The organism is Streptomyces netropsis, from assembly GCF_014203545.1.
Taxonomy (GTDB): domain Bacteria; phylum Actinomycetota; class Actinomycetes; order Streptomycetales; family Streptomycetaceae; genus Streptomyces; species Streptomyces netropsis.
This window is the reverse complement of record NZ_JACHJG010000017.1, coordinates 113,235-169,000: the sequence shown is the minus strand read 5'-3', so window position 1 is coordinate 169,000 and position 55,766 is coordinate 113,235. Positions and strand designations below refer to the sequence as shown.

Sequence of the window (55,766 nt, the reverse complement as noted above, 5' to 3'; positions counted from 1 at the left end):
ACGACGAGAAGCGGGTCGCGGGCCACGTGGCGCGGCTGACGCCGGACATCTGGCAGTTCCACGACGTCGGCACCGACAGCGGCTGGACGCAGCTCGACGAGGACGACGGCGAGCGGCAGACCCGGCGCTGGAACGGCTCGTGCATCTTCCAGAACCGGCCCGGCTTCGCGGGCGGCGCGGGGTGCTCGCTGCACATCCTCGCCCTGAAGGAGGGCCGCGAGCCGCTGGAGACCAAGCCGGACGTGTGCTGGCAGCTGCCGATCCGGCGTACGTACGACTGGATCGACCGGCCGGACGACACGCAGGTGCTCCAGGTCACGATCGGCGAGTACGACCGCCGGGGCTGGGGCCCGGGCGGCCACGACCTGCACTGGTGGTGCACGTCGGCGACGTCCGCGCACGGCGCGGGTGACCCGGTGTACGTGAGCTACGCGCCGGAGCTGACCGAGCTGATGGGCAAGAAGGGGTACGCGCGGCTGGTGGAGCTGTGTGAGGAGCGGCTGTCCTCGCTGCTGCCGATGGCTCCGCACCCGGCGGACGGCGGGCGCCCGGCGAAGCTGCCGGACCGCCGCTGACGCGGGCTGACGCGGTTTTCGCGCGCTGCGGCTCGGGGCCTGTCCTTCGGACAGCACCGTCCGCTGGAGGCGGTGCCCGCGGCGTCCGGTGCCGGGGCACCTCCCGGCAGTAGCCGGGGAGGGATGTGAGAGCAAGCCCTCGGGGTTGCTCTCACGGGTCGTCGATCCCCGAGGGAAACCTCCGCCGGTGGCCTCACAGGGCGGAGCCGGTGCCTTCGCGGGACGGCACGCCAGGCAGTCCGCGGGGCGACTCGCGGAACAGCTCGCCGGTCGCGTCACGGCGTGAACCGCCGACAGGCCCACACAGCGGACCGCAGGTCAGTTCGTGGAGCTCGGGGACGGCGCCGGGGGCGGACTCGTCGGGCTCGCGGGCGGCCGGGTCGCGGCGGGGGTCGGCTCGGGGGCCGCGCCGCGCCCCTCGATCGTCACCACGGAGCCGCCCGGCGCGACGGCCACCCGCGCCGTCCAGTGCCCCACCGGCTCCCGGTCCTGGTCCACATAGACCGTGACGGTCACCGACTGCCCCGGGGTGAGCACCCCGCCCACCCGGTTCAGCCGCAGCCACGGCGCGTCGGTCGTCATCGACCAGCGCACCGGCTCCCCGCCGCTCGCCGTCAGCGTGATCAGCGTGGTGCCCCCGCTGGGCTGCGCCTCGACCGTCAGCCGACCGGGCCCGTGGCCCCGCCCGGACGGAGCCGGCAGCGGCCGGGTGCTGTCGCCCGGTGCGGGCGAGGCACCGGCGGCGGCCGCCACCGGCACGGGTCTGCCGTCCGGACCGAGCACGGCGACCGAGACGTCTGAGGCCCGGCGGCGCACGGCCGAGCGCGCGTCGGTGGAATTGTGGGACCGGCCGGTCTCCTCGTACGGATACTGGCCGAGCCCGGCCGTCTCCCGGGCGGAGACCGACGCCGTGTCCTGCCCCTCCCCGATGACCGGCGCCCCTCGGTAGGCGGCCCACAGGGCCAGCACGGGGGCGGCCACGACCGTCGCGACGACCGTCGTCGTGACGGCTCTGCTGCGCAGCCTGCCGCGCCGCGCGGCACGGTCCTTGGGGGCCAACGGGAACCCCTTGCGGTCGAACCGGGGCATCACCCCCGCAGCCGCCGCGCGCTGCGGGCGTGCGGCCAGGGCGCACAGCATGGCGGCGTGCGCCGCCGCGCGCGGCGCCTCGAGCACGGGCAGCGCGGCGGTGGACGCCGACGTCCCGGGCCAGGGGTCGCCCGCGTTGGCCCGCTCGGCCGTCCGGCGGCAGTCGGCGCAGTCGTCGACGTGCCGGACGAGCTCGCGCCGCAGCGCGGCCCCCAGCAGCATTTCCGTGTCGCCCGCGAACCGCGCGACGACCGGGCAGCGGCCGGACTCCACGACGGCCAGCGCGGTCCGGGTCCGCTCCACCTCGCACGCGGCGCTGGACAGCAGCGCCCGGGTGGCGTCGGGGTCCAGCCGCAGCACGACGCCGACCTCGTGGGGGGTGAGGCCGTGGCGGACGGCCAGCTCGAGGGCCTCGCGCTGCTCGGGGGTGGTGCCGGCGGCCTCCGGCCAGGCCAGCAGGGACAGCTCCGCGCGGCGATGGGCCGCCAGGGACCCGGTCGGGACGGGGTCGGCGACCCTCGCACCGCGCTCCGCGAGCCTGCGCAGACAGGCCCAGCGGGCCAGGGCGTACATCCAGGGGCGGCGCATCTCCTCGTCGGCGGGGGCCCGGTCGGCGCGCCGCTCGGCGAGCGCGAGCGCCTCGCCGAGCACGGAGGTGGCGGAGTCGTGCTCGCACAGCACGGACAGGCAGTAGGTGAACAACCCGTCCAGGAACGGCTCGTACCGCACGGGCGGCCGCTGTACGAGGGTGTCGTCGACCGCGCGCGGCGCACGGCCGTGTGCGTGAAACGCGCCGGTGGCGTACGTAGGGTGCTCGGGGCCGCTGCTTGTCATCCCGGCGACGGTAGGCGGATGATGCGCCCTCCCTCGTCCTGCTCGCACAGGTTTAACCCGTTCGGGTGACCATCTCGCTCGAAGGGGGACAGGAACTGTACGTTCCGGCGGGAGTGCCGGTGTGGCGGCCGCCAGGGGTGCGGACGACTGCCGTCCGGCCCGTCCCGTCGGGGGCCCTGTCAGTGGGCACCGCTACGGTGACCCCATGGCTGCCCGCACCGCTCGCTCGTCCGCCAAGGACCGGCCCTCCTACCGCTGCACCGAGTGCGGCTGGACCACTGCCAAGTGGCTCGGCCGCTGCCCGGAGTGCCAGGCGTGGGGCACGGTCGAGGAGTACGGCGCGCCCGCCGTCCGCACGACGGCGCCCGGCCGGGTGACCTCCGCCGCGCTGCCCATCGGCCAGGTCGACGGCCGGCAGGCCACCGCGCGCAGCACGGGCGTGGACGAGCTGGACCGCGTGCTGGGCGGCGGGCTGGTGCCCGGCGCGGTGGTACTGCTCGCGGGCGAGCCCGGGGTCGGCAAGTCGACGCTGCTGCTGGATGTGGCGGCGAAGGCCGCGTCCGACGAGCACCGCACGCTGTATGTGACGGGCGAGGAGTCCGCGAGCCAGGTGCGGATGCGCGCCGACCGCATCGGCGCACTCTCCGACCACCTCTATCTCGCCGCCGAGACCGATCTGTCCGCCGTCCTCGGCCATCTCGACTCCGTGAAGCCCTCCCTCCTGATCATGGACTCGGTGCAGACCGTGGCCTCCCCCGAGATCGACGGGGCGCCGGGCGGGATGGCCCAGGTGCGCGAGGTGGCCGGCGCGCTGATCCGTGCCTCCAAGGAGCGCGGCATGGCCACCCTGCTGGTCGGCCACGTCACCAAGGACGGCGCGATCGCGGGCCCCCGGCTGCTGGAGCACCTGGTCGACGTCGTGCTGAGCTTCGAGGGCGACCGGCACGCCCGGCTGCGCCTGGTCCGCGGCGTGAAGAACCGCTACGGCGCCACCGACGAGGTCGGCTGCTTCGAGCTGCACGACGAGGGCATCACCGGCCTCGCCGACCCCAGCGGCCTCTTCCTGACCCGGCGCGCCGAGCCCGTTCCCGGCACCTGTCTGACGGTCACCCTGGAAGGCCGCCGCCCGCTCGTGGCCGAGGTGCAGGCGCTGACGGTCGACTCGCAGATCCCCTCGCCCCGCCGCACCACCTCCGGTCTGGAGACTTCGCGGGTGTCGATGATGCTGGCCGTGCTGGAGCAGCGGGGCCGGATCAGCGCGCTCGGCAAGCGCGACATCTACAGCGCCACCGTCGGCGGTGTGAAGCTCTCCGAGCCCGCCGCCGACCTCGCCATCGCGCTCGCCCTCGCCAGCGCCGCCAGCGACTCCCCGCTGCCGAAGAATCTGGTGGCCATCGGCGAAGTGGGGCTCGCGGGCGAGGTCCGGCGCGTCACGGGCGTGCAGCGCCGCCTGGCCGAAGCCGCCCGGCTCGGTTTCACCCACGCCCTCGTGCCCTCCGACCCCGGGAAGATCCCGGCCGGTATGAAGGTTTTGGAGGTCGCGGACATAGGCGACGCGCTTCGGGTGCTGCCCAAGCGGGTACGCCGGGAGAGCCGGCGGGAGGCCGATGCGGACGCCTGACCGGAGGAGCCCTCTCTAATAGGCTGGGCGCCAGTAGACTTTGCCCTGGTCTCGCCCGTACGTACGCACGTACGCGACAGCCAGGGCGGCCTGCGGCACCGATGACCTTGCGACCGGAGGAGTGCAGTGGCAGCCAACGACCGGGCATCGGGCCCCGGCAAGGCCGGGGGAAGCTCCGGTGCTGACGGTCTGATGCGCGCTTCGCTGAGCGCCGTCGCGCCCGGCACGGCCCTTCGGGACGGCCTGGAGCGCATCCTCCGCGGCAATACCGGCGGGCTCCTCGTCCTGGGCATGGACAAGACCGTCGAATCGATGTGTACCGGCGGATTCGTCCTCGATGTGGAGTTCTCCGCCACCCGGCTGCGCGAGCTGTGCAAGCTGGACGGCGCGCTGATCGTCGACAAGGACATCACCAAGATCGTGCGGGCGGGCGTGCAGCTCGTCCCCGACGCCTCGATCCCCACCGAGGAGACCGGCACCCGGCACCGCACCGCGCAGCGCGTGTCCATCCAGTGCGGTTACCCCGTCATCTCGGTCAGCCAGTCGATGCGGCTGATCGCGCTGTACGTGGGCGGCGAGCGCCGGGTCCTGGAGGAGTCGGGCGCGATCCTCTCCCGTGCCAACCAGGCGCTGGCCACCCTGGAGCGCTACAAGCTCCGTCTCGACGAGGTCGCCGGCACGCTCTCCGCCCTGGAGATCGAGGACCTGGTCACCGTCCGCGACGTCACGGCGGTCTCCCAGCGACTGGAGCTGGTCCGCCGCATCGCCACGGAGATCGCGGAGTACGTGATCGAGCTGGGCACCGACGGCCGTCTGCTCTCACTCCAGCTGGAGGAGTTGATCGCGGGCGTCGAGCCGGAGCGCGACCTGGTCGTGCGGGACTACGTCCCGGAGCCGACCGCCAAGCGCACCCGCACGGTCCCGGAGGCGCTCTCGGAGCTGGACTCCCTCAGCCATGCCGAGCTGCTCGAACTGCCCATCGTCGCGCGCGCCCTGGGTTACAGCGGCTCCCCCGAGACGCTGGACTCCGCGGTCTCCCCGCGCGGCTACCGCCTGCTGGCCAAGGTGCCGCGGCTGCCCGGCGCGATCATCGACCGGCTCGTCGAGCACTTCGGCGGGCTCCAGAAGCTGCTCGCCGCGAGCGTGGACGACCTCCAGACGGTCGACGGCGTCGGCGAGGCCCGCGCCCGCTCGGTCCGCGAGGGGCTGTCCCGGCTCGCCGAGTCCTCGATCCTCGAGCGCTACGTATAGCGGTCAGATCCCGACCGTTCGCTTCTTCATACGGCTACGGCCGAGCCCCGCGCGATGCGGTGCTCGGCCGTAGCCGTATGCCGGGTCGGGGATCAGGCCTTCTCCAGCGTGAAGTTCACCGTCCCGGTGACCCCCGCGATCTTGACCTCGACCTTGTACGTACCGGGTTCGGCGGTCGGGGATCCGGACGGCGTCGCGCAGCGCGGGGCGCTGCGCTTGCGGTCCCACTCCAGCGTGCTCTTGATCTCGCCCGAGCCGGGGAGCTCCAGCAGCACGGGCGCACCGCCCTTGGCGCAGTCGTCGGACGCCCACACGTGGTCGCTGCCCTCGGACTTCACGATCTTGAGGCCGGCCGCGGCCGATCCGAAGTCGACCTTGCAGGCAGCGCCACCGGAGTTCTTCACGACGAACTCGAACTTCGGCTTCTCGTCGGGCTTGTAGGCGTCCTTCACGCTGCGCACGCTCACCTGTACGGATCCTGACGCACAGTCGGGCAGTTTGGAGCCGGCCGGAACGGCCTTGCCGTCGCCCGTGCCCAGCCCACCGCCGCCACCGGAACCGCCGGAGCCTCCCGTGCCGCCGCCGGTGCCTACGCCGCCACTACCGGAACTTCCCGTTCCGCCATGGTCGCCGCCGCTGCCGCCGCCGGTGCCCGATTCATCGCGGCCGCCCGGCCGTTGGCTGAAATGGGGCCCCGAGGGGGTGGGCCCGGGCGTGATGGTGGTGTCACCGGGACCCTTGCCGTTCGATCCCTTGGACTGATCGCCGTCGGAGCCGTCACCACCTCCGAGGACGGCCCACAGCACCAGCAGAACGAGAAGGCCGAGCAGGCCAAGCGCAACTGCCCTCCGCCGCCAGTAGATGGAGGAGGGAAGCGGCCCGATCGGATTGCGCAGAGATCCCACGCGAAGACTCTACGAGAGATCGGCCAGGGCACCAGCCAGTACCCGCCGTAGGAGTGCAGACTTTTCTCATCATCTACCCGGTTCCGGGCGCCGCCATACGCACATCGGACAACGGCCGCACCATCCGACGAAGGTCAGGTATTGGCCCTGCCGATGGACCGATGTGCCGTGTGCCCGGCGGTTCATAACGTCCCCACCATGGACAACGATCTCTATCGCGATATCACCGAGCACGCCCGCAGCACCCCGGGCTGGGTCCACTCCCTCGCGGAAGTCGGCACGGAGGCAGGGCTGTTGCTACTGATGGCGGTGGCCGTCGGAATCTGGTGGCGGGCCAGGCGTGGCGGGGCGCGCGGGGTGGCGCTCGCGGCGCTCGTGCCGTTCACCACGGCGGTCGCGTACGCCGTGAGCGAGGTCGTGAAGAGCCTCGTCGAGGAGGTCAGGCCGTGCCGGGCGGTGACCGGTGCCGCCGCGTCCCTCGCCCCCTGCCCGGCGCCCGACGACTGGTCGTTCCCCAGCAACCACGCCACCCTCGCGGCCGCCCTGGCCACCGGGATCGCGGTCACCCGCCGGGTGATGGCGTGGCTGGTGCTGCCGCTGGCGGTGCTGGTCGCCTTCTCCCGGGTCTTCCTCGGCGTGCACTACCCGCACGACGTGGCGGTGGGCCTCGCGCTCGGCGCCGCCGTCGCGCTGCTGGGCGCCCGGGTGCTCGTACGACGGGGCACGGCGTTGGTGGAACGGGCCCGGGCGGGGACAGGCCCGTGGAGCGTCCTGGTCAAGGGGTGACAGGAGAGACAAGGGCTGACGAGGGGGGCGAGGGGCGGCCCGCCCGGCCGGACGGGCCGTCAGGCTCCGGCGCGACGTGCCGTCATGCTCCGGCGGGCCTTCCGTCAGGCTCCAGCGGGACGGGCCGTCAGGCTCCGACGGGCGGCCACTCCGTCTTGTGGCCGAAGCCCTGGCCGTTGTCGACCAGGCGCAGCCAGTCGGGGCGCAGCTCCCACAGGTCCTCGCGCTCCATCGCCTGCCTGAGCTGCTCGGTCTGCTCGACGTAGGGGAAGCGGGTCCGGAACGACTGCCACGCGGCCTGGCGCTCCGCGCCCTCCAGACGGCGGCAGACGCCCCGGCCCTGAATGCCGGACAGGCTCACCCAGTCCTGGTGGTCACGCTGGGCGGTGAAGGCGACGCGCGTCTCGCCGTCGCGCAGGGCACGGCCGTGGCGGGTGGTGGCGGAGGTGACGAACACCAGCGCGGGCGCGGACTCCTCGGCGGGCGCGTAGAGCACGGCGCACGCCTGGGGGCCGTCCTCGTCGGTGTACGCCAGGGTCAAGGTCGTGTGGGCGTCGAGCGCGGCGAGGAGCTCCAGCGGGGGGCGGGACTGAATTTCGGTCATGATCCCCATTCCACCCCGATCGTCCCCGGGGTACCAGCCGGGTACCGGCCAGGAGTCGATCGATGGGGCCGAGGGAGTGGCCGGTCAGCCCTCGGTCACCAGCCCGGCCTCGTAGGCGACGATCGCCGCCTGGACGCGGTTGCCGACCTCCAGATGGTTCAGGATCGCGCTCACGTAGCCCTTGACCGTGCCCTCGACGAGGTGCAGCCGGCGGGCGATCCCCGCGTTGGAGAGCCCGGCCCCCACCAGGGCCAGGACGTCCCGCTCGCGTGCGGTGAGCCCGGCGGTCCGGGCGCGGGCGGCGGCGCCGCGCATCAGCCGTTCGCCGCCCAGCTCGGCGATGACGTGCCGGGCGACCTTCGGGGAGAGGTACGCGCCGCCGTCGGCCACGGCACGGACACCGGCCATCAGCTCGTACGGGTCGCCGGACTTGAGGAGGAACCCGGTGGCCCCGCCGCCGAGGGCGCGGGAGACGTACGCGTCCTCGGAGAAGGTGGTGAGGACGGCGACGGCCGTGCCGGGGGTGGTGCGGCGGATCTCCTCGCACGCGGCGAGCCCGTCCAGGCGCGGCATCCGGATGTCGAGGAGCGCCACGTCGGGCCGGTGCGCGCGGACCGCCTCGACGGCCTCGCGGCCGTCCGCCGCCTCGGCGACCACATCGATGCCCGGGTCCGCGGCGAGGATGGCCCGTACGCCCGCCCGGATCATGGTCTCGTCGTCCGCGAGCAGCACTCTGATCGTCGTCACCGCACCCACTCCTTCTCTTCTTGCTGTACGACGTCGGGCACACCGACCCGGGGAACGGCGTGCTTCGACACGAGGTGGCCGTCGCGGAAGCAGAGCCGGAAGTGATCGACGCTCACGAAAAGCTCGCCGGTCGACCGGTAGTAACGGCACTGCGCGCCGGGCGGCGGGGGCACGACTGCCCGGTCGGCCGGTGGATCGGTGACGGTCAGGTCGGGCAGGACGGGCTCGACGTCCGCGTAGGGCGCGCCGACGCGCAGTCCCGCGTAGTCGGCGGGCGTCAGCACGGAGTGCGTCTTGATGTAGGCGTACCAGCCGAAGGCGCCCGCCACGAACAGGGCGGCGCAGACGCCCGCGACGGCGAAGGGCACGGCGAAGCGTCGGCGTGCCGCGCGGCGGGCGCGGGTGAACGCGTGGCCGTCGCCGGGGGCGGGGCCCGGGCCGGGGCCGGCCGCCGTGTGGGGCAGGCGCGCCACCACGCGGAAGCCGCCCTCGTAGGGTCCCGCGACGCACTCGCCTCCGGTGAGGGCGGCCCGTTCCCGCAGGCCGAGCAGTCCCGTGCCGTTGCCTGGCGGCGCTGGCGCAGGGTTTTTACGGGCGGACGCCCGTACGCCGCCGCCGGTCGACGGGCCGTGGCCGGCCCCTGCGGCCCGACTGATGTTCTCCGCCGGGTCACAGATGCCCGACGTCTGCCCGACGCCGCCCGCCGCGGGGGCGGCCCCGACGGTCGACGGGCCGTGGCTGGCCGCCGCGGCCCCTCCCGCCGGCTCCGCCGGGCCGTGGTCGTCCGGCAGAGGCTTGCCGCCGGGGGCCGCTGGGCGGGCGGCGTCGGCCGACGCCGGGCCGTTCACGACCGTCACCACGGTCTCGTGCGGGCCGTGCTCGACCGTCACCTCGACCTCCGCGCCCGGCGCGTGCTTGGCCGCGTTGGTCAGGGCCTCCTGCACCACCCGGTAGGCGGCCCGCTCCGCCATGGTCGGAGCGCCGGAAGCGCCCTGCCGCGCCCCAGCCGATATCGCCCCGCCGGAGTCGTCGACCTCCGGCACCAGCTGCCGGGCACCGGCCGCGCCACCGGCCGCAGCCCTCTGCACCCCGCCATCCCCGGAAACTGCACGGACACGCACCGGCTCCCCGGCCCCGGCCGGGGCGGCCCCGGCGGAAACACCACGCACGGCCCCGCTCCGACCGGTCACGTCCCTCGGCAGCCCGCCGCCACCGGAAGCCGCGCGCACGCGAACCGGCTCCCCGGCCCCGGCCGGGACGGCCTCGGTGGGAACCGCCCCGGTGGGAACCGCCTCAGTGGGAGCCGCCCCGGTGGGTGCACCGTGCCGCACGGCCTCGTTCCGGCCGACCACGGCCGTCGATGCCTCGCCGCTCCCCGTAACCGCGCGCACGCGCAGGCGCACCGGCTGCCGGGCACCGGCCGCGGCGGGCTCGGCCGGAACACCGCCCCGCACGGTCCCGCCCCGACCGGCCACAGCCCGCGGCGCCCCGCCGTCCCCGGAAGCCGCGCGCACGCGCAACCGCACGCACAGGCCCGAGCTGGCCGCGCGCTCGACGAGCGCGGGGATGGTCTCGTCCGCCGGGACGAGCGGGGCCGTGGGCGGGGTGGGCCCGGGTTCGGGGTCGCGGAGGACGCCGATGATGTCGTGGAGGCGGTCCGTCGCGGCGGCCGCCGCCGCGCGGAGGTCCGCGGCCGCCGTGCGGTGGGCGGGGTCGAGGCCGGGGGCGACCTGGAGGGCGCCGGCCCGCAGGGCGATCAGGCTCAGCTCGTGGCCGAGGGAGTCGTGCATGTCCCGGGCGATCCGGGCCCGCTCGCGCAGCCGGGCGCGGTCCGCGACGATCTCCTGCTCCCGCTCCAGCTGCGCCGCGCGGCTCCAGCCCGCGGCCACCAGTTCGCGGTACTGGCGCCGGTAGCGGCCGGTCAGCCAGGGGAAGACCCCGCCGAACAGCAGCGTGCCGATCAGAACCAGCCATTCGATCACCGGGTCGGCGCCGCGGAGGAGCACGAGCGCGGTGCCCACCGCGGCGATCCCCGCGAAGGCCAGCTGCGCCGGGCGCGGCGCGGCCGAGCGGCGGCCCAGCAGATAGCCGAGGACCGACAGCGCCGGCCCGTACGAGAGGGTGAAGAGGGACGGCGACGCGGCGAACCCCAGGGCCGCGGCGAGAAGGAGGGCCGGCACGGGCCGTAGCCGCGACACGGCGGCGGCCACGGCGAGCACGCCCAACGCGCCCGCCTGCCGCCACCAGGGCTGCGGCCCGGTCAGACCGAGCCAGGCGGTGCCGATCGCGGGCGCGGCGAGTACCGCCCACAGCAGGGCGTCCCGCAGGGCACGCGCGGCCGGTACGGCCCGCGCCGCCGACAGAACCCGGCCCGCTGTCGAAACCCGCCCCGTCCTCGGGGCCGTCGTGCGTCTCACCGCCTCGACGGTACAAGCGTCCGTCCACCGCGCGCCCCTGTCGAAAGTCAGGTGTTCGGGGCCCGGCGCGTTTCCCCGTCGTACGCGCCCGTGCCAGGATCGGTGACGCCATGACTGCCATGCCCCAGACGCCCACCGTCCTGCACGCCCCCGTCATCGACTGGTTCGACGAGCACGCCCGCGATCTGCCGTGGCGCCGCCCCGAGGCCGGACCGTGGGGGGTGATGGTCAGCGAGTTCATGCTCCAGCAGACGCCTGTCAGCCGGGTCCTGCCGGTCTACGAGCAGTGGCTCGCCCGCTGGCCGCGCCCCGCCGACCTGGCCGCCGAGCCGCCCGGTGAGGCGGTGCGCGCCTGGGGCCGGCTCGGCTATCCACGGCGCGCGCTGCGGCTGCACGGCGCGGCGGCGGCCATCACGGAGCGGCACGGCGGCGACGTGCCGCGCGACCACGCCAAGCTGCTGGCGCTGCCGGGCGTCGGCGAGTACACGGCGGCCGCCGTGGCGTCCTTCGCGTACGGGCAGCGGCACGCGGTCCTCGACACCAACGTCCGCCGGGTCTTCGCCCGGGCGGTGAGCGGCGCGCAGTACCCGCCGAACGCCACGACGGCCGCCGAGCGCAAGCTCGCCCGCGCGCTGCTCCCCGAGGAGGAGCCGGTCGCCGCGCGCTGGGCGGCCGCGACGATGGAGCTGGGGGCGCTGGTCTGCACCGCCCGCACCCCTTCCTGCGCGCGCTGCCCGATCGCCGGGCGCTGCGCCTGGAAGGCCGCCGGGTCGCCCGCCCACGACGGCCCGCCGCGGCGCGGCCAGACCTACGCCGGTACGGACCGGCAGGTGCGCGGCAAGCTGCTGGCGGTGCTGCGCGAGGCGGTCGGGCCGGTGCCGCAGTCGGCGCTGGACGCGGTGTGGGACGAGCCCGTGCAGCGGGCCCGCGCGCTGGACGGACTCGTCGCCGACGGGCTGGTCGAGCCGCTCGCCGACGGGACGTACCGGCTGCCGCTGACGTAGCCCGCCCGGGAAGTCCTACGGCCCTGGCCCGGCGCTCCTTTGTTTCGTCGCTGCGTGTTCGTTTCGCCCTGCGAAACGGACAGAGCCGCTCTTTCCTCCCCGCTGTTACACAACCTATGGGTAGCTGTGCACCAGTCGAAGGGCTGCTGCACATCACGCCGCAACAGCGTCTCCGTAGCGTCCTACTCGTGCTGGAGGACCACCAGCGTGACGTGGGGACGCAAGCGGAATGGAGGCTGCGAGATGGCCAGCAGCGGCAAGGTTCTGGACTTCGAAGAGTACGTGCGCAACCGTCAGGACGCCCTCCTGCGCAGCGCCCGCCGTCTCGTGCCGGACCCCATCGACGCGCAGGACCTCCTCCAGACCGCCCTGGTGCGCACCTACGGCCGCTGGGAAGGCATAGCGGACAAGTCGCTTGCCGACGCCTATCTGCGTCGTGTCATGATCAACACTCGTACGGAGTGGTGGCGCGCCCGGAAGCTCGACGAGGTGCCCACGGAGCAGCTCCCCGACGCACGCGTCGAGGACGGCACCGAGCAGCACGCCGATCGCGCCCTGCTGATGGACATCCTCGGAGTCCTGGCACCCAAGCAGCGCAGCGTGGTCGTGCTGCGACACTGGGAGCAGATGAGCACCGAGGAGACCGCGGAGGCGCTCGGCATGTCGACCGGCACGGTCAAGAGCACGCTGCACCGGGCCCTGGCCCGGCTGCGCCAGGAGCTGGAGAGCCGCGACCTGGACTTCCACGCCCTCGAACGCAGCGAGCGGGGGCAGGAACGGTGCGCGGCCTGAAAAAGGCGGCTCCCATCAAGCCGGCACTGATCACCGGCGGCGCGGTCGCGGGAATGGCCGCCGTCGCCGGTCTTCTGCTTGCCGGCTGCGACGCGAGCAGTCAGGGCGTACGGAAAGAGGGCCCGGCCCAGAGCCAGTCCGCGGCGAAAGCCACCCGTATGCCGTCGGCGTCGGCCACTCCCGCCCAGGAGAAGGTCGACGCCGTCAAGCTGATCAAGGGCGATCCGAAGGTCAGCGACCAGATCAAGAAGAACCTCAAGCCGTGCGTGAAGAACCAGTACCCGGTCGACATCACCTACGGGAAACTGACCGACAGCTCCCGTTCCGACGTCGTGGTGAACATCCTGACCTGCGGTGACGGCATCGGCATCGGCTCGTATGTGTACCGTGCCAAGGGCGACGGGTACGAGAACGTGTTCGTGGCCGAGCAGCCGCCCGTCTACGCCGAGATCGACCGCCGCGACCTCCGGGTCACCAAGCAGGTCTACGGCCCCGGTGACGCGGTGTGCTGCGCGTCCGGCGAAGATGTCGTGACGTACCACTGGTCGGGCAAGGAGTTCCGCGAGACCGGCCGCACGCACACGGACTACAGCAAGACGGGGAACGACGGCAAGGCCGATCTCCCGAGCGAAGGAACGGAGGGCTGAGAGCGGCGTGGGCGATACGCATGTGCTCTTCGTCGAGGACGACGACGTCATCCGCGAGGCCACCCAGCTGGCGCTGGAGCGCGACGGCTTCGAGGTGACCGCGGTACCGGACGGGCTGACGGGGCTGGAGAGATTCCGCGAGCGTCAGCCGGACATCGCGTTGCTGGACGTCATGGTCCCGGGCCTGGACGGCGTGAGCCTGTGCCGCCGGATCCGTGACGAGTCCACCGTGCCCGTGATCATGCTCTCGGCCCGCGCGGACTCCATCGACGTCGTGCTCGGCCTGGAGGCCGGCGCCGACGACTACGTGACCAAGCCCTTCGACGGCGCCGTGCTCGTCGCCCGGATACGGGCCGTGCTGCGCCGCTTCGGCCACGCGAGCGGGCCGAACGGCAACGCCGCGTCCGAGGCCCCCGACACCATCGAGGGCGGCGTGCTGCGCTTCGGCGACCTGGAGGTCGACACGGAGGGCATGGAGGTCCGCAAGGCCGGCCTGCCCGTCGCGCTGACCCCGACCGAGATGCGGCTGCTGCTGGAGTTCTCGGCCGCGCCCGGCACCGTGCTCTCCCGGGACCGGCTGCTGGAGCGGGTCTGGGACTACGGCTGGGGCGGGGACACCCGCGTGGTGGACGTGCACGTGCAGCGGCTGCGGGGCAAGATCGGCCAGGACCGGATCGAGACGGTCCGTGGTTTCGGCTACAAGCTCAGAGGCTGAGCGCCAGGTGGTGAACCCTCGCATGGCGAAGGGCATGATCGCGCACGGCACGACCGGTGTCGCAGCTGTGTTCGATTTTGATCCGGCGGCGGCCGCCAAGGCCACGGTCGCGCCGTGGTGAAGCTCGCCCTCCGCAGCGGACTGCGCTGGAAGGTCAGCCTGGCCATCGCCGGCGTCGGCGCCCTGGTGGCCGTCGCGCTGAGCCTCGTCGTGCACAACGCGGCCCGCGTCTCCATGCTCGACAACAGCCGCGACGTGATGGACGAGCGGGTCCAGGTCGCCCAGCGCTTCTACGAGACCACCGGCCGGCTGATGCTCCGCGCGAAGCTGGACGACCCGGCGCTCCCGAAGCAGCTGCGCGACGCCGCCGACATCGGGCTGCGCGCCACCTACCTCCAGGACTCCGGTGACGGCGCCCCCGAGGTGTGGGCCTCCGTCCCGCTGCGCAACGGCAAGGTCCTCTCCATACACACCCGGTTCAAGGACCGCTTCGACATCCTCGACGACCTCGACAAGGCGCTGATCGTCGGCTCGGTCTCCGTCGTCCTCGGCGGCTGCGCACTGGGCGTCCTCGTGGGCGGCCAGCTCTCGCGGCGGCTACGCAAGGCCGCGACCGCCGCCCGCAAGCTCGCCGACGGCGACCCGGACGTGCGCGTCCGCGAGGCCATCGGCGGCCGGGTGCGCGACGAGACCGACGACCTCGCCCGCGCGGTCGACGGGATGGCCGAGGCCCTCCAGGACCGGCTGGAGGCCGAGCGCCGCGTCACCGCCGACATCGCGCACGAGCTGCGCACCCCCGTCACCGGTCTGCTCACGGCCGCCGAGCTGCTGCCGCCGGGCCGCCCCACCGAGCTCGTACGGGACCGGGCCCAGGCCATGCGCACGCTCGTCGAGGACGTCCTGGAGGTCGCCCGGCTGGACGGCTTCGCGGAGCGGGCGGAGATGCAGGAGATCGAGCTCGGCGAGTTCGTGCTCCGGCGGGTGCGGGCCGCGGCCCCGGACGCGAAGGTCAAGGTCGTCCGTGACGCCTACGTCTCCACCGACCCGCGCCGCCTGGAGCGGATCCTCGGCAACCTCCTGGCCAACGCCGCCAAGCACGGCAAGGCGCCCTTCGAGGTCACGGTCGAGGGCCGCGTGCTGCGGGTCCGCGACCACGGCCCCGGCTTCCCCGAGGAACTGCTGCGGGAGGGCCCGAGCCGCTTCCGCACGGGCAGCAAGGACCGCGCGGGCAAGGGCCACGGCCTGGGCCTGACCATCGCGGCCGGCCAGGCCCGCGTCCTCGGCGCGCGCCTCACCTTCCGCAACGCGGACCCGACGGCGGAGGGCGACGGGGGTGCGGTCGCCGTGCTCTGGCTGCCCGAGTCGTCGCCGACGGCGACCGGCAGCTTCCCGATCATCCAGGTCCCGGACTAGGGACGGACCAGGTCCGGACCCTCCGCGTCGGACCCGCTACATCGGGTCCACGCACTCGCCCCGGTCCTTGTCGAGGTCCAGCCGCTCGCCGGGCTGGGTCAGGGAGAACCAGTTGCCCGAGTCGTCCCGGAGGATCGCCTCGGTGCCGTACGGGCGCTCCTGCGGCTCCTGGAGGAATTCGACGCCCTTGGCCTTGAGCGTCTCGTAGTCGCGCTGGACGTCGTCGGTGCTCAGCACCCCCGCGCCCAGGATCCCCTTGGAGACCAGCTTCCTCAGGGCCTCCCCCGACTCGGCGTCCATCCCGGGCGGCCCGGGGACCATCAGCGTCAGCTCCACCTCGGGCTGGTCCTGGGCGCCGACCGTGAGCCAGCGCATGCCCTTGTCGCCGCCCATGGTCATATCGGTACGGACCTCGAGGCCGAGCTTGTCCGTGTAGAACTCCTTCGCCCGGTCCTGGTCGAGAACCCAGACGGCGGTGATGGCGATTCCCTTGATCATGGTGTGCTCCCGGGGTCCACGGCCTTCCCCAACACCGTAGGCACGGGCCGCGCCGGTCCGCTTCCCCAGAATTCCGGCGGGGATTTCGGTGACCGAAATATTCGGTGACCGACATATCCACGGACACGGCACGGGCCCCCGAGCCGGTGGTGTCCGGCTCGGGGGCCCGTGGTCCCCGCAGTATGTGATTCTCAGATATCCGCCTGGATCAGAGGTTCTCGCCGTGGGCCTTCAGGAAGGCGACCGGCTCGACGGCGGTGCCGTAGTTCGGGGTCGTACGGATCTCGAAGTGCAGGTGGGGGCCGGACGAATTGCCGGTGGAGCCCGACAGGCCGATCTGCTGGCCGGTGGTCACGGTCTGGCCGACCGAGACCTTCACCTGCGAGAGGTGCGCGTACTGCGAGTACGTGTTGTTGTCGTGCTTGATCACGATGGCGTTGCCGTACGCCGGGCCGTCGCCGCCGCCGTTCGGGCCGGCCTTCACGACCGTACCGCCGTGCACGGCCATGACGGACGTACCGGTGCCGACGACCAGGTCCTGGCCGCTGTGCTTGTTCGCCCACATGCTGCCGGCCTTACCGAACGGCTGGCCGACCTGGTAGCCCGCGACCGGCGCGACCCAGGCGTCGATGCTCTTACGGGCGGCCTCGGCCTGCTTACGGGAAGCCTCCGCCTTCTTACGGGCGTCGGCGGCGCGCTTCGCGGCGTCCTGCTGGGCCTTGGCCTTCTCCTTGGCCGCGACCTTCAGCTGCGTCTCGGCCTGCGCGTTCAGCGCGTCGTCCAGGGCCGCGACGGAGGCGAAGGCCGGAAGCTGTGCCTGAGCGGAGGTGGTGTCCGCGGCGAGCGCCGCGCCGGTGCCCAGCGCGACCGAGGCACCGAGTCCGACAGCCACGACGACGGCGGTACGGGCACGGAGAAGGGTCTTACTGGAATTACGGAAAGTGGTGTGCTTCGACATGTGAAACCTCCAGGCATGAATTGGTCCCGGCTGCGGACCGGGATCGCCATACCTTGGTAACCCGCATTCGCCGTCCAGCCAAGGGCGGCCTCTACTAGCGAATGCCGTAGCGGGGCGGAGGGCGATCTCCGCCTTGCGCGGGGGCATGTCGAGCGGAAATAAAGGATTTCGGGGGACGACCATTTCTACTAACCGGCTCAGTATGTGACCCACGCCCTATGGGCCGTATCACCGCGAATGGACTTAAGGCCATACCGGTTTTGGGACCAAGGTCCCGGCGTCATTCCGGGTTCCAGAACGCACCAATAGCACCAGAAGGCGCTGGGACCACTCAGATCACGGCCCTGCCCGTTCCTGCGGGCCGGTCCGCGCCCCGGCGGTACGCTCCCGGGCAGCGGCCGCGGCACGCGCGGCCCAACAGCCGGGGGGCATCACGATGAACGACGACATCGAGCTGGCGGACGCGGTCGAGGCGGTCCGCGACGGCCTCACCGAGGCCGCCGCCCGGGGCTCGGGCCGGGACCTGGGCTTCGACGTCGGCGAGATCTCGATGGAGTTCACCGTCGAGATCCGCAAGGACGCCAAGGGCAAGGGCGGCGTGAAGGCCTGGGTCGTCAGCGCGGAGGCGGAGGTCTCCCGGGGCTCGACCCGCACCCACAAGGTCGCCTTCACCCTGACCCCGAAGGACAGGCGCACGGGCGAGGGCTGGAAGGTCGGCAACGACCGCCCGGCCGGGGTGTCCCGCTTCGGCACCACCGACCGGTGACGGGCGTGCGCTTACGTTCCGTGGAGGACCGGCTCGTGGCGGTGCTGGCCGGCTCCCAGGGCAGCGGGATGCTGCTGACCCCGCGACTCGTACTGACCAGCGCCCACGTCATAGGGCCCGACCCGGCGGAGGTCGCGATCCTCGGCCTCGACGGCAGACACCCGGTGAGCTGTGACGTCCTGTGGATGGGGCGCCCCGACGGCTGTGATGCCGCCCTTCTCAGGACCCGGCAAGCCGTCGCACGCGAAACGGACCTCGCCGCGTTGCGCTGGGGCGAGATCGTCACTCAAGAGCCGGTGCACGGGTGCCAGGCGCTGGGGTTTCCCCAGGTACAGCGCTTCGGCGACGACGAGCTGGAGGCCGTCCAGGCCCCGGGCACGCTCGTGCCCCTGTCGGGCCGGTTGCGCGGCCGGTACGTGCTCCGCACTGATCACCAACCGCCCTCGTCCCCAGCGGAAGACGGCTCCCCGTGGGCGGGGCTGTCGGGCGGCCCGGTCCTCATCGGTCAGGTCCTCATCGGCATCGCCGCCGAGGACCCGATGGGCTGGGAGCACTCCTCCATCGACGCGGTCCCGCTGACCTCGGCCATGAGCGACAAGGGCTTCACGGCCGCCCTGCTGGACCACTGGCCGGGCGCCCCGGCCCTGGAGCAGATCCACTCCCCGCATCCCGAGGACATCGTCTACGAGGAGCAGTACGCCAAGGCCCTCAAGGCCCGCTACAGCCGCCTGGAGATCTTCGGCCTGGACGACCTCGGCACCAACGAGAACAGCTGGGACCTGGACACCGCCTATCTGAGCCTGGAGGCCCGGGCGCCCCAGCACGCGGCCGACCACGGCGAGCACCACACCCGCCCCGAGACCCAACGCGTCGAGGACCTCCTCGCCTCCAGGCCCCGCACCGTCCTGCGCGGCGAGGCGGGTGCCGGGAAGACGACCCTGGTGTGGTGGCTGGCCTCCCACGCCGTCTGTCGCACCCTGCCCACGAAGCTGAGCGCGCTCAACGGCCTGATCCCCTTCGTCGTCCCCATGCGCAGCCTCGCGGCACAAGGCATCACGACGCCCACGCCGGACCGGCTGCCCACCATCGCCCAGCTCCAGGTGGACGAACCGCCGAGCGGCTGGGCCGGACGCGTGCTGGAATCCGGCCGCGCGCTCCTGCTCGTCGACGGCCTGGACGAACTTCCCCAGCCCGACCGCGCCCCCGCCCGCAGATGGCTCGCCGAGCTGTTACGGCTCCACCCCGGGACCCGGTGCATGGTCACCGTGCGGCCGCTCGCCGTCGAGAACTCCTGGCTGGAGTCGGAGGGCTTCGAGGAGCTCCTGCTGCTCCCCATGAGCGACACCGACATCCAGGCCTTCGTCGGCGCCTGGCACCAGGCCGCCCGGCTGGAGTGCGAGCGTTTCTCCGACGCGCCGCACGCCCTGCGGCAACGCGGCCGGCTCGACTCCCTGGAGCGCGATCTCACCCAGGAATTCCAGCGCAACGCCACGCTGCGCGACCTCGCCCGTACGCCCCTGCTGTGCGCCGTCATCTGCGCCCTGCACCGCCGCCGCAGCGGGCTGCTCCCCCGCACCCGGTGGGACCTCTACCGCGCCGCGCTGGCCATGCTGCTCGGCGGCCGCGACGACTACCGACGCATCCACAAGCCGGAAGGCATCACCCTCGACATCGACGACGGCCAGCAGCTGCTCCAGCGCATCGCGGTGTGGCTCGTACGCAACGGCCGTGCGGAACTCTCCCGCGAGCAGGCCGTACGCCAGCTGGAGCTGGCCATGGGCGGCTTGCGGCACGTGCGCGAGCAGGGGACGGCGGACCAGGTGCTGACGCATCTGCTGAACCGCAGCGGGCTGCTCCAGGAGCGCTCCACGGACGTCATTCAATTCATTCATCGCACGTTCCAGGACTATCTCGCCGCGAAGGAGTTCCGGGACAACGACAGCCTGGACGAATTACTGGGCCATGCGGCCGAGGAGCAGTGGCAGGACGTCATCCGGCTCGTGATCGGGCACTGCGGGCGGAGCGAGGCCCGGCGCGTCATCTCGGGACTGCTCGCGGCGGGGGACGCGGCACCCGATCCGGAGGCGGAGTGGCCGCTCCGCACGCTCGCCGCCGCCTGTGCGATCGGCTCGACGTATTTGGACGACGAGCTGCACGATGCGGTGTGGAACGGGCTCAAGGCGCTGGGGCCGCCGCGTGAGGAGAGGGAGATCGGTTTTCTGGCCTCGCTGGGCCCGGAGGTGCTGCCGATCCTCCCGGAGCCGGACGGGCTGGACGCCGGTCAGGCGTACATCGTTGCGACGCTTCTGTGCCCGCTGGGGGACTCGGCCATCCCGCTGCTGAGTCGCTACGGGAAACACAGCTCGGAGAGAATCCGGAGCCTGGTCGCCAACAGTTGGGGGCTTCAGCACACCGGGCGATACGCGACAGAAGTCCTTGCCGCGATGCGGCTCGATGACGTGTGGTTGCGCATCTCCCTTCCGGAAGAGCTCTCCGAGCTGCATCGCCTCGGCCCGATCGCAGCACTCCATATCGCGGGCGACCACAGCTCGGCCGACCTGCGTCGAGGCCTGGAAGGACGTGAGGTGCGTGAGCTGTGGCTGAGCGGGAACTCCGCCCTGCGTGACCTGGATCTTCTTCGAGATCACCCGGAGGTCGAACGCCTGTCCGTCATCGACTGTCCCCGTTTGGGGGACACCTCAGCGCTGTCGGGGCTGGTATCCCCATCGCTGCGGCTGGATATAGACAGCACTGGCCTGGGTGCCGTCGTCTCGGAGGCGGAGGAACTGCCACAGGTCACCGAGCTCGGTCTCACTCTCCTCGACCATCCCACGGTGAACGAACAAATCCCCCGGATCTTCCCCAACCTGGCCTTTCTGAGCCTGGCGGTGGACGGGTCGCTGGACCTGTCCCCCCTACGGGAGGCGCAGACGCTGCGGCTGGAGGTGGAATGCCCCGTTCTCGACGGCAAGCTGGAAATCCTCGGCGCCGAGCACTTCGGCGACCGGCTGGAGATCGTCCCCTGACCGCACCGAAAACAAAACCGGCCCCGGAACCGATCGAACGGTTCCGGGGCCGGCCCTGCTGTTCACGCTGCCTCAAGGGCAGCTACCACTTACGCGTCCTTCGAGAGGTTCGGACCCGCACCACCGGTGGCGGACTCGATCGGCGGGGTGTCCGGCAGAGCTGCCTTCTCCTCGCCGCGGAAGGTGAACTTCTTCTCTTCACCCTCACCCTCGGTGCCGACGACCACGATGTGGCCGGGGCGCAGCTCACCGAAGAGGATCTTCTCCGAGAGGATGTCCTCGATCTCGCGCTGGATCGTGCGGCGCAGCGGGCGGGCGCCCAGGATCGGGTCGTAGCCCTTCTTCGCCAGCAGCGACTTGGCTTCCGAGCTGAGCTCGATGCCCATGTCGCGGTCGCGGAGACGCTCGTCCACCTTGGCGACCATCAGGTCGACGATCTGGATGATGTCTTCCTCGGTCAGCTGGTGGAAGACCACCGTGTCGTCGACACGGTTGAGGAACTCGGGCCGGAAGTGCTGCTTGAGCTCTTCGTTGACCTTGGCCTTCATCCGCTCGTACCCGGTCTTGACGTCGCCCTGGGCGGCGAAGCCCAGGTTGAAGCCCTTGGAGATGTCCCGGGTGCCGAGGTTCGTCGTCATGATGATGACGGTGTTCTTGAAGTCGACCACGCGGCCCTGCGAATCGGTCAGGCGACCGTCCTCCAGGATCTGCAGCAGCGAGTTGAAGATATCCGGGTGGGCCTTCTCGACCTCGTCGAAGAGGACGACGGAGAACGGCTTGCGGCGCACCTTCTCGGTGAGCTGGCCGCCCTCTTCGTAACCCACGTATCCGGGCGGGGAACCGAAGAGCCGGGAGACGGTGTGCTTCTCGCTGAACTCCGACATGTCGAGGGAGATCAGCGCGTCCTCGTCACCGAAGAGGAATTCGGCGAGCGTCTTGGACAGCTCCGTCTTACCGACACCGGACGGGCCCGCGAAGATGAACGAGCCGCCGGGGCGCTTCGGGTCCTTGAGGCCCGCACGCGTGCGTCGGATGGCCTGGGAGAGCGCCTTGATGGCGTCCTTCTGGCCGATGACGCGCTTGTGCAGCTCGTCCTCCATGCGCAGCAGGCGGGAGGACTCCTCCTCCGTGAGCTTGAAGACCGGGATGCCGGTGGCCGTGGCCAGGACCTCGGCGATCAGCTCGCCGTCGACCTCGGCGACGACGTCCATGTCGCCGGCCTTCCACTCCTTCTCGCGCTTCGCCTTGGCGGCGAGGAGCTGCTTCTCCTTGTCGCGGAGGGAGGCGGCCTTCTCGAAGTCCTGCGAGTCGATCGCGGACTCCTTGTCCCGGCGCACGTCGGCGATCTTCTCGTCGAACTCGCGGAGGTCCGGCGGCGCGGTCATCCGGCGGATGCGCATTCGGGAGCCGGCCTCGTCGATCAGGTCGATCGCCTTGTCCGGCAGGAAGCGGTCCGAGATGTAGCGGTCGGCCAGCTGGGCGGCCTGGACCAGGGCCTCGTCCGTGATGGAGACGCGGTGGTGCGCCTCGTAACGGTCGCGGAGGCCCTTGAGGATCTCGATGGTGTGCGGCAGCGACGGCTCCGCGACCTGGATGGGCTGGAAGCGGCGCTCGAGGGCCGCGTCCTTCTCCAGGTGCTTGCGGTACTCGTCGAGGGTGGTGGCACCGATGGTCTGGAGCTCGCCTCGGGCCAGCATGGGCTTGAGGATGCTGGCGGCGTCGATCGCGCCTTCGGCGGCGCCCGCACCCACCAGGGTGTGCAGCTCGTCGATGAACAGGATGATGTCGCCGCGGGTGCGGATCTCCTTGAGGACCTTCTTCAGGCGCTCTTCGAAGTCACCGCGGTAGCGGGAGCCGGCGACCAGGGCACCGAGGTCGAGGGTGTAGAGGTGCTTGTCCTTGAGGGTCTCGGGCACCTCGCCCTTGACGATGGCCTGGGCCAGGCCTTCGACGACCGCCGTCTTGCCGACGCCGGGCTCGCCGATGAGGACCGGGTTGTTCTTCGTACGGCGGGAGAGCACCTGCATGACCCGCTCGATCTCCTTCTCGCGCCCGATGACCGGGTCGAGCTTGGATTCGCGAGCGGCCTGCGTCAGGTTGCGGCCGAACTGGTCCAGGACGAGCGAGGTCGAGGGCGTGCCCTCGGCCGGGCCGCCGGCCGTGGCGGCCTCCTTGCCCTGGTAGCCGGAGAGCAGCTGGATGACCTGCTGCCGCACCCGGTTCAGATCGGCGCCCAGCTTGACCAGGACCTGGGCCGCGACGCCCTCGCCCTCACGGATCAGGCCGAGCAGGATGTGCTCCGTACCGATGTAGTTGTGGCCGAGCTGAAGGGCCTCGCGGAGCGAGAGCTCCAGGACCTTCTTGGCACGGGGAGTGAAGGGAATGTGACCGGACGGAGCCTGCTGGCCCTGCCCGATGATCTCCTCCACCTGCTGGCGGACCGCCTCGAGCGAAATCCCGAGGCTCTCCAGGGCCTTAGCGGCGACACCCTCACCCTCGTGGATCAGGCCCAGGAGGATGTGCTCGGTGCCGATGTAGTTGTGGTTGAGCATCCGGGCTTCTTCCTGAGCCAGGACGACAACCCGCCGCGCGCGGTCGGTGAACCTCTCGAACATCGTTAATCGCTCCTCAGAGCGGTCAGGCAGTTAGGGGTCGGTCCCCTCCCTGTCCTTCCGCATGCTAGTCCCGCAGGACGGGACAGCTCATTCCAACTGCCGACATCCGTCCGGATCACCCCGCGGTCGGCGGGGAAACCTGCTGCCGAACAGCCGACAACTCCTCCAACCCGATGGTGGGAGACGATGTTCCCGCAGGCCAGGCATATACGCCCACCATCACTACGCCGATGGCGAACGCGTGCCCGGGCCGACACGCCCGCACACAGCCCGACCGCCACCCCGGCGGCCCGCTCCGCGCGCCGTTATATCGCCTCTCCCCACGGGGAATGTCTTACCCGCAAGCACTGACACTCCATGCCGCGCGGGCCCATCCCATCCGCTACGGGCGAACACCCTCGCGCCGCGCGAAGTCTTTATGCGCCCCGCCGGCCCTATACGCAGCGTGCCCAACTATCCACCCTGCGTAACCTCTTGGGGTTTCCACAGTTGCTTCAGTCATGACCGTTGTCCTCCCGCGCCCCTGCGGATCCCTGGACGCCTCGCACCAGGTGGAAGCCTCATACCCATGGTGCCAGTGGCGCCGGTGGTACGAGCACCAGATGGGCTGGCCCACGCTGGGCGGGCGGCCCCTGGAGTTGCTCACCGGGGTGCGCTTCGACGTGCTCGAGGTGCCCGCCGACGCCGGTTTCGCGGTGCTCGGCCGGGTGCCGCGCACCGGGCCGGTCGCGTTCGACAGACAGGCCCGGAAGATGCGGTTCCTGACCGCCGCGGGCAGTGCGGACGAATTGCCGGCACTGCTCGACTGGCTGGAGTGGGGCGGGGTGGCCCTGGAGCTGACCGCGCTGGGCCCGGGCGGCCGGATGGCCGCGCCGGCGCCCGTCGGCGGTGGCCGGGGGCGCTGCGGACGGCTGGGGCCGTCCGGCTCGCGGGAGGCCGTTTGGGTACGGCCTCCCGAGCCGGGGTGCGAGGTCGAGCCGACGCTGCCGGTGACCGGCCTCGGGGGCGATGGGGGCGCCCCCGATCTCGTACGGCTCGTGAGCGCGGCGGCCACGGAGTGCCACCGGACCCGATTGCTGCGTGCCGGAAAGGCGCGCAGGGATCAGCCGACGGGAAATCAGCCGTTGGCCTTCTCGTACGCCTCACGGATGTCGGCGGGGACGCGGCCGCGGTCGTTGACGTTGTAGCCGTTCTCCTTGGCCCACGCGCGGATCTTCGCGGTGTCCTGGCTGCCGCCGGCGGCACCGGCACGCACCTTGCTGCGACCGGCCGCGGCGCGGCCACCCGTGCGACGACCGCTCTTGGTGAACGGCTCCAGCAGCCCACGGAGCTTGTCCGCGTTCGCAGTCGTGAGGTCGATCTCGTAGGTCTTGCCGTCGAGCGCGAACGTCACGGTCTCGTCCGCCTCGCCACCGTCGAGGTCATCAACAAGAAGGACCTGAACCTTCTGTGCCACGGGGAATCCTTTCAGCAGTGGAAAAGGGATTACGAGGGAATAGCAAACCGCCTTTCTCGAAAAAACACAAACCCCCCGGGAAGGTTCAGCCCGCCTTCCGCGTGGGAACCATCGCTTCCGGAGGCATGTGATAGGGGCGCGATTCGGACATAGGCACCGCGATCACAGATGCAGAAGCATCCGGCTGTTGCCAAGGGTGTTCGGCTTCACCCGTTCGAGACCGAGGAACTCGGCAACGCCCTCGTCATAGGAACGCAGCAGCTCGCTGTAGACATCACCGTCCACCGGCGTCTCACCGATCTCGACGAAGCCGTGCTTCGTGAAGAAGTCGACTTCGAAGGTGAGGCAGAAAATGCGGCGCACGCCCAGCCAGCGCGCCGTCTGCAGGAGCTTGTCCAGAACGAAGTGTCCGACGCCGCCGCCTCTGACCGCCGGATCCACGGCGAGAGTGCGGACCTCGGCGAGGTCTTCCCACATCACATGGAGCGCACCGCAGCCGATGACCGTGCCGTCCTCGTCCCGCTCCGCGACCCAGAACTCCTGGATGTCCTCGTAAAGCGTCACCGTGGCTTTGTCGAGCAGGATGCGCTCACGGGCGTAGAGGTTGATGAGCCGGCGCACGGCCGGGACATCGCTGGTCCGGGCCCGGCGGACGGTGACGACTTTAGATAGGGCGGCCTTGGCCGAGGGAGTAGACACAGCCGGACGTTATCGCTCCTCGGCCGTCGGACCGTCCCCGGGCCCGTCCAGTTGCACGATGCGGATGGCGTCCCGCAGTGCATCGCGTTGTTCGGCCGACATCATGCCGAAGAAGGCGACGAGAGCGGCCGCGGGGTTGTCGCTGACGGACCAGGCTTCGTTCATCAGTGCGGCCGAGTAGGCGGCGCGGTTGGAGACCGCCTCATATCGATAGGCGCGGCCTTCGGCTTCCCGGCGCACCCAGCCCTTCTGATACAGGTTGTCCATTACGGTCATCACCGTCGTGTAGGCGATGGACCGTTCCTGCCGAAGGTCTTCCAGGACTTCTCGAACAGTGACCGGTCGGTTCCAGTCCCACACGCGCGTCATGACGGCGTCTTCCAGATCACCCAGGCGTCGAACCACAAGCGAATAATAGTGGCAGATGTCTTGAATGCCGGTTTATCGGGGCAGCGCGAAGGCAGCAAAAAGGGCGTGCGGCCCGAGAATTGTCCTCTCGGGCCGCACGCCCCTCACGGGTGCGGCGATCACCTCTCGGCGACCGGTCAGACGCCGGTGCCCTCGGGCGCCTGTCGAACACCTTCGGCGCGGGCGAGCGCGGCGTCGATGAGAGCGTCTTCCTTGCCCTTGTTCGCACCGCCCTGACTCTTGACGATCGTCACGATCAGCGCGGTGAAAGCCACCGCCATCACCACGGGCGGGACCAGCGCGGACACATAGTCCATGGCCGTCGGCTCCTTCTGAATCCGGATTCTGCGGTTGCTGAACGACGGATCCAGATTACGCGCGCGTCAGGCGGGCCGGGCCTCGGGGGCCAGCGACGCGGGCGGCGCGGCGGGCTTCCGGCGCGGCGGGAACACCTCGCCGGGGGTCGGCACCGGGCGGTCGGGGCGGGGGCCCGTGGGCGGTTTGCCGGGCGGCGCGTCCGGCGCGGGCTTCCGCTCGGGCTTGGCCGCGGGCTTCGGCTTCGGCTCCTGCGCGTCGGCCCCCGCGGCCCGGCCGCCGGCGACGGCGAGCAGGCGGGTGCGCCTGTGTGAGGGCTCCGGGGCCCGCTGCGCGGGCGCCGCGGCCGCACGGTCGGCCAGTCGCGCCCGCACGGACAGCTCGGCGAGGCGCTCACAGCGGTGCAGCAGGGCGCGGCGGCGGTCGGTCTCGGCGTCGCCGGAGGGGACCGCGCACAGGGCGCGGAGCGCCGCGAGGTCTTCCGCGCCGGGCCGGTAGCCCGCCGAGAGGGCGTCCTGGAGCCGCTCCGCGTAGCCGGGCGCGGCGCCCGGCAGGGCGGCGCGGTAGCGGGCGAGGTCGGCGAGGAGGAAGGCGCGCAGCCTGCCGCCTTCCCGGGCCGTCTCGTCCACGGCTTCCATGAGGAGGAGGCAGTCGCGCACCTCCTCGTCCCGCTCGGGACCGGGACGCCGGGGTACGGACTGGGGCTGGAGGGCGATGGCGAGGGCACGGCGCAGCACGCGCAGCTCGTCCGCGCTGAACGCCATGCCGCCGCGGGTTCCATAGGGCGTGGGCATGGGCCGACTTTAAGTGCTAAGCGGACAAATTTCGCTTAGCTTAATAATTCGGGCGTGGCACGGGATGGCTGGGCGCCGCCTGTGTGGGACGGGGTGGGCCGGGCGCCGCCCGCGTGACATGGAGTTCCCCTACCCGCCCCGGAACTGGGCGAGCCCCCAGGCCCCCTTCGTCCTCAGGCTCCCCCAGCTACCGCTGGGAGGTGCCCCCCCAGCAGGCTCGATTTTCGAGCCCGTCCGGCGCTTGACGACCGGGTCCGGGCGGAGCCCGGTTCGGGAAGGGGCCGGCGGGTCAGCGTCGGCGGCGCGCCACGCCCAGGGCGATGACGCCCGCGGAGAAGGCCGTGCCCGAGGTGGTGGCGAGGAGCAGGGTCTTGGAGGTGGCCGCGTCGACCGTGGACGCCGGGGACGCCGGGGAAGCCGGGTCGGGGTCCACGACCTCGACCCGGATGGGCGCGGAGTCGTTCTCCGGGTCCGGGTCGCGGGGCGGGTTGCCGTCGTGGTCGATGATCTCCACCCGGCCCTCGGCGCCCTCGACCTTCTTGTCGATGCGGACGTGGAAGCGCAGCGTCTCGCGGTCCCCCGCCGGGAAGTCGTCGCCTATCGCGCAGACGTAGCTGGGGCCGCCCGCGGGCCCGGCCTTCACCGTGCAGGGATGCCCGCCACCGGCCGGCATGGCCAGCGCGGTGATGGTGGTGCCTTCCGGGGCCGTCACCTCGTACGCCCCCGGGTCGCGCCCGGCCCGCCCGCCGGTCTCCCGGGCGGCCGGGCCGCCGTTGCGCACGCCGAGTTCGACCTCGACGGTCTGGCCGACCCGGCCCGCGACGGGCTGGGCGATGGCCTGGTAGTCGACGAGGCGCGTCGCCTCCTCGGCCTGGGCCCGGGCAGCGGCCAGCCCCAGGCCGGCCGCCAGCACCGCGGCGGCCGCCACCGTCCGCCGCAGTGTCCGTTTCGAGCCCATACGCCTCGCCCATCCCTGTCGCACGATCATGTTCCGTGCCTGTCAGGACAGTTGGAGCGACCGGTTGGTTGCCTCGGATCGTGTGGTGTGCAACTTACCCGGCGGTCGGGGCTCCAGGAGGCCAGATGGCGCCCGTTGGGCCTACGCGCGCGAGACGTTGCGCTCGTAGACCAGCCGCAGGCCGATGAGCGTGAGCCACGGCTCGTGTTCGTCGATGACCGACGCCTCGCCGAGCACCAGGGGCGCCAGCCCGCCGGTGGCGATGACGGTGACGTCGTCCGGGTCGTCGGCCAGCTCGCGCGCCATGCGGTTGACGACGCCGTCGACCTGGCCGGCGAAGCCGTAGAGGATGCCGGACTGCATGGCCTCGACGGTGTTCTTGCCGATGACGTTGCGCGGCCGGGCCAGCTCGATCTTGCGGAGCTGGGCGCCCTTGACGCCCAGCGCCTCGACGGAGATCTCGATGCCCGGGGCGATCACCCCGCCCACGTACTCGCCGCGCGCGCTGACCGCGTCGAACGTGGTGGCCGTGCCGAAGTCGACGACGACGCAGGGGCCGCCGTACAGCTCGACGGCGGCGACCGCGTTGACGATGCGGTCCGCGCCGACCTCCTTGGGGTGGTCCATCAGGACCGGCACACCGGTCTTCACGCCCGGCTCGACCAGGATGGCGGGCACGTCGCCGTAGTAGCGGCGGGTCACCTCGCGCAGCTCGTGCAGGACGGAGGGGACCGTGGAACAGATGGCGATGCCCTCGATCCCGTCGCCGAGCTCCTCGCCGAGCAGCGGGTGCATGCCCATCAAGCCCTGGAGCAGCACGGCCAGTTCGTCCGCGGTGCGCCGGGCGTCGGTGGAGATGCGCCAGTGCTCGACGATGTCCTCGCCGTCGAACAGGCCGAGGACGGTGTGGGAGTTGCCCGCGTCGATGGTGAGCAGCATCAGACGGCTTCTTCCCGGAGGTCCAGGCCGATGTCGAGGATCGGCGAGGAGTGGGTGAGCGCGCCGACCGCGAGGTAGTCGACGCCGGTGTCGGCGTACGCGCGGGCGTTGTCGAGCGTGAGGCGGCCGGAGGACTCCAGCTTCGCCCGGCCGGCGACGAGTTCGACGGCCTCGCGGGTCTGCTCGGGGGTGAAGTTGTCGAGCAGGATCAGGTCCGCGCCCTCGGCGAGGACCGGCGGGATCTGGTCGAGCCGGTCCACCTCGATCTCGATGGGCACGTCGGGGAACTCGGCCCGTACGGCCCGGAACGCCTCGGCGACGCCACCGGCTGCGACGACGTGGTTGTCCTTGACGAGGGCCGCGTCCGACAGCGACATGCGGTGGTTGACGCCGCCGCCGCAGCGCACCGCGTACTTCTCCAGGGCGCGCAGGCCGACGGTGGTCTTGCGGGTGTCGCGGACGGCGGCGCCGGTGCCCTCCAGGGCGTCGGCCCACGCGCGGGTCGCGGTGGCGATGCCGGACAGCCGGCACATGAGGTTGAGCGCGCTGCGCTCGCCGGTGAGCAGGTCGCGGGTGCGGGTCCGCACGCTCAGCAGCTTCTGGCCCGCCGTCACCCGGTCGCCGTCCTCGACGTGCCGCTCGACCTCGAACTCCTCGGTGCAGACCACGGAGAGGATCGCCTCGGCGATGCGCAGTCCGGCGACCGTGCCGGGCTCGCGGGCGGTGAAGTCGCCGGTGGCGACGGCCTCCGCGGGAACGGTCGCGAAGGTCGTGACGTCCTTGCCGCCGTCGAGGTCCTCCTCGATGGCCAGGTGGGCGATGTCCTCGATCTGCAGCGGGTTCAGGCCCGCGTCGGCGAGCAGCTGCGCGAGCTGGGGGTCGAGGCCGCACTCCATGGGGTCGCCGTCGTACTCCTCGCCGCCGCAGCCGCAGGCGTCCCCGCAGCCGCCGGTGGCCGCGGCGGATTCCTCGCCGGGCCGGCCGATCTGGTGCAGGGCGATGTCACGGGGGGTGTCGGGGGTGCTCACGGGGTTCTCCTTGGGGCAGCGGGCGTGACAAGCGGGCTGACGGGCGGGAAGGCGGCCGTTTCCGTCGTGGAGACCGCCAGGGTACGGTCCGGGCGCAGCGTCACGAGGAGGTGGCGGCCCCAGCCGCTGTCGTCACGGTCGGGACGGTCCTCGCGCCAGTGGCAGCCGCGGGTCTCCTCGCGGCGCAGGGCGGCGGCGACCAGGACGCGGGCGACGAGGAGCAGGTTGGTGGTCTCCCAGGCCTCGGTGCCGGGCTCGTCCTGCGCACTCACCTCGGTGTCGATCCGCTCCAGCCGGGCGGCCGCCTGCTTCAGGCTGTCGGCGGAACGGAGGACTCCGGCGCCCGCCGTCATGATGCGCTGGATCTCCAGGCGCGCGGACGGGGCCACGAGGAACGTCGCCGGGCTCTCGGCCGCCGCCGTGCGTGCGTCCCAGTGGGGCAGGGCGCCCGGTGCCGTCGCGGCGATGTCCGCGGCGATGCGCTCCGCGAAGACCAGGCCTTCCAGCAGGGAGTTGGACGCCAGCCGGTTCGCGCCGTGCACGCCCGTGCAGGCGACCTCGCCGCAGGCGTAGAGGCCGTCGATGGTGCTGCGGCCGTGCAGGTCGGTGCGGACGCCGCCGGAGGCGTAGTGCGCGGCGGGGGCGACCGGGATCGGCTCGGTCACCGGGTCGATGCCGTGGGCGCGGCAGGCGGCGAGGATGGTGGGGAAGCGGCTCGCCCACATCTCGGCGCCGAAGTGCCGGCCGTCGAGGTACATGTGCTCGGTGCCCGTCTCCTGCATCCGGCGCATGATGCCCTTGGCGACGATGTCGCGGGGGGCCAGCTCGGCCAGCTCGTGGGCGCCGACCATGAAGCGGTGGCCGTCCGCGTCCACCAGGTGGGCGCCCTCGCCGCGCACGGCCTCGGAGACCAGGGGCTGCTGGCCCTCGGCGTCGGGGCCGAGCCAGAGCACGGTGGGGTGGAACTGGACGAACTCGAGGTCGGAGACCTCGGCTCCGGCGCGCAGGGCGAGCGCGACGCCGTCGCCGGTGGAGACGGCGGGGTTGGTGGTCGCGGAGAACACCTGGCCCATGCCGCCGGTGGCGAGCACCACGGCCTTGGCCCGGACCGCGCCGACGCCGTCGTGCCGGCCCTCGCCCATGACGTGCAGCGAGACGCCCGCCGCCCGGCCCTCGGGGTCCTTGAGGAGGTCGAGGACGAGGGCGTTCTCGACGGTCTCTATCCCGGCGTCCCGGACGGCCTGGACGAGTGCCCGGGAGATCTCGGCACCGGTCGCGTCACCCCCCGCGTGGGCGATGCGGCGGCGGTGGTGGCCGCCCTCGCGGGTCAGCAGGATCTCGCCGGTGTCGGCGTCGGTGTCGAAGGTGGCGCCGGTGGCGATGAGGCGGCGCACGGCGTCGGGGCCTTCGGTGACCAGCGTCCGGACGGCCTCCTCGGAGCAGAGCCCGGCGCCGGCGACGAGCGTGTCGTCGAGGTGCTGCTCGGGGGTGTCGCCCTCGCCGAGGGCGGCCGCGATGCCGCCCTGCGCCCAGCGGGTGGAGCCGTCGTCGAGGCGGGCCTTGGTGACGACGGTGACCTTCGCGCCGGCGGCGGCGCAGCGCAGCGCGACGGTGAGCCCTGCGACACCGGAGCCGATGACGACGACGTCGGCGTCGACCGCCCAGCCGGGGCGGGGCGCGTGGAGTCGTATGCCGGTCATCGCTGCGCTCCGAGGTACAGGGGGATGTTGTCGATCAGGCGGGTGGTGCCGACGCGGGCGGCGACGACGAGGACGGCCTCGCCCGTGTGGTCGTCGGCCAGCTCGGTGAAGTCCGAGGGGTCGACGAGGGCGAGGTAGTCGAGGAGCAGCGGCGGCTCCGCGCGCGCGGCCTGGTCGAGGACCGCCCGGGCGGCGTCGCGGACGGCCGCCGGGCCGACTCCGGCGGCCGCGGCGCCCGTGAGCAGGGCGCGGGAGATCTCCAGTGCCGTGGCGCGGTCGCCCTCGGAGAGATAGCGGTTGCGGCTCGACAGCGCGAGGTTGTCGCCCTCGCGGACCGTGGGCACGCCGACGATCTCGACGGGGAAGTTGAGGTCGCGCACCATGCGGCGGATCAGCGCGAGCTGCTGGGCGTCCTTCTGCCCGAAGAGCGCGACGTCCGGCCCGGTCAGATGCAGGAGCTTGGCGACGACCGTGAGCATGCCGTCGAAGTGCCCGGGGCGCGAGGCGCCTTCGAGGCGCTCGCCCATGGGTCCGGCGGTGATCCGCACCTGGGGCTCGCCGCCGGGGTAGACCTCTTCGACGGCGGGGGCGAAGACGGCGTCGGCGCCGGCCCGCCCGGCGAGCTCGACGTCGGCGTCCAGGGTGCGCGGGTAGCGGTCGAGGTCCTCGCCGGCGCCGAACTGGAGCGGATTGACGAAGACCGTGACGACGACCTGCCCCGCCGGGCCCACCAGCTCGCGGGCGGAACGGACCAGGGTGGCGTGGCCTTCGTGCAGGGCGCCCATCGTCATGACGACGGCGCGGCGGCCCTCGCGCGGGAGGGCGTGCAGCTCCTCGGCGGTGCGCGGGATTCGGGTGGTCACTGCTTGCCTCCGTCCGCGAGGACGCCGAGCAGGTCCTCCGCCAGTTCCGGCTTGAGCAGGCCGTGCGCGAGGGCACGGTCCGCGGTCGTACGGGCCATGGCCAGGTATCCGGCGACGGCCTGCGGCGCGTGCGCGCGCAATTCGGCCACGTGGGCGGCGACGGTGCCCGCGTCGCCGCGCGCCACCGGGCCGGTGAGCGCGGCGTCGCCGCTGCGCAGGGCGTTGTCGAGGGCGGCGCCGAGCAGCGGGCCGAGCATCCGGGCGGGGGCGGCGACCCCGGCGGTGCCCAGCAGCTCCATGGACTGGGCCACGAGCGTGACGAGGTGGTTCGCGCCGATCGCGAGGGCCGCGTGATAGAGCGGGCGGGCGGCCTCCTCGATCCATTCGGGCTCGCCGCCCATCTCGATGACCAGCGCTTCGGCGGCCAGCCGCAGCTCCGCGGGCGCGGTGACGCCGAAGGAGCAGCCGGCGAGGCGCTCGACGTCGACCGGGGTGCCGGTGAAGGTCATGGCGGGGTGCAGGGCGAGCGGCAGGGCACCGGCCCGCCGGGCCGGGTCGAGGACGGCGACGCCGTGCCGGCCGGAGGTGTGCACGATCAGCTGGCCGGGGCGGACGGCCCCGGTCTCGGCGAGGCCGGAGACCAGGCTGGGGAGCGCGTCGTCCGGCACGGTGAGCAGCACCAGCTCCGCGCGCGCGAGGACTTCGGCGGGCGGCACCAGCGGCACGTCGGGCAGCAGGGCGGCGGCCCGGCGCACGGAGGCGTCGGAGACTCCGGAGACGGCGACCGGGCGGTGCCCGGCGAGGCGGAGCGCGGCGGCGAGAGCGGGGCCGACACGGCCCGCGCCGACGACGCCGACGGTGAGCCGGGCGGGGCGGTCCTGCGGGCTCGGGTGCTCCGAGGAGTGGTGTGCGTTCACGCGGCGGTGGCCTTCCGTTCCAGTCCGCGGGGGGTACCGGACGATTCCTTCGTCATGCTACGCGAGAGCGCGCGGACGTCTTCTGGGCGTCGCGGGGCCTGTGGACAACGCCCCGGGCCACCGCCCGCACCCCCTGTGGATAACTCATGGCCGGTGTCGGGCCCGTGCGTCATGATCGGGGCATGGCTGACGAGAACGATCACACGGATGGTGCCCACGACGACGGCCCGCGGGGGGTGAGCCGCGGCCGCAGGCTGGCGGCGCTGCGCGGCTCCGAGCGGGTCCTGTCGGACAGCCCCTTCGCCCGCACGATCGGCGAGCGGTTGGCCCAGCTGACCGCCGAGGCCCCGGGCGCGTACGACCTGGACGGCTGGCTGGATGTCTACGGCGACGGGATCGTCGCCGACCTGGAGGCGCGGACCGCGGAGCTGCTCGGCATGGAGGCCGCGGCGTTCTTCCCCACCGGGACGATGGCCCAGCAGGTGGCGCTGCGGTGCTGGGCGGGCCGCACGGGCAACGACGTCGTGGCGCTGCACCCGCTGTCGCACCTGGAGAAGCACGAGCGGAACGCGTACACGGTGCTTGGCGGACTGCGCCCGGTGCACCCCACGACCGAGCCGCGGACGCCGACGGCCGCGGAGGTCCGCGAGCTGGACGAGCCCTTCGGGACGCTCGCCCTGGAGCTGCCGCTGCGTGAGCCGGGCTTCGTGCTTCCCACGTGGGAAGAGCTGACGGAGGTGGTCGAGGCCGCCCGCGAGCGGGACGCGGTGGTCCACTTCGACGGGGCCCGGCTGTGGGAGTGCGCCCCGCACTTCGGCGTCGGGCTGGCGGATGTCGCCGCTCTCGCGGACTCGGTCTACGTGTCGTTCTACAAGTCGCTCGACGGCATCGCCGGGGCGGCCCTGGCGGGGCCCGCGTCGATGATCGAGGAGGCGAAGGCGTGGCGGCACCGGTACGGCGGCCAGGTCGCCCAGCAGTGGCCGACGGTCCTCGCCGCGCTGGCCGGCATGGACCGCGAGCTGCCGCGGCTGCCGTCTTATGTGGCGCACGCGAAGGTCGTCGCGAAGGCGCTGGGTGAGGCTTTCGGCGCGGCGGGGGTGCCGTGGTTCCGGATCAATCCGGGGGTGCCGCACACCCATCAGTTCCAGGTGTGGCTGCCGTATCCGCCGGAGGTCCTGGAAGAGGCGGGGGTGCGGCTCGCGGAGGAGACCCGCACCACCCTCTTCAACCGCTGGTTCCCGGGTGAGGTGCCGGGCCTGTCCGTCACCGAGGTCACCGTCGCCTCATCCGCACTGAGCTGGACGGCCGAGGACGTCGGAGCGGCTGTCGACGCTCTCCTGGAACGCGTCGCGGCGGGCGGCTGACGAAGAGAGCGAGGGGGTACGGGCCGGGGCGGCTCCGGTGGGGCGCGCGGCGGGCCGCAGCAGCCGGAGCAGTGCCGCCCAACGGGCGCGGCGGGTCGCGGTGTTCTCGTCGACGACCGCCCGGAACTCCCGCCAGGTGCGGAATTCGCGGACCGCCTGCCAGTCGTCGCGCCCCGGGGCCGGCGGTGCGGGCTCGCCGTGCTGGGCGGTGCGGTAGAGGTCGAGCATGTGCTGCTGAGTGGCGTTCATGAGCATCACCTTGCGCCGGTCCCGGGCCATCGGCGCATGGATTGACGAGGACCGTCAATCGACGGCCTGACCTGCGAGAAGAGAGGCACGATGAGCGCATGAGCGTGGACATCGACATCACCGGTCTGCCCGTCGAGCGCATTCGGTTCAGCCCGTCCCCGCTGGCGGAGCTGGGCGCGATGCTGCACGCCCTGTCCGAGCCCGGCCACCACCCCGGGCTGCACCCCTGGGCCACCGCCACGGCCTCCTCTCTCAAGCCGGATCTCGCCGACCGGCTGACCGAGGCCGACTTCCTGTGGCGCTCCTCGCGCTCGGACATCCTGCTGCCGGCCGTCCCCCGGGCCACGCTCGCCGAGGAGCTGGACGACCTCGACCGGCTGGACGACGAGGCGTTCACCTCCGCGGCGTTCGAGATCACCTGCACGACCGGCTACGAGCGGGGCCTGCCCTCCCCGCTGGTCGACGCGGGCCAGCGGGCGCGGGTCCGCGAGCTCTCCGCGGCCCGCGGGCCGCGGCAGGCGCAGTTCACCGACCGGATGCTGGAGAACCCGAGCGCCCTGCGCGCCTGGCTGCGCCGGCTGCTGGAGGACTGCGAGCAGGCGTTCTTCGGCGACAACTGGCAGCGCGTCCGGGTCCAGCTCGCCGCCGACGCACGTCACAAGGCGGACCTGCTGCGGCGCAAGGGCCTGGCGGAGGCCCTGGCCGCGGTCTCCCCCGCGGTCTCGCTCTCACTCGGCGAAGGCCAGTCCCGCATCGTCGTCGACAAGCTGTCGAGCGGCCGGACGACGGCCTACGGGCAAGGGGTGACGTTCCTGCCGACGGCCTTCGGCTGGCCGCATCTCCTCGTCGTGCACCGGTCCGGCTGGCAGCCGGTGATCCAGTACCCCGTCGCGGGCCCCGAACTGCCCCAGCTCACGGCCCCGCAGCTGGTCCGGGAGCGACTGGAGGCCCTCGCCCACCCGGTACGGATGCGTCTGTGCCGCACGCTGGCACGCGGCCCGCACACCACGGGGGAGCTGGCCGCCGCGTACGGGCTGACACCGCCCGAGGTGTCCCGGCACATAGCGGTGATGAAGAAGGCGGGTCTGCTGACGACCCGTCGGCGGGGTCGCTATGTGTTGCACCAGCTGGACCTGACGTTGGTGGCCCGGCTGGGAAGTGACTTCCTGGAGACGGTGTTGCGCTGACCGCTGCGCGGGGCCGTTGCCGCTGCGCGGCGCTTCGGCCGTGGTCGGCTGCCGCCGTCGTTCCCGCTGCGCGCAGCGGACCCGCAGTGGACCTTGTATCGGGGGGTAAGCCTCTCCGCTACCCTCGCGGCAGGCGATCGGAGGGCATCCCTCCGAAATTCGACCAGGGGGTGCACGCGCGATGGCCACGGCGCACGGCTCGGAGACGGCACAGCAGAGCAGCCCGCGGTTCCGCGCGGAGGCACGGCGGCGGATCATCGACGCCGCCAAGCAGGTCTTCCAGGAGAAGGGCCCCGAGGCGCCGCTGGAGATGGTCGCCCGGCGCGGCGGCGTCGGCATCGCCACGCTCTACCGGCGCTTCGCCACCCGCGAGGACCTGCTGCGCGAGGTCTGCCTCGACGTCATGCGGGACGTGACGCACGAGGCGGCCGAGGCCGTTGAGCAGGAACCGGACGCCTGGAGCGCGCTGACCCGGGTCCTGCACCACTGCGTCACCACGCACGCGGCCGGAACGCTGCCGGTCGTCGCGGGCCGGTTCGTGCAGACCGACGAGGTCCTGCGCACCAGGACCGAGTACGTGGACGCGCTGAACGGCCTGCTCGACCGGGCCCGCGCGGAGGGCTCCCTGCGCGCGGAGGTCGACCACGTCGACATCCTGCTCGTCCTCTCGCTGATCTCCCGGCCGCTGCCAGGCATCGAGGCCGAGCTGGGGCAGCAACTCGCCCACCGGTACCTGCGGCTGCTCGTCCAGGGGCTCGCGGCCCCGGAACCGGGCCCGGAGGCGGGCCCCCGGCCCGACCAGCAGGCACTGGACGCCCTGTGGAACGGCGGCGACATCGGTGGAGCGACGGAGGACGGCGAGCGCGACGCGAACGGGCCCCGCGAAGGGCGCTGAACGGCCCGAGGGGGTGGCGTCGCTACTGCGCGCCGCCGCCACCGGCCCGTACGAGACCGCTCTCGTAGGCCAGCACCACCACCTGGACCCGGTCCCGCAGCCCCAGCTTGGTGAGGATGCGGCCCACGTGCGTCTTCACCGTCGCCTCGGAGAGCACCAGCCGCGCCGCGATCTCGCCGTTGGACAGCCCCTGGGCCACCAACAGCATCACCTCGCGCTCGCGGCCCGTCAGCCGGTCCAGCTCCGCGCTCGACGGCTCACCCGCCGCGCTCGGCAGCATCGGCGTGAAGCGGTCCAGCAGGCGCCGCGTGGTGCTGGGCGCGACGACCGCGTCCCCGCTGTGCACCGCGCGGATCGCGCCCAGCAGCTCGGCCGGCGGCACGTCCTTGAGCATGAAACCGCTGGCGCCGACCTTGAGCGCGGAGAAGGCGTACTCGTCGAGGTCGAAGGTGGTCAGGATCAGCACCTTCGGCGCGCCCTCCTGCGCACAGATCCGGCGGGTCGCCTCCACCCCGTCCATCCGCGGCATGCGCACGTCCATCAGCACCACGTCGACATCGGTCCCGCGCAGCACCTCCAGGGCCTCGGCGCCGTCCCCGGCCTCGGCGACGACGTCCATGTCCGGCTGGGCTGCCAGCACCATGCGGAATCCGGTGCGAAGAAGCATCTGATCGTCGACGAGCATCACGCGGATCGACATGCGGGGGTCCCTTTCCTCGGCGCGCGTACGGGCGGCACGCGCGTCCCTCCATACTCCGTGAACGGTGCGGTCGCCGATCAGCGGCCCGCCTTGATCGGCAGCAGCACGCTGATCCGGAAGCCGCCGCCCGCCCGCGGCCCCGCGTCCAGCGTGCCGCCGACCATGCCGACGCGCTCACGCATGCCGATCATTCCGTGGCCCATGCCGTCCGCGCCGCCCTCCTCGTACAGCTCGTGCTGCGCGCCACGGCCGTCGTCCTCGACGAGCAGCCCCAGCCCGTCGTCGAAGTAGGTGAGCCGCACGCTCGCGGCCGCGTCGGGGCCGCCGTGCTTGCGGGTGTTGGTGAGCGCTTCCTGCACGATGCGGTACGCGGTGAGCTCCACCCCGCTGGGCAGCGGCCGGGGGGAGCCCTCGATCCGGAAGTCCACCGGCAGACCCGCGCTGCGCACCTGCTCGACGAGGTCGCCGATCTGCTCCACGTCCGGCTGCGGGACGTACTCGCCGCCCTCGCCGCCCTCGTCGGTGCGCAGCACGCCCAGCAGCCGGCGCATCTCCGCCAGGGCCTGGCGACCGGTGCCGGAGATCGTCTCCAGCGCCTGCTTGGCCTGCTCCGGCGAGGCGTCCAGGACGTACGCGGCACCGTCCGCCTGGACGACCATCACCGAGACGTTGTGCGCCACGACGTCGTGCAGTTCGCGTGCGATCCGTGCCCGCTCGGCGACCACCGCCATCCGCGACTGCTGCTCGCGCTCCTTCTCCAGGCGCGCGGCACGCTCCTCCAGCTGGGCCCAGTAGGCGCGGCGGGTGCGGATCGAGTCGCCCAGCACCCAGGCGAGGACGAAGGGGACGGTGAGGAACACCGTCTGTATGACCTCGCTCGTCAGGCTCCCCTCGTAGGTGCTCCAGCGGATCGTGGCGAGCGCGGGGGCGACGAGGGCGCCGACGAGGGCGTAGCGGGACGCCCAGCGGGTGTTGCCGGACGCGACCGTGTAGATGATCACGAGCATGGCGAAGTCCGCCGGATGCTGGGACACGTCGAAGGCGAGCTGGGCCACCCCGGCGGCCGTCGCCAGGAGGAGCATCTTCTCCGGCGCGCGACGGCGCAGCGCGATCACGACGCACAGCGCGCCGTAGATGACGATCTCCGCGAACACCGAGCCCCGGCCCGGCCTGTCCGACGAGGAGGAGATCACGGTCAGGCCGAGCAGCAGGACGGCCCAGAAGCTGTCCACACCCGTCGGGTGCCTGCGGAGGAAGTCGTAGAGGCGCTGCACGTCACCCAGCGTAGGCACGTGAGGTACGTGCCGGGGTCAACCGGACGATCGATCCCTGTACGTCCCGCCTACTCCGCAAGGTGGAGGCGAGGTGACCGCCGAGGGCGCATAGCGTGTGCGTATGGCACAGGGAACGCGAACCTGGCGGACGGCGGCGGAGACCGCCCTGTACGGGCCCGACGGCTTCTACCGGCGGCCCGAGGGCCCCGCCGGGCACTTCCGTACCTCCGTTCACGCCTCGCCGCTCTACGCCGGGGCCGTCGCCCGGCTGCTGAGCCGGGTCGACACGGCGCTCGGGCACCCGGCGGAGCTGGCACTGACCGACGTCGGGGCGGGGCGCGGCGAATTGCTCACCGGGGTGCTGGCGCAGGTGCCGCCGGAACTCGGGGCGCGGCTGCGCCCGTACGCGGTCGAACGGGCGGCGCGGCCGCCGGGGCTCGACGAGCGGATCACCTGGCTGAGTGACCTCCCCGAGGGCGTGGAGGGGCTGCTGTTCGCCAACGAGTGGCTGGACAACGTGCCGCTCGACGTCGCCGAGGCGGACGCCGGGGGCACGCCCCGCCAGGTGCTCGTGCAGCCGGACGGCGAGGAGCTGCTCGGTGAGCCCGTCGACGGCGAGGACGCCTCCTGGCTCGCCCGCTGGTGGCCCCTGGAGGGCGCGCCCCCCGGCTCCCGCGCGGAGATCGGGCACCCGCGCGACGCCGCGTGGGCGCGGGCGGTCCGCAGCCTGCGGGCCGGGCTGGCGGTGGCGGTGGACTACGCGCACGGCCGGGACCACCGGCCGCCCTTCGGCACCCTGACGGGGTTCCGCGAGGGCCGCGAGGTGCGGCCGGTGCCGGACGGCTCGTGCGACATCACCGCGCACGTCGCGCTGGACGCCTGCGCGGGCGAGGACGGCTCGCTGCTGACCCAGCGGCAGGCCCTGACGGCGCTCGGGGTCGACGGCCGCAGGCCGCCGCTGACGCTCGCCTCCACCGACCCGGCGGCGTACGTCCGGGCGTTGGGCGCGGCAGGCGAGGCGGCGGAGCTGGTGGCCCCGGCGGGGCTGGGCGCCTTCGGCTGGCTGCTGCACCCGGTGGGCGGGGCCTGCGCGGGGCTGCCGGCGGAGCTCGCGGCGGGGTGAGCGCGGCCGGTGCGGCCCGCCTCGGACGCCCCGGACCGCCTCACGCGCGCGTGACTGACAAACTACTCCCCATGGCCCCTACCTCTGAGACGACAGTCGGCATCGGCGGCGCGGCGGAAAGCACCGACATGGTGCTCAACATCGGCCCGCAGCACCCGTCCACGCACGGCGTGCTGCGGCTGCGGCTCGTCCTCGACGGGGAGCGGATCCAGCACGCCGAACCGGTCATCGGCTATATGCACCGGGGCGCGGAGAAGCTGTTCGAGGCGCGCGACTACCGGCAGATCATCATGCTGGCCAACCGCCACGACTGGCTGTCCGCCTTCTCCAACGAGCTCGGGGTCGTCCTCGCCGTCGAGCGGATGCTCGGCATGGAGGTGCCCGAGCGGGCCGTGTGGACGCGCACCCTGCTCGCCGAGCTGAACCGGGTCCTCAACCATCTGATGTTCCTCGGCTCCTACCCCCTGGAGCTGGGCGGCATCACGCCCGTCTTCCACGCCTTCCGCGAGCGCGAGGAGCTCCAGACGGTGATGGAGGAGGTCTCGGGCGGCCGGATGCACTACATGTTCAACCGCGTCGGCGGCCTGAAGGAGGACCTGCCCGCGGGCTGGCTCGGCCGGGCCCGGCACGCGGTCGCCGAGGTCCGCTCGCGGATGGACGTCTACGACCGGCTGGTGCTCGGCAACGAGATCTTCCGGGCCCGTACCCGCGGCGTCGGCGCGCTGTCGCGCGAGGCCGTGCACGCGTACGGGGTCAGCGGGCCCATCGCCCGTGCCTCCGGCGTCGACTTCGACCTGCGGCGCGACGAGCCGTACCTCGCGTACGGGGAGCTCCAGGACACGCTGAAGGTCGTCACGCGCCAGGACGGCGACTGCCTGGCCCGCTTCGAGTGCCTGCTGGAGCAGACCCACAACTCGCTGGACCTGGCGGACGCGTGCCTGGACCGGATGGCCGAGCTGCCGCCGGGCCCGATCAACCAGCGGCTTCCCAAGGTGCTCAAGGCGCCGGAGGGCTCGACCTACGCGTGGACCGAGAACCCGCTCGGGCTCAACGGCTACTACCTGGTCTCCAAGGGCGAGAAGACGCCGTACCGGCTCAAGCTCCGCTCGGCCTCGTTCAACAACATCCAGGCGCTGGTGGAGCTGCTGCCCGGCACGCTGGTCGCCGACATGGTCGCGATCCTGGGCTCGCTGTTCTTCGTGGTCGGCGACATCGACAAGTAGCGGGCGCCGACGAGCACCGACAAACAGCGGGAAGGGCGAGGGCCTCTGAGGTGCCGGACGGCACGTCAGAGGCCCTCGCCCTTTTTGTCGATCGCCGATCGCGCGGCCGCTAGATCACGCTGCGCAGCCCGGCGACGTCGATCTGCTCGGTCTCGTCGTGCGCGGTCAGGTCGATGACCGAACCGTCGGCCGCGGTCTGCGGCTCGGCGCCCTCGGTCCCGGACTCGGACTCGGACTCGGACTCGGGCTCGGGCTCGGGCTCGGGCTCGGGCTCGGGCTCGGGCTCGGGCTCGGCGACGGTCTCGGTCCCGGCGTCGGTGTCCTCGATGTCGGTGTCGAGGTCGGGCACGGCCACGGCCTCGGCCGCCTGACGGCGCTCCCGCTCCGCGAGGGCCTCCTCGCCGACGACGTCCGCGAGGTCCTCCTCCTCGACGGGGCGCGCGGGCAGGGCCGGCGCTCCCTGGGTGCCGAAGAAGTCGAAGCCGCCCTGCGCCCGGGACGCGGTGCGCGCGGGCGCCTGCGGCAGCACGGCCGCCGCTGCGGGCACCGTGCGCTGGTCGCGCACGACACCACCGGTGCCGGGCCTGGGTGCGGGCATGAGGCCGGGCGTTCCGGGCCCCGGCTTCCCCGGACCGCCGGGCTTCCCCACGGGCTGGGGGACCTTGACCGCCTTGGGGTCCGCGGCGTTCGCGGGCTTCTCGGCCTTCTCCAGGGCCTTGGAGGCGGGAATCGCGGCCGCGGGCACGGCCGGCGTCGCGGCGGCGGCCCGCTGGGCCGCGCCGTTGCGCTCCAGGTTGCTGAGGGCGTCGGCGGCCTTGACGAAGGCGGCGGCAGCGACCTGGCGGGCCGACGCCGCGGCCTCCAGCTCCTTGGCGGCCGGAGCGGCGGAGCCCTTGGTGAGCAGCCGCTGGCGCTCCAGGACTCCGGCGCGCTCGGTCTCGGCGGTGGCGTACCGGCGCAGCAGATCGGCGTGCTCGGTGCGCAGCCGTGCCAGCTCGGAGCGCTTGGCGCGGAGCTTGGTCTCCAGCCTGGTGCGCAGGAGACGCGACTCCTCGAGGTCTGTCTCCAGCTCGGCTATGCGCTCCTCGGTCTTCCACTCGTCGCGCACCCGGGCCGCGGTGAGCTGGGCGACGCGCTTGCCGGCGGAACGGTCCCAGCGGCGCATCAGTACGGCGCCGACCACAGAGGCGGCGGCCGCGGCCGCCGCGAGACTGCGGATGAGGACCGTTTCTCCGACCACCCAGGCACCGGCGGCGCAGGCGACCGAAGTCGCGGCGACCGTCGATGAGGGAAGGAGCCTGTGCAGGGGCGGCGAATGGCGGTGGCGTCCTCGTGGCATGGCCTGAAACTTACCGTGCGACGCCCGAAGAGTGTGACCCCACCACCAAACTCTTCTCTTGATCTTACTTCGCCCCTACTTCCCGGCTACTTCGTGAGCAGGCCCTTGTCCTTGAGGTAGCGCGCGGCGACATCCGCGGGCTTCAGCCGCTCCGCGTCGACCTTCTTGTTGAGTTCGGTGAGATCGGCCGTGGTCAGCACCCTGCTGAGCTTCCCGAGCGCATCCGCGATCTCCTGCGAACCGGCCTTCTCCGCATTCACCACCGGCAGTACGTTGTCGGCGTTCTGGAGCTTCTTGTCGTCCTTCAGGAGAACGAGGCCGAACTGTTCGAGGGTGGCGTCCGTGGTGGTGGTGAGGACCATCTGGTCCTTGCCGTCCTTGACCGCCTGCTTGGCCTGGGTGCTGCCGACCTCCAGCGGGTCGATACCGGTGACGTCGATGCCGTAGGTCTTCTCCAGTCCGGGCTGGCAGAAGGGCCGCTGGGAGCATTCGTCGCCCGCCGCGAGCTTGATCTTCTGCTTCGATTTCCCCAGGTCGGAAAGGGTCTTGAGCTGGTGCTCGGCGGCAAAGTCCCGGCTCACGGCGAAGGCGTTCTGATCGACCGCCCGACCGGGGTCGAGCACCTTCAGTCCGCGCGGCTCGGCGAGTTTCCGAAGGGCCTTCACGGTGGCGTCGGCATCGGCCGAGGCGACCGGGGCCGCGTCCTTACCGTTCTGCTTCTTGTTGAGGAATTCGGCGAGCGTCGCCGCATACTCCGGGACCACATCGATCTGGCCCTTCTCCAGGGCCGGTTCGTACAGCTCGCGGGCATCGACCGTCTTGATCCGGGTCGAATATCCGGCGTCCTTGAGCAGCCCCGCGTATATCTCCGCGAGGAGCTTGGACTCGGTGAAGGACGCGGATCCGATCACCAGCGAGCCCTGGCCCGGTTTGGCCGAACCACCACCACCGCCGGACTTCTCCAGGCTGTCGCCGCCGCAGGCCGCGAGGCCCGCGGTCAGGGCGGTGGCGCCGGCCACGGCCAGCAGGGCGCGGGTGGTCCGCGCGGGGCGCGAGGTCCAGCTCATGGGGCACTCCATCCACTTCGGCCGAACGTCCACCTGGGCGGACGCGCGGGTGATCAGACGTCAAAACGGCAGCATCGCAGGGACACCGCGCGGTGTCAGGCGGGATTTCCCACCGGTGGCAGCACCTTCTCGGGAGCCGCCGGGCCGCGGCCGCCGGTCTTCCGGTCCGCTATGCGCGTGCGGCGGCGCCGCGGGTCCAGCAGCCGCTCCACGGCCACGAACGCCCCCTCGACCAGCAGGGCGAGCGCGGCCACCAGCAGCGCCCCCGACACCACCTGCGCGGTGTCGGTGAGCCGGAAGCCGGCGGTGATGATCCGGCCGAGGCCACCGCCGCCGGGCAGCGCGGCCAGCGTGGTGGTGGCCACGACCTGCACGGCCGCGGTCCGGACGCCGGTGAGGATCAGCGGGAAGGCGAGCGGCAGCTCGACCCGGCCGATCAGCTGGCGGCCCGTCATGCCCATGCCGCGCGCCGCCTCGACCACGTCCCGGTCGACCTCGCGCATGCCCACGTACGCGTTGGTCAGCAGCGGCGGGATGGCGAACAGCACCAGCGCGATGATCGTCGGCCATGACCCGTGCGTACCGAGCGGGCTGAGGAGCAACAGCACCAGCACCGCGAACGTGGGCACCGCGCGACCCGCGTTGGAGATGTTCACCGCGAGCGCGCCGCCCTTGCCCACGTGGCCCAGCAGCACGGCGACGGGCAGCGCGACGGCGCAGGAGATCGCCAGGCACACCACGGTCAGGAACAGGTGCTCGCCGAGGCGGTGCCAGACGCCGTCCGCGCCGGACCAGTGCGCGCCGGTGGTCAGCCACGTCCAGGTGTTCGCGAGGACACTCATCAGGCCGCCACCTTCTTCCGCTTCCCCGCCCGCGCCCAGGGCGTCAGCAGCCGCTGCAGAAGCAGCAGGGCGAGGTCCGCGAGGACCGCGAGGGCCACGCACAGCGCGGACGCCGTGAGCACCTGCGCCTTGAAGAAGCTGTGCATGCCCTCGTAGATGAGATTGCCCAGACCGCCGTAGCCGATGATGGCGCCGACGGTGGTGAGCGAGACCGTGGAGACCGTGGTGATCCGCAGGCCCGCCATCAGGGCGGGCAGCGCCAGGGGGAGCTCGACCCCGAACAGCAGCCGCACCGGCCCGTACCCCATGCCGCGGGCGGCCTCCCGCGCCTCCTCCGGCACCGAGGCGAGCCCGGCCAGGATGTTCCGCACGAGGATCGTCAGCGAATAGAGCACCAGGCCCGTCACCACGACGGCCACCGACAGCCCGAAGACCGGCACCAGCAGCGAGAACATCGCCAGCGACGGGACGGTGTAGAGGATCGTGGTCAGACCGAGCACCGGTCCCGCCACGCCGCGCCATCTGCGGGCCAGCAGGGCCAGCGGAAAGGCGACGAGCAGCCCGATGGCGACCGACGCGAGCGTGATGCCGACGTGCTGGAGAGTGGCGTCGGTCAACTCCTGACCGCGCGTGCGCACATATTCGCCGCAAATCCACTCATTGGTGATCAGGCAGTTCTGCCCCGCCATCCGCCCTCACCTCCCCCTGGCCCTTGACCCTCGGTTACTGGCGACCCTAACCCCGCGCACTGACATTCGACTGCGGCCGCCACACAACGGCAACAATGTCTGACAGGAGTACGGCCAGAATGGGGAAGCATGATCCGCTTCGAGCACGTCACCAAGCGCTACGCCGATGGCACGACCGCCGTGGACGACCTGTCGTTCGAGGTGGCGGAGGGCGAGCTGGTCACGCTCGTCGGACCCTCCGGCTGCGGCAAGACCACCACGATGAAGATGGTCAACCGGCTGATCGAGCCGACCAGCGGCCGCATCCACCTCGACGGCGAGGACATCGCCACGGTCGACCCCGTGGAGCTGCGCCGCCGCATCGGTTACGTCATCCAGCAGGTCGGCCTCTTCCCGCACAAGACCGTGCTGGACAACACCGCGACCGTCCCGCACCTGCTGGGCTGGCAGCGCAAGAAGGCCCGCGCCCGCGCGGCCGAGTTGCTCGACCTCGTCGGCCTCGACCCGTCCGTCTACGGCGACCGCTATCCCGACCAGCTCTCCGGCGGGCAGCGCCAGCGGGTCGGCGTGGCGCGCGCCCTGGCCGCCGACCCGCCCGTGCTCCTGATGGACGAACCCTTCGGCGCGGTCGACCCCGTCGTCCGCGAGCACTTGCAGAACGAGTTCCTGCGGCTGCAGTCCCAGGTCCGCAAGACCGTCCTGTTCGTCACGCACGACATCGAGGAGGCCGTCCGCCTCGGTGACCGCATCGCCGTCTACGGCAACGGGCGCATCGAGCAGTTCGACCCGCCCGCGGCGGTCCTCGGCGCCCCCGCCACGCCGTACGTCGCCGACTTCGTCGGGGCCGACCGCGGCCTCAAGCGCCTGTCGGTGACCTCCATCGAGCCCGGCGACCTGGAGCAGCCGCCGGTCGTCCACCTCGACGACCAAATCGTCACCGCCGCCGCCCGGCTGGCCGCGGAGGGCGCGCGCTGGGCCGTCGTCCTGGACGACGCGGACCATCTGCACGGCTGGGTCTCCGCCGACGCGCTGACCGGCCCCGCCGACGGCACCGTCCGCCGGCACTCGCGGCGCATGGACGCCTGGCTGCCCGTGGGGGCCTCGCTCAAGCAGGCGTTCAGCACGATGCTCCAGCACGACGCCGGGTGGATCGCCGTCCTCGACGGCGAGGACGCCGACCACTTCCTGGGCGTCCTCACCCCGGCACGGCTCCACGAGGCGCTGCGGCGCTCGATCGACGCGGATGCGCGGGGGGCTTCGCGGGGTGACGTGGAGCTGGAGACGATCCCCGGCGTCTAGGGGTTGTCGGTGCCGCCTGCGGCGGCGGGCGCCCTGCGGGCGCGTCCTCAATCGCCGGACGGGCTGTATTTGCAGCCCGTCCGGCGATTGAGGACACCGCCGCGCAGCGGAGGTGCGGACACACGACCCGCGGCGGCTACGCCGCCTTCGCCGTCGTGCCGCCGTTCTCGTCGTCGTCCTCCGGGAGCTTGCAGACGCGCTCCAGGAAGAAGGCCGCGGCCACCACGCACGCGCCCGCGAGCACGGACGCGCCCGCGTAGATCGCCTGGTCCCGGCGGACCGCAACGTCCAGGCCGTCGATCAGCAGGAAGACGCCCACCCCGCCGTACATCCCCGCCACCAGCGCCGCGACGAGTGCGCTCGCCTGGCCGAAGACGACCGCGCGGGCGGCCAGCAGCGGGTCGACGCCCTTGGCGCCGGGCCGCCGCTCACGCTGGGCCCGCAGCCGGGCGCGCAGCGAGAACGCGGTCGCGGCCAGGACGACGGCGATGACCGCCAGCACGATGGGCGCTGCCACCGGCACCCTCGGCAGGGTGCCGACCGAGTCCCACAGCCGGGCGCCCGCCCAGGACAGGATCCCGGCCACCGCGAACAGCCCGACCAGCACACTGACCCGCAGTTGCTTCACTGGGTCGCTCCTCCATGATTCCTCGGCGCACCGGAACTACATGGGCCCAACGGCTACTCGGGCAGTCGAAGTTCCAGGTCGACGCGCGGATTGACGCCGTCCGTGCCGACGCCGGACAGCAGCTCGACGACCGGGCCGCGACCGGGCACCACGGCCTCCGGGTCCACGTCGTACCACGGCACCAGGACGAAAGCGCGCTCATGGGCGCGCGGATGCGGCAGCGTCAGCAAGGGGTCGTCCGACAGAACGTCCTGATAGGTAACGATATCGACATCAAGGGTGCGGGGGCCCCAGCGCTCGTCCCGCACGCGCTCGAAGGCCTCCTCGATGGCGTGCCCGCGCTCCAGCAGCGAGGCCGGCGGAAGCGTGGTCTTCACCAGCACCACCGCGTTGTAATACGTCGGCTGCGAGTCCGCGTCGACGCCCCAGGGCTGGGTCTCGTACACCGGGGAGACCGCCTTGACCCGCAGGCCCGGGGTGTCCTCCAGCGCGTCGATCGCGCCCTGCAGGGTCTCCAGGCGGTTGCCCAGATTGCTGCCGAGCGAGATCACCGCCCGCTTGGGATTGCTCAACGTCACATCGGCGGCGTCCACCTGCTCCACCACGGAGGCGGGCACCGGCTGCACGGTCGGGTCGCTGCTGCTCATACTCGGCTCCGGGTAATCGTGATCGTCACATCGTCGAACGGCACGGTGATCGGGGCGTCGGGCTTGTGCACGACGACCTCCACCTCCCGTACCGCTTCGTGCTTGAGGCACTGCTGGGCGATTCGCTCGGCCAGAGTCTCGATCAGGTCGACCGGCTCACCTTGCACCACGCCGACGACCTCTTCGGCCACCACGCCGTAGTGCACGGTCTTCGCGAGGTCGTCCGCGTCCGCGGCGGGCCGGGTGTCCAGGCTCAGCACCAGGTCCACGATGAAGGTCTGGCCCTCCTCGCGCTCCCGGGGGAACACCCCGTGGTGTCCGCGAGCCTTCAAGCCGCGCAGCGCGACACGATCCACACGAATCACTCCTGCTGGTTGTCGGTGTGCGGGAGCGCGCCGACCGCTGCCGGCACATCGCCCGTCCCCCTGCCTTCGGCCGGGTTACCCATCTTCGAATCTACCTGCGCGCACCGACAGTGCCCGCCCACGGGTGCTATGGACAAGGAGTGCATGCGGTGCTAGACGGCTCCCGCCGCGCTTACCCGATGCCCTCGCGCTCCACCCCTACCCCGCCCGCAAGCAGCTCGAACGAGTGATCACATTCCCCTCACACTGACGTTGCGCCGTGACGGAACCCACGCCCCACAAGTGACGCATGCCACTGGCGCAGCACCCTCCTCGCACACCGCCGACGCCGGATCACGCCCGCTCCGGACCGCCCGGCTCCTCTTCCTCGTCCTCTTCGTCCTCCCGGCCCGCGAGCACCGGCGAACCGTGGTGGGACCAGACCTTCCAGTCCTCCCCCACCCGCCGGAAGACGTTCGTCGCCACGACCAGCTGGCCCACCAGCGGCCCCAGCTCGCCCTCCGTCTCCGCCGGGCCACCACTGAGGATGTTCTCCGTGCAGGTCACCAAGGCCGTGTCACCGGCCACCGCCACCTCGACGTCGGTGAGGAAGAACTGGATGTAGTCGGTGCTCGCCATGATCAGCGCGTACGAACGGAGCACCTCGCCCCGGCCCCGCAGCACCGGCCACCCCGGGTGCACGCACGAGACGTCGACGTCGGGGCTGTCCAGCCACAGCCCCTCCATGGCCACCGTGTCGCCGCGCTCCACCGCCTCGTACAGCGCGGTGTTCGCCAGCTCGACCCGCTCGCTGTCCGTACGCGCTGTGCTCACCAGGCCCCCTCGGCGCCGGCCGCGGCCGCTGCGCCCTCTACGGCTCTCGCGACACGGACGGCGTCCGCGCTCGCGCCCACTTCGTGCACCCGCACCGCCCACGCGCCCTCGCGCGCCGCGAGGGCGGAGACGGCGGCCGTCGCCGCGTCCCGCTCGCGGGCCGGTGGCGGGCTGCCCTCGTCCCCTGCCAGTACCCGGCCGAGGAACCGCTTCCGGGAGGCCGCCACCAGCATCGGCAGGTCCAGCTCCCGGCGCAGGTGCGCCAGCCGGGCGACCAGCGCCAGATCGTGCTCGGCGTTCTTCGCGAAGCCCAGTCCCGGGTCCACCACGATCCGCCGGGGGTCGACGCCCCCGTCGACGACGGCCTCCACCCGCTGCCGCAGCTCGGCGAGCACCTCGGCGACCACGTCCCCGTAGACGGCGCGGCTGTTCATGTCGGCGCTGAAACCGCGCCAGTGCATCACCACGAACGGCACGTCGGCCGCGGCCACCACGGGCACCATCTCCGGGTCGGCGAGCCCGCCGCTCACGTCGTTGACCAGCACCGCGCCGGCCGTGACCGCCGCCTCCGCGACCGCGGCCCGCATGGTGTCCACGGACACCACCACGCCCTCGCCGGCCAGGCCGCGCACCACCGGGATCACCCGGCGCAGCTCCTCCGCCTCGTCCACCCGCGGCGCGCCGGGCCGGGTGGACTCGCCGCCCACGTCGACCAGGTCGGCGCCGCCCGTGACCAGGTCCAGGCCCCGCTTGACCGCCGCGGCGGTATCGAACCAGTGGCCGCCGTCGGAGAACGAATCGGGCGTGACGTTGACGACGCCCATCACCGCACAGCGGTCCCACTCCGGCAGCCCGACAGGTCCGAAACGACCGCGCAACGTACTCATGCCACCAGCCTAGGGCGTGCGGCAAAGAGAACGCCCCCTGCCCGAAAGGTCGGACAGGGGGCGTTTTCACGCACTCTTCATTCGGCCGCCGCGCGGTCAGGCCGCGCGAGTGACCTCGCTCTGCGCCGGGGCGCTGTCCTCGTCCTGCGCGTAGGGCTTCGGCTCCGCCGGGCGGCGGCGCAGCAGCCGCGGCAGCTCCAGGAAGCCCTCCGCCTGCATCATCGCGAAGCCGATGCGGGGCAGGTCGCGGCTGTTCGGGAAGACGATGAAGCGCGGCTCCCAGCGCGGCCGGAACTTCTCGTTGAACTTGTACAGCGACTCGATCTGGAACCAGCGCGACAGGAAGATCAGCACCGTGCGCTGGATGCGGACCACCGGGCCCGCGCCGAGCTTGCCGCCGCGCTCGAGGGCGGAGCGGAAGAACGCGAAGTTCAGCGACATGCGCTTGATCTTGAGGTCGGGCGCCGCCTGCAGGAAGGCGACGATCAGCAGCTCGTTCATGCCCGGGTCGGCGCTGCGGTCACGGCGCATGAGCTCCAGCGAGCTGCCCTCCGGGCCCCACGGCACGTAGTGCTGCATGGCCTTGAGGTCGCCGAAGGCGACGTCCTCGCCCTCCTCCGGGTCCTTGTGGGCGGTGGCGATGACGGCGTCCAGGTCCTTGGGGTCGCCGATCCGGCCCAGCGCCATGGAGAAGCCGCGCTCGTCCTCGGTGTCGCGCCAGGCGTTGGCGGCCTTCTGGACGACCTCGAGCTCCTCGGGGCTCAGGTCCCCGACCCGGCGCACCTTGGTGCTGTAGCCGTTGCGCTCGATGCGCTTGACCATCTGGCGGACGTTGCGCATGGAGCGTCCGGAGAGACTGAAGTCGGCCACGTCGACGATGGCCTCGTCGCCCATCTCCAGGGCGTCCAGACCGGTCTCACGGGTCCACACCTCACCGCCGGTCTCGCTGCAGCCGGCGACCGCGGGGGTCCAGGAGTGGCGCTTGGCCAGCTCCATGAACTGCTCTATCGCGCCCGGCCAGGCCTCGACGTCACCGATGGGGTCACCACTGGCGAGCATCACGCCGGAGACGACGCGGTAGGAGACGGCGGCCTTGCCGGAGGGCGAGAAGACGACGCTCTTGTCGCGGCGCAGCGCGAAGTGGCCGAGCGAGTCGCGCTCGCCGTGCTTGGCGAGCAGCTCGCGCAGCCGGTCCTCGTCCTCCTCGGTGAGGACGGGCGCCGGGTACGCCGGGCGGAAGGCCAGGTAGGCGGTGGTGGCCACGGTCAGCAGACCGAGGGCACCGAGGGAGTAGCCGACGGTGTAGTCGACGCCGCCGGTGTAGCGGATCGATCCTTCAAAGCCGAAGAGGCCCCAGATGACGTGCTCGATCTGCTCCAGCACCGGCGGGTCGCCGACCATCTTGTTCGCGTGGGAGCCGACGATCACCCAGCCGAGGCCGAAGCTGGCCCCGCCCATGAGGATGAAGTTGGCGACCGCCTTCCAGCGGCTGCGGGGGTCCGGCAGCGCGGCAAAGGACTTCTTGTGCCGGAGCAGGTAGCCGAAGAGCAGCAGCGTGAGAAGGGTGCCGATGCGGGAGTGCTGGTAGATCAGCTGCGCGGCGGCGCCGATCGGCAGCACCACGACGGCGGCGAGCCAGGCGCGCTGCTTGGCGCGCTTGAGGCCGTGGGCGAGCATCAGCAGCAGGATGCCGACGATGATCGAGCCGGCCGCGGCCAGCTGGGTCACCGTGCCGGGAAGCACCTCGGAGAGCGCGTGCATCCTGCTCCACCGGTACCGGGGGACGACCCCGGCCACGATGTCCGCCAGACCGATGAGCGCGGCGACCGTGCCCACGACGGCAGGCACGTTCTCGGGCTTCGGCCCTCTGACGATGCGCGCGAGCCTCGACAGTGGCTTGTCCCCCTCGGGAACCCCATCGGACTTTTTGCCATCTACCCTGACAGACATCTCTTCCCGTCGTCCTGTCGAGTGGACCTGCGCCGTCTGGCGGCAGCGCCCGGACTTTATGCGCCCTGTAGGACGACGGTTTCGGGGTTGAGGTTCCGCCGGGGGCCAAGCCCGGAAAGAAGTAACCATTCCGCGACTCGGGCTTCCGGTCGCTCTGGCAGAAAGCACCTCATGGGTCTCACCAGCATGGCGGTACTACTGCTGGCCATCTCGGCTGCGGTAGTGCTCTTCGCGTTGACCATTTGGCTCTGGCCCCGCCTGGGCAAGAAGAGCATCGGATCGATCCTCGGCCGCGTCGGCATGATGCTGGCCACGCAGCTGACGCTGTTCGCGGCGATAGGCCTGTGGGCGAACCAGTCCTTCGGCTTCTACGGCTCCTGGGCCGACCTCTTCGGTCAGGTCAAGTCGGAGGGCGTCGTCGTCGACCACAGCGCCAGCGGCAAGCGGGTGCAGGTCGTGAGCACGCAGGCGGTGAAGGTGCCGCGCGGCGACGTGCCGCGGGTCGGCGGCAAGATCGAGAAGATCAACGTCGCGGGTGTGGACTCGAAGATCAACGGCCCGGCCTACGTCTACCTGCCGCCGGAGTACTTCCAGCCGGAGTACGCGAAGAAGAACTTTCCGGCCTCGGTCGTCCTGACCGGCTACCCGGGCACCTCCGAGGCCCTCATCAAGGGCCTGGACTACCCGGTGCGCGCGCACAAGCTCGCCAAGGCGAAGAAGATGCAGCCCACCATCCTGGTCATGATGCGGCCGTCCGTGGTGGGGCAGCGCGACACCGAATGCATCGACATACCCGACGGCCCCCAGGCCGAGACCTTCTTCACGAAGGATCTCCGCAAGGCGGTCTCCCAGCGTTACCGCGTCGGCGACAAGGCCGCGAACTGGGGCATCATCGGCAACTCGACCGGCGGCTACTGCGCGCTGAAGATCGCCATGCGCCACCCCGAGGCCTACGGCGCCGCCGCCTCGCTCTCCGGCTACTACAAGGCCCTGCAGGACCCCACCACCGGTTCCCTCTTCGGCGGCAGCAAGAAGCTGGAGAACGAGAACAACGTGATGTGGCGGCTGAAGAACACGAAGACCCCGCCGATCTCGGTCCTGGTGACCAGCAGCGAGCAGGGCGAGCACAACTACAAGGACACCCTGAAGTTCATCAAGATGGCCAAGGGTGACGCCCGGGTCTCCTCGATCATCCTCGACAGCGGCGGCCACAACTTCAACACGTGGCGCCGTGAGCTGAACCCCACCCTTCAGTGGATGGGCAGCCGCCTCAGCGCGTAGCGCCCCACGGCCCGCCTCAGCGGGCCATGATCAGGCTCATCGCCTCCGCGCGGGTAGCGGGGTCACGCAGCTGGCCCCGCACCGCCGACGTCAGCGTTTTGGCACCGGGCTTCCGGATGCCCCGCATTGACATGCACATGTGCTCGCACTCGATGACCACGACCACGCCGCGCGGCTCGAGGATCTCCATCAGCGAGTCGGCGATCTGCGTCGTGAGCCGCTCCTGCACCTGCGGACGGCGGGCGTAGACGTCCACCAGACGGGCCAGCTTCGACAGGCCCGTTATCTTCCCGCTCGTCGCCGGGATGTAGCCGACGTGCGCCACCCCGTGGAACGGCACCAGGTGGTGCTCACAGGTGCTGTAGACCTCGATGTCCCGCACCAGCACCATCTCGTCGTGGCCGATGTCGAACGTCGTGGTCAGGACGTCCTCGGGCTCCTGCCACAGCCCCGCGAAGATCTCCTTGTACGCCCGCGCGACGCGCGCCGGCGTCTCGCGCAGGCCCTCCCGGTCCGGGTCCTCCCCGACCGCGATGAGCAGCTCGCGGACGGCGTTCTCGGCCCGCTTCTCGTCGAATGCGCCGACGGGGCCCTCGATGTCCAGCGTCACCGGGTCGGTCATGGGAGTTGCCTCGTTCTCTCGTACGTTCGCACTGCGCGGCCCGGACATGCGAGATGCCGCACCCCCAGGCTAATAACCTGGGTGGTGCGGCATCCATTCCGGGCCCTGGGGCGCCGGTCACATCCTGCTGATCAGCTCTCCGGGGTGGTGTTCCCGCCGCCGTAGGAGCGCGGGGCGTCCTCGGGGAGGTCGACCGACTCCACGGGCTGGGCGCCGTTGCTCGGGGCCAGCTCCTTGGGGGAGATCACCGGCGGGCGGGTCGAGGGCGTACGACGCGAGGAACCGGTCCACGCCGGGCGGGCCGGGCGCTTCACGATGTGCTTGAAGACCTCGGCGATCTCCTCCTTGTTCAGCGTCTCCTTCTCCAGGAGGGCCAGAACCAGGTTGTCGAGAACGTCGCGGTTCTCGACGAGGATCTCCCACGCCTCGTTGTGCGCGGTCTCGATGAGCTTCTTGACCTCTTCGTCGACCAGCGCGGCGACCTCTTCGGAGTAGTCGCGCTGGTGCGCCATCTCACGGCCCAGGAACGGCTCGCTGTTGTCCGAGCCGAACTTGATCGCGCCGAGCCGCTCGGTCATGCCGTACTGCGTGACCATCGCGCGGGCCGTGGCGGTGGCCTTCTCGATGTCGTTGGCCGCACCGGTGGTCGGGTCGTGGAAGACCAGCTCCTCGGCCGCGCGGCCGCCCAGCATGTACGCCAGCTGGTCGAGCATCTCGTTGCGCGTGGTGGAGTACTTGTCCTCGTCCGGCAGGACCATGGTGTAGCCGAGCGCACGGCCGCGGGACAGGATCGTGATCTTGTGCACCGGGTCGGAGTTCGGAGACGCCGCCGCGACCAGGGCGTGACCGCCCTCGTGGTACGCGGTGATCTTCTTCTCCTTGTCGCTCATGATCCGGGTCCGCTTCTGCGGTCCGGCCACGACACGGTCGATCGCCTCGTCCAGCGAGTGGTTGTCGATCAGCTTCTTGTCGCTGCGGGCCGTGAGCAGCGCCGCCTCGTTCAGCACGTTCGACAGGTCCGCACCGGTGAAGCCGGGCGTACGACGGGCGACCGCGCCCAAGTCGACGTCCGGGGCGACCGGCTTGCCCTTCTGGTGAACCTTGAGGATCTCCAGACGGCCCTGCATGTCCGGACGGTCGACGGCGATCTGCCGGTCGAAGCGGCCGGGGCGCAGCAGCGCGGGGTCGAGGATGTCGGGGCGGTTCGTGGCGGCGATCAGGATGACGCCGCCCTTCACGTCGAAGCCGTCCATCTCGACCAGGAGCTGGTTGAGGGTCTGCTCGCGCTCGTCGTGACCGCCGCCGAGGCCCGCGCCACGGTGCCGGCCGACGGCGTCGATCTCGTCGACGAAGACGATGGCCGGAGCGTTGGCCTTGGCCTGCTCGAACAGGTCACGGACCCGGGAGGCACCCACACCGACGAACATCTCGACGAAGTCGGAACCGGAGATCGAGTAGAACGGCACGCCCGCCTCGCCGGCGACGGCGCGCGCGAGCAGCGTCTTGCCCGTACCGGGCGGGCCGTAGAGCAGCACACCCTTCGGGATCTTGGCGCCGACGGCCTGGAACTTCGCCGGCTCCTGGAGGAACTCCTTGATCTCGTGGAGTTCCTCGACCGCCTCGTCGGACCCGGCCACATCGGCGAAGGTCGTCTTCGGGGTGTCCTTGGTGATGAGCTTGGCCTTGGACTTCCCGAAGTTCATGACCCGGGAGCCGCCGCCCTGCATCTGGTTCATCAGGAACAGGAAGACCACGACGATGAGGACGAAGGGCAGCAGCGAGAGCAGCACCCCGATGAAGGGGTTCTGCTTCGACGTGGCGATGTTGTACCCGTCGGGCAGCGTGTCCTTGTTGTCGTCATCGGCCTTGGCCTGAAGATCCTTGGAGATCTCGACGCCCTGGTCGCCGATGTAGTTCGCCTGGATCTTGGAACTGCCCTTGACCTTCTGGCCGTCCTTGAGTTCGACCTTGACCTTGTTCTC

At 72.0% G+C, this 55,766-nt stretch carries 53 protein-coding genes (2 of these 53 cut by a window edge); 19 read left to right on the top strand and 34 right to left on the bottom strand.

Annotated features, from left to right (window positions below):
• On the top strand, positions 1 to 575 hold the 3' portion of the coding sequence (locus FHS38_RS31145) for a DUF3109 family protein (protein ID WP_184739296.1). The gene continues 286 nt to the left of window position 1, outside the view; the window shows 575 of its 861 coding nt (coding positions 287-861); its start codon lies beyond the left edge, outside the window; the stop codon is at positions 573 to 575.
• Positions 576 to 893: 318 nt separating this feature from the next.
• Here the strand turns inward: FHS38_RS31145 and FHS38_RS31140 are convergent, their stop codons facing one another.
• Complete coding sequence (locus FHS38_RS31140; protein ID WP_184739294.1) at positions 894 to 2,498, bottom strand: BACON domain-containing protein; 1,605 nt, start codon at positions 2,496 to 2,498, stop codon at positions 894 to 896.
• A gap of 205 nt (positions 2,499 to 2,703) precedes the next feature.
• On the opposite strand from FHS38_RS31140, the gene radA reads away from it, so the two are divergent.
• Together radA and disA are read left to right on the top strand one after the other, a co-directional pair.
• On the top strand, positions 2,704 to 4,119 hold the full coding sequence (gene radA / locus FHS38_RS31135; RefSeq protein WP_184739292.1) for a DNA repair protein RadA: 1,416 nt from the start codon (positions 2,704 to 2,706) through the stop codon (positions 4,117 to 4,119).
• Positions 4,120 to 4,245: 126 nt separating this feature from the next.
• Positions 4,246 to 5,370 carry a DNA integrity scanning diadenylate cyclase DisA gene (disA, locus tag FHS38_RS31130; protein WP_184739290.1) on the top strand — a complete coding sequence of 375 codons (1,125 nt, stop codon included), beginning with the start codon at positions 4,246 to 4,248 and terminating at the stop codon, positions 5,368 to 5,370.
• A gap of 92 nt (positions 5,371 to 5,462) precedes the next feature.
• On the opposite strand, the gene FHS38_RS36215 is transcribed toward disA, so the two are convergent.
• Positions 5,463 to 5,837, bottom strand: coding sequence for a hypothetical protein (locus tag FHS38_RS36215; RefSeq protein ID WP_308433612.1), 375 nt, complete (start codon positions 5,835 to 5,837; stop codon positions 5,463 to 5,465).
• A 636-nt stretch (positions 5,838 to 6,473) separates the two neighbouring features.
• Here FHS38_RS36215 and FHS38_RS31120 point away from each other — a divergent pair.
• Complete coding sequence (locus FHS38_RS31120; protein ID WP_184739286.1) at positions 6,474 to 7,061, top strand: phosphatase PAP2 family protein; 588 nt, start codon at positions 6,474 to 6,476, stop codon at positions 7,059 to 7,061.
• 127 nt (positions 7,062 to 7,188) lie between these two features.
• On the opposite strand, the gene FHS38_RS31115 is transcribed toward FHS38_RS31120, so the two are convergent.
• The 3 genes from FHS38_RS31115 to FHS38_RS35755 all read right to left on the bottom strand — a co-directional run bounded on the left by FHS38_RS31115 (position 7,189) and on the right by FHS38_RS35755 (position 10,829).
• Positions 7,189 to 7,665, bottom strand: coding sequence for a pyridoxamine 5'-phosphate oxidase family protein (locus tag FHS38_RS31115; protein ID WP_229822826.1), 477 nt, complete (start codon positions 7,663 to 7,665; stop codon positions 7,189 to 7,191).
• Between the two features lie 84 nt (positions 7,666 to 7,749).
• Positions 7,750 to 8,421, bottom strand: a complete 672-nt coding sequence (locus FHS38_RS31110; RefSeq protein ID WP_184739282.1) for a response regulator transcription factor — start codon at positions 8,419 to 8,421, stop codon at positions 7,750 to 7,752.
• The gene (locus FHS38_RS35755) at positions 8,409 to 10,829 is read right to left on the bottom strand and encodes a sensor histidine kinase (protein WP_229822825.1); all 2,421 of its coding nucleotides are present in this window, start codon (positions 10,827 to 10,829) and stop codon (positions 8,409 to 8,411) included. Before FHS38_RS35755 ends, FHS38_RS31110 begins: the two co-directional genes overlap by 13 nt.
• Positions 10,830 to 10,939: 110 nt before the next feature.
• Here FHS38_RS35755 and FHS38_RS31100 point away from each other — a divergent pair, with 110 nt between their 5' ends.
• From FHS38_RS31100 to cseC, 5 genes are all read left to right on the top strand, one after another.
• Complete coding sequence (locus FHS38_RS31100) at positions 10,940 to 11,833, top strand: iron-sulfur binding domain-containing protein (RefSeq protein ID WP_184739280.1); 894 nt, start codon at positions 10,940 to 10,942, stop codon at positions 11,831 to 11,833.
• Positions 11,834 to 12,076: 243 nt separating this feature from the next.
• Positions 12,077 to 12,625 (top strand): SigE family RNA polymerase sigma factor, encoded by a 549-nt coding sequence (locus FHS38_RS31095; RefSeq protein ID WP_130878261.1) that lies wholly within the window; start codon positions 12,077 to 12,079, stop codon positions 12,623 to 12,625.
• Complete coding sequence (locus tag FHS38_RS31090; protein ID WP_308433611.1) at positions 12,613 to 13,272, top strand: hypothetical protein; 660 nt, start codon at positions 12,613 to 12,615, stop codon at positions 13,270 to 13,272. Before FHS38_RS31095 ends, FHS38_RS31090 begins: the two co-directional genes overlap by 13 nt.
• Positions 13,273 to 13,279: 7 nt before the next feature.
• Positions 13,280 to 13,987, top strand: coding sequence for a two-component system response regulator CseB (gene cseB / locus FHS38_RS31085; protein WP_184739279.1), 708 nt, complete (start codon positions 13,280 to 13,282; stop codon positions 13,985 to 13,987).
• A 114-nt stretch (positions 13,988 to 14,101) separates the two neighbouring features.
• Positions 14,102 to 15,400, top strand: a complete 1,299-nt coding sequence (cseC, locus tag FHS38_RS31080; protein ID WP_184739277.1) for a two-component system sensor histidine kinase CseC — start codon at positions 14,102 to 14,104, stop codon at positions 15,398 to 15,400.
• Between the two features lie 36 nt (positions 15,401 to 15,436).
• Here the strand turns inward: cseC and FHS38_RS31075 are convergent, their stop codons facing one another.
• A complete protein-coding gene (locus tag FHS38_RS31075) occupies positions 15,437 to 15,898 on the bottom strand; it encodes a VOC family protein (protein WP_184739275.1) in 462 nt (153 codons plus the stop codon).
• 208 nt (positions 15,899 to 16,106) lie between these two features.
• A complete protein-coding gene (locus FHS38_RS31070) occupies positions 16,107 to 16,856 on the bottom strand; it encodes a M23 family metallopeptidase (RefSeq protein WP_184739273.1) in 750 nt (249 codons plus the stop codon).
• Positions 16,857 to 17,292: 436 nt separating this feature from the next.
• On the opposite strand from FHS38_RS31070, the gene FHS38_RS31065 reads away from it, so the two are divergent.
• Both FHS38_RS31065 and FHS38_RS31060 read left to right on the top strand, forming a co-directional pair.
• Positions 17,293 to 17,622 carry a trypco2 family protein gene (locus FHS38_RS31065; RefSeq protein ID WP_184739271.1) on the top strand — a complete coding sequence of 110 codons (330 nt, stop codon included), beginning with the start codon at positions 17,293 to 17,295 and terminating at the stop codon, positions 17,620 to 17,622.
• 5 nt (positions 17,623 to 17,627) lie between these two features.
• Complete coding sequence (locus FHS38_RS31060) at positions 17,628 to 20,648, top strand: serine protease (RefSeq protein WP_184739269.1); 3,021 nt, start codon at positions 17,628 to 17,630, stop codon at positions 20,646 to 20,648.
• A gap of 89 nt (positions 20,649 to 20,737) precedes the next feature.
• On the opposite strand, the gene FHS38_RS31055 is transcribed toward FHS38_RS31060, so the two are convergent.
• Positions 20,738 to 23,263, bottom strand: a complete 2,526-nt coding sequence (locus FHS38_RS31055) for an ATP-dependent Clp protease ATP-binding subunit (protein WP_130878268.1) — start codon at positions 23,261 to 23,263, stop codon at positions 20,738 to 20,740.
• Positions 23,264 to 23,763: 500 nt separating this feature from the next.
• On the opposite strand from FHS38_RS31055, the gene FHS38_RS31050 reads away from it, so the two are divergent.
• The gene (locus tag FHS38_RS31050) at positions 23,764 to 24,450 is read left to right on the top strand and encodes an SCO3374 family protein (protein ID WP_221495550.1); all 687 of its coding nucleotides are present in this window, start codon (positions 23,764 to 23,766) and stop codon (positions 24,448 to 24,450) included.
• Here the strand turns inward: FHS38_RS31050 and FHS38_RS31045 are convergent.
• The 11 genes from FHS38_RS31045 to FHS38_RS30995 all read right to left on the bottom strand — a co-directional run bounded on the left by FHS38_RS31045 (position 24,381) and on the right by FHS38_RS30995 (position 33,340).
• The gene (locus FHS38_RS31045) at positions 24,381 to 24,719 is read right to left on the bottom strand and encodes a histone-like nucleoid-structuring protein Lsr2 (RefSeq protein WP_130878269.1); all 339 of its coding nucleotides are present in this window, start codon (positions 24,717 to 24,719) and stop codon (positions 24,381 to 24,383) included. The genes FHS38_RS31050 and FHS38_RS31045 overlap by 70 nt on opposite strands.
• 162 nt (positions 24,720 to 24,881) lie before the next feature.
• Entirely contained in the window at positions 24,882 to 25,418 is a 537-nt protein-coding gene (locus tag FHS38_RS31040) for an amino-acid N-acetyltransferase (protein WP_184739267.1), read from the bottom strand.
• Between the two features lie 9 nt (positions 25,419 to 25,427).
• Positions 25,428 to 25,823 (bottom strand): BlaI/MecI/CopY family transcriptional regulator, encoded by a 396-nt coding sequence (locus tag FHS38_RS31035; RefSeq protein WP_184739265.1) that lies wholly within the window; start codon positions 25,821 to 25,823, stop codon positions 25,428 to 25,430.
• A 140-nt stretch (positions 25,824 to 25,963) separates the two neighbouring features.
• Positions 25,964 to 26,143: a hypothetical protein gene (locus FHS38_RS31030; protein WP_184739263.1), complete on the bottom strand. Its 180-nt coding sequence runs from the start codon at positions 26,141 to 26,143 to the stop codon at positions 25,964 to 25,966.
• 66 nt (positions 26,144 to 26,209) lie between these two features.
• Positions 26,210 to 26,935 (bottom strand): hypothetical protein, encoded by a 726-nt coding sequence (locus FHS38_RS31025; protein ID WP_184739261.1) that lies wholly within the window; start codon positions 26,933 to 26,935, stop codon positions 26,210 to 26,212.
• Between the two features lie 289 nt (positions 26,936 to 27,224).
• On the bottom strand, positions 27,225 to 27,893 hold the full coding sequence (locus FHS38_RS31020) for a hypothetical protein (RefSeq protein WP_184739259.1): 669 nt from the start codon (positions 27,891 to 27,893) through the stop codon (positions 27,225 to 27,227).
• Positions 27,894 to 28,034: 141 nt separating this feature from the next.
• Complete coding sequence (locus FHS38_RS31015) at positions 28,035 to 28,832, bottom strand: type III pantothenate kinase (protein ID WP_184739258.1); 798 nt, start codon at positions 28,830 to 28,832, stop codon at positions 28,035 to 28,037.
• Complete coding sequence (gene nadC, locus FHS38_RS31010) at positions 28,832 to 29,860, bottom strand: carboxylating nicotinate-nucleotide diphosphorylase (protein WP_184739256.1); 1,029 nt, start codon at positions 29,858 to 29,860, stop codon at positions 28,832 to 28,834. The genes FHS38_RS31015 and nadC overlap by 1 nt, the downstream gene beginning before the upstream one ends.
• Positions 29,857 to 31,560 (bottom strand): L-aspartate oxidase, encoded by a 1,704-nt coding sequence (locus FHS38_RS31005; RefSeq protein WP_184739254.1) that lies wholly within the window; start codon positions 31,558 to 31,560, stop codon positions 29,857 to 29,859. The genes nadC and FHS38_RS31005 overlap by 4 nt, the downstream gene beginning before the upstream one ends.
• A complete protein-coding gene (gene panC / locus FHS38_RS31000; protein ID WP_184739252.1) occupies positions 31,557 to 32,423 on the bottom strand; it encodes a pantoate--beta-alanine ligase in 867 nt (288 codons plus the stop codon). The genes FHS38_RS31005 and panC overlap by 4 nt, the downstream gene beginning before the upstream one ends.
• Positions 32,420 to 33,340, bottom strand: a complete 921-nt coding sequence (locus FHS38_RS30995) for a Rossmann-like and DUF2520 domain-containing protein (RefSeq protein WP_184739250.1) — start codon at positions 33,338 to 33,340, stop codon at positions 32,420 to 32,422. The genes panC and FHS38_RS30995 overlap by 4 nt, the downstream gene beginning before the upstream one ends.
• A gap of 182 nt (positions 33,341 to 33,522) precedes the next feature.
• Here FHS38_RS30995 and FHS38_RS30990 point away from each other — a divergent pair, with 182 nt between their 5' ends.
• On the top strand, positions 33,523 to 34,704 hold the full coding sequence (locus tag FHS38_RS30990) for a threonine aldolase family protein (protein ID WP_184739249.1): 1,182 nt from the start codon (positions 33,523 to 33,525) through the stop codon (positions 34,702 to 34,704).
• Here FHS38_RS30990 and FHS38_RS30985 read toward each other — a convergent pair.
• Complete coding sequence (locus tag FHS38_RS30985) at positions 34,624 to 34,953, bottom strand: hypothetical protein (RefSeq protein WP_184739247.1); 330 nt, start codon at positions 34,951 to 34,953, stop codon at positions 34,624 to 34,626. The genes FHS38_RS30990 and FHS38_RS30985 overlap by 81 nt on opposite strands.
• A 98-nt stretch (positions 34,954 to 35,051) precedes the next feature.
• On the opposite strand from FHS38_RS30985, the gene FHS38_RS30980 reads away from it, so the two are divergent.
• Together FHS38_RS30980 and FHS38_RS30975 are read left to right on the top strand one after the other, a co-directional pair.
• Positions 35,052 to 36,140: a DUF5937 family protein gene (locus FHS38_RS30980; protein WP_184739245.1), complete on the top strand. Its 1,089-nt coding sequence runs from the start codon at positions 35,052 to 35,054 to the stop codon at positions 36,138 to 36,140.
• Between the two features lie 181 nt (positions 36,141 to 36,321).
• Positions 36,322 to 37,035 (top strand): TetR/AcrR family transcriptional regulator, encoded by a 714-nt coding sequence (locus FHS38_RS30975; protein ID WP_184739243.1) that lies wholly within the window; start codon positions 36,322 to 36,324, stop codon positions 37,033 to 37,035.
• 22 nt (positions 37,036 to 37,057) lie between these two features.
• Here the strand turns inward: FHS38_RS30975 and FHS38_RS30970 are convergent, their stop codons facing one another.
• Together FHS38_RS30970 and FHS38_RS30965 are read right to left on the bottom strand one after the other, a co-directional pair.
• Positions 37,058 to 37,735: a response regulator gene (locus FHS38_RS30970; protein WP_184739240.1), complete on the bottom strand. Its 678-nt coding sequence runs from the start codon at positions 37,733 to 37,735 to the stop codon at positions 37,058 to 37,060.
• Positions 37,736 to 37,812: 77 nt separating this feature from the next.
• The gene (locus tag FHS38_RS30965; protein WP_184739238.1) at positions 37,813 to 39,009 is read right to left on the bottom strand and encodes a sensor histidine kinase; all 1,197 of its coding nucleotides are present in this window, start codon (positions 39,007 to 39,009) and stop codon (positions 37,813 to 37,815) included.
• A 121-nt stretch (positions 39,010 to 39,130) separates the two neighbouring features.
• Here FHS38_RS30965 and FHS38_RS30960 point away from each other — a divergent pair, with 121 nt between their 5' ends.
• Positions 39,131 to 40,132, top strand: a complete 1,002-nt coding sequence (locus FHS38_RS30960) for an SAM-dependent methyltransferase (RefSeq protein WP_184739236.1) — start codon at positions 39,131 to 39,133, stop codon at positions 40,130 to 40,132.
• 71 nt (positions 40,133 to 40,203) lie between these two features.
• On the top strand, positions 40,204 to 41,355 hold the full coding sequence (locus tag FHS38_RS30955; RefSeq protein WP_184739234.1) for an NADH-quinone oxidoreductase subunit D: 1,152 nt from the start codon (positions 40,204 to 40,206) through the stop codon (positions 41,353 to 41,355).
• A 109-nt stretch (positions 41,356 to 41,464) separates the two neighbouring features.
• Here the strand turns inward: FHS38_RS30955 and FHS38_RS30950 are convergent, their stop codons facing one another.
• The 4 genes from FHS38_RS30950 to FHS38_RS30935 form a co-directional block, all read right to left on the bottom strand.
• Positions 41,465 to 42,694, bottom strand: a complete 1,230-nt coding sequence (locus tag FHS38_RS30950) for a hypothetical protein (RefSeq protein ID WP_184739232.1) — start codon at positions 42,692 to 42,694, stop codon at positions 41,465 to 41,467.
• A gap of 86 nt (positions 42,695 to 42,780) precedes the next feature.
• Positions 42,781 to 43,761, bottom strand: a complete 981-nt coding sequence (locus FHS38_RS30945; protein WP_184739230.1) for an ABC transporter substrate-binding protein — start codon at positions 43,759 to 43,761, stop codon at positions 42,781 to 42,783.
• Positions 43,762 to 43,856: 95 nt separating this feature from the next.
• Positions 43,857 to 44,603, bottom strand: coding sequence for an ABC transporter permease (locus FHS38_RS30940; protein ID WP_184739228.1), 747 nt, complete (start codon positions 44,601 to 44,603; stop codon positions 43,857 to 43,859).
• A complete protein-coding gene (locus tag FHS38_RS30935) occupies positions 44,603 to 45,292 on the bottom strand; it encodes an ABC transporter permease (protein WP_184739226.1) in 690 nt (229 codons plus the stop codon). The genes FHS38_RS30940 and FHS38_RS30935 overlap by 1 nt, the downstream gene beginning before the upstream one ends.
• A 129-nt stretch (positions 45,293 to 45,421) precedes the next feature.
• On the opposite strand from FHS38_RS30935, the gene FHS38_RS30930 reads away from it, so the two are divergent.
• Positions 45,422 to 46,591, top strand: coding sequence for an ABC transporter ATP-binding protein (locus FHS38_RS30930; RefSeq protein WP_184739224.1), 1,170 nt, complete (start codon positions 45,422 to 45,424; stop codon positions 46,589 to 46,591).
• A 136-nt stretch (positions 46,592 to 46,727) separates the two neighbouring features.
• Here FHS38_RS30930 and FHS38_RS30925 read toward each other — a convergent pair whose 3' ends face one another.
• The 6 genes from FHS38_RS30925 to FHS38_RS30900 form a co-directional block, all read right to left on the bottom strand.
• Complete coding sequence (locus FHS38_RS30925) at positions 46,728 to 47,219, bottom strand: DUF3180 domain-containing protein (RefSeq protein ID WP_184739221.1); 492 nt, start codon at positions 47,217 to 47,219, stop codon at positions 46,728 to 46,730.
• Positions 47,220 to 47,272: 53 nt separating this feature from the next.
• Entirely contained in the window at positions 47,273 to 47,866 is a 594-nt protein-coding gene (gene folK / locus FHS38_RS30920; protein ID WP_184739220.1) for a 2-amino-4-hydroxy-6-hydroxymethyldihydropteridine diphosphokinase, read from the bottom strand.
• The gene (folB, locus tag FHS38_RS30915; RefSeq protein WP_130878302.1) at positions 47,863 to 48,222 is read right to left on the bottom strand and encodes a dihydroneopterin aldolase; all 360 of its coding nucleotides are present in this window, start codon (positions 48,220 to 48,222) and stop codon (positions 47,863 to 47,865) included. The genes folK and folB overlap by 4 nt, the downstream gene beginning before the upstream one ends.
• A gap of 342 nt (positions 48,223 to 48,564) precedes the next feature.
• Complete coding sequence (locus FHS38_RS30910; protein ID WP_184739219.1) at positions 48,565 to 49,044, bottom strand: nuclear transport factor 2 family protein; 480 nt, start codon at positions 49,042 to 49,044, stop codon at positions 48,565 to 48,567.
• On the bottom strand, positions 49,041 to 49,931 hold the full coding sequence (gene folP, locus FHS38_RS30905; RefSeq protein ID WP_184739218.1) for a dihydropteroate synthase: 891 nt from the start codon (positions 49,929 to 49,931) through the stop codon (positions 49,041 to 49,043). Before folP ends, FHS38_RS30910 begins: the two co-directional genes overlap by 4 nt.
• Before the next feature lie 96 nt (positions 49,932 to 50,027).
• Positions 50,028 to 51,881 carry a phosphatidylglycerol lysyltransferase domain-containing protein gene (locus FHS38_RS30900; protein WP_184739217.1) on the bottom strand — a complete coding sequence of 618 codons (1,854 nt, stop codon included), beginning with the start codon at positions 51,879 to 51,881 and terminating at the stop codon, positions 50,028 to 50,030.
• A 171-nt stretch (positions 51,882 to 52,052) separates the two neighbouring features.
• Here FHS38_RS30900 and FHS38_RS30895 point away from each other — a divergent pair, with 171 nt between their 5' ends.
• Positions 52,053 to 53,162, top strand: a complete 1,110-nt coding sequence (locus tag FHS38_RS30895) for an alpha/beta hydrolase (RefSeq protein ID WP_184739216.1) — start codon at positions 52,053 to 52,055, stop codon at positions 53,160 to 53,162.
• 16 nt (positions 53,163 to 53,178) lie between these two features.
• Here the strand turns inward: FHS38_RS30895 and folE are convergent, their stop codons facing one another.
• Both folE and ftsH read right to left on the bottom strand, forming a co-directional pair.
• Positions 53,179 to 53,784, bottom strand: coding sequence for a GTP cyclohydrolase I FolE (gene folE / locus FHS38_RS30890; RefSeq protein ID WP_184739215.1), 606 nt, complete (start codon positions 53,782 to 53,784; stop codon positions 53,179 to 53,181).
• A 131-nt stretch (positions 53,785 to 53,915) separates the two neighbouring features.
• Positions 53,916 to 55,766, bottom strand: partial view of an ATP-dependent zinc metalloprotease FtsH gene (ftsH, locus tag FHS38_RS30885; protein WP_184739328.1) — the 3' portion only. It continues 180 nt past the right edge of the window; only the last 1,851 of its 2,031 coding nucleotides appear in the window; its start codon lies off the right edge, out of view — the gene reads right to left on this strand; the stop codon is at positions 53,916 to 53,918.

Excerpts from the sequence above, each read along its gene's own strand:
- FHS38_RS31140 (WP_184739294.1), bottom strand. The coding sequence starts at position 2,498 with ATGACAAGCAGCGGCCCCGAGCACCCTACGTACGCCACCGGCGCGTTT.
- radA (WP_184739292.1), top strand. The coding sequence starts at position 2,704 with ATGGCTGCCCGCACCGCTCGCTCGTCCGCCAAGGACCGGCCCTCCTAC.
- FHS38_RS31120 (WP_184739286.1), top strand. The coding sequence starts at position 6,474 with ATGGACAACGATCTCTATCGCGATATCACCGAGCACGCCCGCAGCACC.
- FHS38_RS31115 (WP_229822826.1), bottom strand. The coding sequence starts at position 7,665 with ATGACCGAAATTCAGTCCCGCCCCCCGCTGGAGCTCCTCGCCGCGCTC.
- FHS38_RS31100 (WP_184739280.1), top strand. The coding sequence starts at position 10,940 with ATGACTGCCATGCCCCAGACGCCCACCGTCCTGCACGCCCCCGTCATC.
- FHS38_RS31095 (WP_130878261.1), top strand. The coding sequence starts at position 12,077 with ATGGCCAGCAGCGGCAAGGTTCTGGACTTCGAAGAGTACGTGCGCAAC.
- FHS38_RS31075 (WP_184739275.1), bottom strand. The coding sequence starts at position 15,898 with ATGATCAAGGGAATCGCCATCACCGCCGTCTGGGTTCTCGACCAGGAC.
- FHS38_RS31070 (WP_184739273.1), bottom strand. The coding sequence starts at position 16,856 with ATGTCGAAGCACACCACTTTCCGTAATTCCAGTAAGACCCTTCTCCGT.
- FHS38_RS31065 (WP_184739271.1), top strand. The coding sequence starts at position 17,293 with ATGAACGACGACATCGAGCTGGCGGACGCGGTCGAGGCGGTCCGCGAC.
- FHS38_RS31055 (WP_130878268.1), bottom strand. The coding sequence starts at position 23,263 with ATGTTCGAGAGGTTCACCGACCGCGCGCGGCGGGTTGTCGTCCTGGCT.
- FHS38_RS31050 (WP_221495550.1), top strand. The coding sequence starts at position 23,764 with ATGACCGTTGTCCTCCCGCGCCCCTGCGGATCCCTGGACGCCTCGCAC.
- FHS38_RS31030 (WP_184739263.1), bottom strand. The coding sequence starts at position 26,143 with ATGGACTATGTGTCCGCGCTGGTCCCGCCCGTGGTGATGGCGGTGGCT.
- FHS38_RS31025 (WP_184739261.1), bottom strand. The coding sequence starts at position 26,935 with ATGCCCACGCCCTATGGAACCCGCGGCGGCATGGCGTTCAGCGCGGAC.
- FHS38_RS31020 (WP_184739259.1), bottom strand. The coding sequence starts at position 27,893 with ATGGGCTCGAAACGGACACTGCGGCGGACGGTGGCGGCCGCCGCGGTG.
- FHS38_RS31015 (WP_184739258.1), bottom strand. The coding sequence starts at position 28,832 with ATGCTGCTCACCATCGACGCGGGCAACTCCCACACCGTCCTCGGCCTG.
- FHS38_RS31005 (WP_184739254.1), bottom strand. The coding sequence starts at position 31,560 with ATGACCGGCATACGACTCCACGCGCCCCGCCCCGGCTGGGCGGTCGAC.
- FHS38_RS30990 (WP_184739249.1), top strand. The coding sequence starts at position 33,523 with ATGGCTGACGAGAACGATCACACGGATGGTGCCCACGACGACGGCCCG.
- FHS38_RS30985 (WP_184739247.1), bottom strand. The coding sequence starts at position 34,953 with ATGAACGCCACTCAGCAGCACATGCTCGACCTCTACCGCACCGCCCAG.
- FHS38_RS30980 (WP_184739245.1), top strand. The coding sequence starts at position 35,052 with ATGAGCGTGGACATCGACATCACCGGTCTGCCCGTCGAGCGCATTCGG.
- FHS38_RS30975 (WP_184739243.1), top strand. The coding sequence starts at position 36,322 with ATGGCCACGGCGCACGGCTCGGAGACGGCACAGCAGAGCAGCCCGCGG.
- FHS38_RS30970 (WP_184739240.1), bottom strand. The coding sequence starts at position 37,735 with ATGTCGATCCGCGTGATGCTCGTCGACGATCAGATGCTTCTTCGCACC.
- FHS38_RS30960 (WP_184739236.1), top strand. The coding sequence starts at position 39,131 with ATGGCACAGGGAACGCGAACCTGGCGGACGGCGGCGGAGACCGCCCTG.
- FHS38_RS30955 (WP_184739234.1), top strand. The coding sequence starts at position 40,204 with ATGGCCCCTACCTCTGAGACGACAGTCGGCATCGGCGGCGCGGCGGAA.
- FHS38_RS30950 (WP_184739232.1), bottom strand. The coding sequence starts at position 42,694 with ATGCCACGAGGACGCCACCGCCATTCGCCGCCCCTGCACAGGCTCCTT.
- FHS38_RS30945 (WP_184739230.1), bottom strand. The coding sequence starts at position 43,761 with ATGAGCTGGACCTCGCGCCCCGCGCGGACCACCCGCGCCCTGCTGGCC.
- FHS38_RS30940 (WP_184739228.1), bottom strand. The coding sequence starts at position 44,603 with ATGAGTGTCCTCGCGAACACCTGGACGTGGCTGACCACCGGCGCGCAC.
- FHS38_RS30935 (WP_184739226.1), bottom strand. The coding sequence starts at position 45,292 with ATGGCGGGGCAGAACTGCCTGATCACCAATGAGTGGATTTGCGGCGAA.
- FHS38_RS30930 (WP_184739224.1), top strand. The coding sequence starts at position 45,422 with ATGATCCGCTTCGAGCACGTCACCAAGCGCTACGCCGATGGCACGACC.
- folK (WP_184739220.1), bottom strand. The coding sequence starts at position 47,866 with ATGAGCAGCAGCGACCCGACCGTGCAGCCGGTGCCCGCCTCCGTGGTG.
- folP (WP_184739218.1), bottom strand. The coding sequence starts at position 49,931 with ATGAGTACGTTGCGCGGTCGTTTCGGACCTGTCGGGCTGCCGGAGTGG.
- FHS38_RS30900 (WP_184739217.1), bottom strand. The coding sequence starts at position 51,881 with ATGTCTGTCAGGGTAGATGGCAAAAAGTCCGATGGGGTTCCCGAGGGG.
- FHS38_RS30895 (WP_184739216.1), top strand. The coding sequence starts at position 52,053 with ATGGGTCTCACCAGCATGGCGGTACTACTGCTGGCCATCTCGGCTGCG.
- folE (WP_184739215.1), bottom strand. The coding sequence starts at position 53,784 with ATGACCGACCCGGTGACGCTGGACATCGAGGGCCCCGTCGGCGCATTC.